51 protein-coding genes (1 of these 51 running past the window's edge) are annotated in these 57,671 nt (G+C 62.2%); 30 read left to right on the top strand and 21 right to left on the bottom strand.

Annotated features, from left to right (window positions below; translation table 11 throughout):
• A protein-coding gene (locus C1X29_RS20255) for a branched-chain amino acid ABC transporter substrate-binding protein (RefSeq protein ID WP_085605380.1) crosses the window boundary here: on the bottom strand, window positions 1-191 show its beginning. The gene continues 937 nt to the left of window position 1, outside the view; only the first 191 of its 1,128 coding nucleotides appear in the window; its start codon is at window positions 189-191; its stop codon lies off the left edge, out of view.
• A gap of 352 nt (window positions 192-543) precedes the next feature.
• Between C1X29_RS20255 and C1X29_RS20245 the strand changes: the two genes are divergently transcribed.
• Entirely contained in the window at window positions 544-849 is a 306-nt protein-coding gene (locus C1X29_RS20245) for a DUF2288 domain-containing protein (RefSeq protein WP_007959169.1), read from the top strand.
• A gap of 250 nt (window positions 850-1,099) precedes the next feature.
• Here C1X29_RS20245 and C1X29_RS20240 read toward each other — a convergent pair whose 3' ends face one another.
• Window positions 1,100-3,301 (bottom strand): hypothetical protein, encoded by a 2,202-nt coding sequence (locus C1X29_RS20240; protein WP_074691419.1) that lies wholly within the window; start codon window positions 3,299-3,301, stop codon window positions 1,100-1,102.
• A gap of 197 nt (window positions 3,302-3,498) precedes the next feature.
• Here C1X29_RS20240 and C1X29_RS20235 point away from each other — a divergent pair, with 197 nt between their 5' ends.
• Window positions 3,499-4,395, top strand: coding sequence for an NAD(P)-dependent oxidoreductase (locus C1X29_RS20235; protein ID WP_173940202.1), 897 nt, complete (start codon window positions 3,499-3,501; stop codon window positions 4,393-4,395).
• On the opposite strand, the gene C1X29_RS20230 is transcribed toward C1X29_RS20235, so the two are convergent.
• Together C1X29_RS20230 and C1X29_RS20225 are read right to left on the bottom strand one after the other, a co-directional pair.
• A complete protein-coding gene (locus tag C1X29_RS20230; protein ID WP_102718211.1) occupies window positions 4,286-6,568 on the bottom strand; it encodes a bifunctional diguanylate cyclase/phosphodiesterase in 2,283 nt (760 codons plus the stop codon). The two genes, C1X29_RS20235 and C1X29_RS20230, sit on opposite strands and share 110 nt — an antisense overlap.
• A 163-nt stretch (window positions 6,569-6,731) precedes the next feature.
• Entirely contained in the window at window positions 6,732-7,085 is a 354-nt protein-coding gene (locus tag C1X29_RS20225) for a YkgJ family cysteine cluster protein (RefSeq protein ID WP_007959180.1), read from the bottom strand.
• Between the two features lie 303 nt (window positions 7,086-7,388).
• Between C1X29_RS20225 and C1X29_RS20220 the strand changes: the two genes are divergently transcribed.
• Window positions 7,389-8,738: an MFS transporter gene (locus tag C1X29_RS20220; RefSeq protein ID WP_102686610.1), complete on the top strand. Its 1,350-nt coding sequence runs from the start codon at window positions 7,389-7,391 to the stop codon at window positions 8,736-8,738.
• Window positions 8,739-8,940: 202 nt separating this feature from the next.
• On the opposite strand, the gene rapA is transcribed toward C1X29_RS20220, so the two are convergent.
• Entirely contained in the window at window positions 8,941-11,787 is a 2,847-nt protein-coding gene (gene rapA, locus C1X29_RS20215; RefSeq protein ID WP_102686611.1) for an RNA polymerase-associated protein RapA, read from the bottom strand.
• 242 nt (window positions 11,788-12,029) lie between these two features.
• On the opposite strand from rapA, the gene C1X29_RS20210 reads away from it, so the two are divergent.
• A complete protein-coding gene (locus C1X29_RS20210) occupies window positions 12,030-12,371 on the top strand; it encodes a hypothetical protein (protein ID WP_007959194.1) in 342 nt (113 codons plus the stop codon).
• On the opposite strand, the gene C1X29_RS20205 is transcribed toward C1X29_RS20210, so the two are convergent.
• From C1X29_RS20205 to C1X29_RS20195, 3 genes are all read right to left on the bottom strand, one after another.
• Window positions 12,341-13,552, bottom strand: coding sequence for an aminotransferase class V-fold PLP-dependent enzyme (locus tag C1X29_RS20205; protein ID WP_102718210.1), 1,212 nt, complete (start codon window positions 13,550-13,552; stop codon window positions 12,341-12,343). The two genes, C1X29_RS20210 and C1X29_RS20205, sit on opposite strands and share 31 nt — an antisense overlap.
• Window positions 13,549-14,019, bottom strand: coding sequence for a RidA family protein (locus C1X29_RS20200; protein ID WP_102718209.1), 471 nt, complete (start codon window positions 14,017-14,019; stop codon window positions 13,549-13,551). The genes C1X29_RS20205 and C1X29_RS20200 overlap by 4 nt, the downstream gene beginning before the upstream one ends.
• An 88-nt stretch (window positions 14,020-14,107) precedes the next feature.
• Window positions 14,108-14,974, bottom strand: a complete 867-nt coding sequence (locus tag C1X29_RS20195; RefSeq protein WP_102718208.1) for a LysR substrate-binding domain-containing protein — start codon at window positions 14,972-14,974, stop codon at window positions 14,108-14,110.
• A 185-nt stretch (window positions 14,975-15,159) separates the two neighbouring features.
• Here C1X29_RS20195 and C1X29_RS29460 point away from each other — a divergent pair, with 185 nt between their 5' ends.
• A complete protein-coding gene (locus tag C1X29_RS29460) occupies window positions 15,160-15,321 on the top strand; it encodes a hypothetical protein (RefSeq protein ID WP_007959203.1) in 162 nt (53 codons plus the stop codon).
• 145 nt (window positions 15,322-15,466) lie between these two features.
• On the top strand, window positions 15,467-15,583 hold the full coding sequence (gene ccoM, locus C1X29_RS29770; protein WP_007959205.1) for a cytochrome c oxidase subunit CcoM: 117 nt from the start codon (window positions 15,467-15,469) through the stop codon (window positions 15,581-15,583).
• A 659-nt stretch (window positions 15,584-16,242) separates the two neighbouring features.
• Here the strand turns inward: ccoM and C1X29_RS20190 are convergent.
• Window positions 16,243-17,718 carry an inorganic phosphate transporter gene (locus C1X29_RS20190; protein WP_102718207.1) on the bottom strand — a complete coding sequence of 492 codons (1,476 nt, stop codon included), beginning with the start codon at window positions 17,716-17,718 and terminating at the stop codon, window positions 16,243-16,245.
• A gap of 375 nt (window positions 17,719-18,093) precedes the next feature.
• Entirely contained in the window at window positions 18,094-18,294 is a 201-nt protein-coding gene (locus C1X29_RS20185) for a hypothetical protein (protein ID WP_007957826.1), read from the bottom strand.
• Window positions 18,295-18,935: 641 nt separating this feature from the next.
• On the opposite strand from C1X29_RS20185, the gene pcaR reads away from it, so the two are divergent.
• The 11 genes from pcaR to pcaC all read left to right on the top strand — a co-directional run bounded on the left by pcaR (window position 18,936) and on the right by pcaC (window position 29,951).
• A complete protein-coding gene (gene pcaR, locus C1X29_RS20180) occupies window positions 18,936-19,778 on the top strand; it encodes a pca regulon transcriptional regulator PcaR (RefSeq protein ID WP_007917109.1) in 843 nt (280 codons plus the stop codon).
• 295 nt (window positions 19,779-20,073) lie between these two features.
• A complete protein-coding gene (locus tag C1X29_RS20175; RefSeq protein ID WP_011332817.1) occupies window positions 20,074-21,420 on the top strand; it encodes an MFS transporter in 1,347 nt (448 codons plus the stop codon).
• 280 nt (window positions 21,421-21,700) lie between these two features.
• A complete protein-coding gene (locus C1X29_RS20170) occupies window positions 21,701-22,558 on the top strand; it encodes a CoA transferase subunit A (protein ID WP_003222404.1) in 858 nt (285 codons plus the stop codon).
• Window positions 22,558-23,337, top strand: coding sequence for a CoA-transferase subunit beta (locus tag C1X29_RS20165; RefSeq protein WP_085612381.1), 780 nt, complete (start codon window positions 22,558-22,560; stop codon window positions 23,335-23,337). The genes C1X29_RS20170 and C1X29_RS20165 overlap by 1 nt, the downstream gene beginning before the upstream one ends.
• Entirely contained in the window at window positions 23,334-24,539 is a 1,206-nt protein-coding gene (gene pcaF / locus C1X29_RS20160) for a 3-oxoadipyl-CoA thiolase (protein WP_173940201.1), read from the top strand. The genes C1X29_RS20165 and pcaF overlap by 4 nt, the downstream gene beginning before the upstream one ends.
• A gap of 35 nt (window positions 24,540-24,574) precedes the next feature.
• On the top strand, window positions 24,575-25,279 hold the full coding sequence (gene pcaH / locus C1X29_RS20155) for a protocatechuate 3,4-dioxygenase subunit beta (protein WP_011332820.1): 705 nt from the start codon (window positions 24,575-24,577) through the stop codon (window positions 25,277-25,279).
• A gap of 1 nt (window position 25,280) precedes the next feature.
• Entirely contained in the window at window positions 25,281-25,847 is a 567-nt protein-coding gene (gene pcaG, locus C1X29_RS20150) for a protocatechuate 3,4-dioxygenase subunit alpha (RefSeq protein WP_102718205.1), read from the top strand.
• 190 nt (window positions 25,848-26,037) lie between these two features.
• On the top strand, window positions 26,038-27,333 hold the full coding sequence (locus C1X29_RS20140; protein ID WP_102718203.1) for an MFS family transporter: 1,296 nt from the start codon (window positions 26,038-26,040) through the stop codon (window positions 27,331-27,333).
• Window positions 27,334-27,379: 46 nt separating this feature from the next.
• Window positions 27,380-28,744 carry a 3-carboxy-cis,cis-muconate cycloisomerase gene (locus tag C1X29_RS20135; protein ID WP_102718202.1) on the top strand — a complete coding sequence of 455 codons (1,365 nt, stop codon included), beginning with the start codon at window positions 27,380-27,382 and terminating at the stop codon, window positions 28,742-28,744.
• Between the two features lie 12 nt (window positions 28,745-28,756).
• Window positions 28,757-29,548 carry a 3-oxoadipate enol-lactonase gene (pcaD, locus tag C1X29_RS20130; RefSeq protein WP_085702658.1) on the top strand — a complete coding sequence of 264 codons (792 nt, stop codon included), beginning with the start codon at window positions 28,757-28,759 and terminating at the stop codon, window positions 29,546-29,548.
• Between the two features lie 10 nt (window positions 29,549-29,558).
• Window positions 29,559-29,951, top strand: a complete 393-nt coding sequence (pcaC, locus tag C1X29_RS20125; protein ID WP_041070503.1) for a 4-carboxymuconolactone decarboxylase — start codon at window positions 29,559-29,561, stop codon at window positions 29,949-29,951.
• A 51-nt stretch (window positions 29,952-30,002) separates the two neighbouring features.
• On the opposite strand, the gene C1X29_RS20120 is transcribed toward pcaC, so the two are convergent.
• The 5 genes from C1X29_RS20120 to emhA form a co-directional block, all read right to left on the bottom strand.
• Entirely contained in the window at window positions 30,003-30,818 is an 816-nt protein-coding gene (locus tag C1X29_RS20120) for a methyltransferase domain-containing protein (protein WP_102718201.1), read from the bottom strand.
• A gap of 167 nt (window positions 30,819-30,985) precedes the next feature.
• Window positions 30,986-32,245, bottom strand: a complete 1,260-nt coding sequence (locus C1X29_RS20115; protein WP_102718200.1) for an OprD family porin — start codon at window positions 32,243-32,245, stop codon at window positions 30,986-30,988.
• Window positions 32,246-32,533: 288 nt separating this feature from the next.
• Window positions 32,534-33,994: an efflux RND transporter outer membrane subunit EmhC gene (gene emhC, locus C1X29_RS20110; RefSeq protein ID WP_102718199.1), complete on the bottom strand. Its 1,461-nt coding sequence runs from the start codon at window positions 33,992-33,994 to the stop codon at window positions 32,534-32,536.
• Window positions 33,991-37,155, bottom strand: coding sequence for an efflux RND transporter permease subunit EmhB (gene emhB / locus C1X29_RS20105; protein WP_085748206.1), 3,165 nt, complete (start codon window positions 37,153-37,155; stop codon window positions 33,991-33,993). The genes emhC and emhB overlap by 4 nt, the downstream gene beginning before the upstream one ends.
• 3 nt (window positions 37,156-37,158) lie before the next feature.
• Window positions 37,159-38,316, bottom strand: a complete 1,158-nt coding sequence (emhA, locus tag C1X29_RS20100; protein WP_085748207.1) for an efflux RND transporter periplasmic adaptor subunit EmhA — start codon at window positions 38,314-38,316, stop codon at window positions 37,159-37,161.
• 266 nt (window positions 38,317-38,582) lie between these two features.
• Between emhA and emhR the strand changes: the two genes are divergently transcribed.
• On the top strand, window positions 38,583-39,215 hold the full coding sequence (gene emhR, locus C1X29_RS20095; RefSeq protein WP_102718198.1) for an efflux system transcriptional repressor EmhR: 633 nt from the start codon (window positions 38,583-38,585) through the stop codon (window positions 39,213-39,215).
• Between the two features lie 249 nt (window positions 39,216-39,464).
• Here the strand turns inward: emhR and C1X29_RS20090 are convergent, their stop codons facing one another.
• From C1X29_RS20090 to C1X29_RS20080, 3 genes are read right to left on the bottom strand one after another with little or no spacing between them, the layout of a single operon-like run.
• A complete protein-coding gene (locus C1X29_RS20090; RefSeq protein ID WP_011332832.1) occupies window positions 39,465-40,514 on the bottom strand; it encodes an alkene reductase in 1,050 nt (349 codons plus the stop codon).
• A gap of 32 nt (window positions 40,515-40,546) precedes the next feature.
• Window positions 40,547-41,710 carry an MFS transporter gene (locus tag C1X29_RS20085; RefSeq protein WP_011332833.1) on the bottom strand — a complete coding sequence of 388 codons (1,164 nt, stop codon included), beginning with the start codon at window positions 41,708-41,710 and terminating at the stop codon, window positions 40,547-40,549.
• A 33-nt stretch (window positions 41,711-41,743) separates the two neighbouring features.
• Window positions 41,744-42,046, bottom strand: a complete 303-nt coding sequence (locus tag C1X29_RS20080; protein ID WP_007957866.1) for a helix-turn-helix transcriptional regulator — start codon at window positions 42,044-42,046, stop codon at window positions 41,744-41,746.
• Between the two features lie 171 nt (window positions 42,047-42,217).
• On the opposite strand from C1X29_RS20080, the gene C1X29_RS20075 reads away from it, so the two are divergent.
• Complete coding sequence (locus tag C1X29_RS20075) at window positions 42,218-42,790, top strand: ACP phosphodiesterase (RefSeq protein ID WP_102718197.1); 573 nt, start codon at window positions 42,218-42,220, stop codon at window positions 42,788-42,790.
• A 14-nt stretch (window positions 42,791-42,804) separates the two neighbouring features.
• Here C1X29_RS20075 and C1X29_RS20070 read toward each other — a convergent pair whose 3' ends face one another.
• Window positions 42,805-43,599, bottom strand: coding sequence for a 1-acyl-sn-glycerol-3-phosphate acyltransferase (locus C1X29_RS20070; RefSeq protein WP_011332835.1), 795 nt, complete (start codon window positions 43,597-43,599; stop codon window positions 42,805-42,807).
• Window positions 43,599-44,354 carry an L-ornithine N(alpha)-acyltransferase gene (olsB, locus tag C1X29_RS20065; RefSeq protein ID WP_007957877.1) on the bottom strand — a complete coding sequence of 252 codons (756 nt, stop codon included), beginning with the start codon at window positions 44,352-44,354 and terminating at the stop codon, window positions 43,599-43,601. Before olsB ends, C1X29_RS20070 begins: the two co-directional genes overlap by 1 nt.
• 153 nt (window positions 44,355-44,507) lie before the next feature.
• Here olsB and C1X29_RS20060 point away from each other — a divergent pair, with 153 nt between their 5' ends.
• The 9 genes from C1X29_RS20060 (at window position 44,508) to C1X29_RS20020 (ending at window position 53,784) form a co-directional block, all read left to right on the top strand.
• A complete protein-coding gene (locus C1X29_RS20060; protein ID WP_102718196.1) occupies window positions 44,508-45,413 on the top strand; it encodes an acyl-CoA dehydrogenase family protein in 906 nt (301 codons plus the stop codon).
• Between the two features lie 31 nt (window positions 45,414-45,444).
• Window positions 45,445-46,524, top strand: coding sequence for a serine hydrolase (locus C1X29_RS20055; protein ID WP_102718195.1), 1,080 nt, complete (start codon window positions 45,445-45,447; stop codon window positions 46,522-46,524).
• Window positions 46,521-46,823, top strand: coding sequence for an amidase (locus C1X29_RS20050; RefSeq protein ID WP_085748211.1), 303 nt, complete (start codon window positions 46,521-46,523; stop codon window positions 46,821-46,823). The genes C1X29_RS20055 and C1X29_RS20050 overlap by 4 nt, the downstream gene beginning before the upstream one ends.
• Before the next feature lie 280 nt (window positions 46,824-47,103).
• On the top strand, window positions 47,104-48,279 hold the full coding sequence (locus tag C1X29_RS20045) for a M20 aminoacylase family protein (protein WP_102718194.1): 1,176 nt from the start codon (window positions 47,104-47,106) through the stop codon (window positions 48,277-48,279).
• Between the two features lie 79 nt (window positions 48,280-48,358).
• On the top strand, window positions 48,359-49,669 hold the full coding sequence (locus C1X29_RS20040; RefSeq protein WP_085748213.1) for a citrate-proton symporter: 1,311 nt from the start codon (window positions 48,359-48,361) through the stop codon (window positions 49,667-49,669).
• Complete coding sequence (locus tag C1X29_RS20035; protein ID WP_102718193.1) at window positions 49,666-51,123, top strand: amidase; 1,458 nt, start codon at window positions 49,666-49,668, stop codon at window positions 51,121-51,123. Before C1X29_RS20040 ends, C1X29_RS20035 begins: the two co-directional genes overlap by 4 nt.
• A 59-nt stretch (window positions 51,124-51,182) precedes the next feature.
• Window positions 51,183-51,953 carry an IclR family transcriptional regulator gene (locus tag C1X29_RS20030; RefSeq protein ID WP_085748215.1) on the top strand — a complete coding sequence of 257 codons (771 nt, stop codon included), beginning with the start codon at window positions 51,183-51,185 and terminating at the stop codon, window positions 51,951-51,953.
• 81 nt (window positions 51,954-52,034) lie between these two features.
• Window positions 52,035-52,625: a YceI family protein gene (locus C1X29_RS20025; protein ID WP_102718192.1), complete on the top strand. Its 591-nt coding sequence runs from the start codon at window positions 52,035-52,037 to the stop codon at window positions 52,623-52,625.
• A 1-nt stretch (window position 52,626) separates the two neighbouring features.
• A complete protein-coding gene (locus C1X29_RS20020; protein WP_102718191.1) occupies window positions 52,627-53,784 on the top strand; it encodes a phosphatidylserine/phosphatidylglycerophosphate/cardiolipin synthase family protein in 1,158 nt (385 codons plus the stop codon).
• Between the two features lie 65 nt (window positions 53,785-53,849).
• Here the strand turns inward: C1X29_RS20020 and bglX are convergent, their stop codons facing one another.
• A complete protein-coding gene (gene bglX / locus C1X29_RS20015) occupies window positions 53,850-56,141 on the bottom strand; it encodes a beta-glucosidase BglX (RefSeq protein ID WP_102718190.1) in 2,292 nt (763 codons plus the stop codon).
• A 259-nt stretch (window positions 56,142-56,400) separates the two neighbouring features.
• Here bglX and C1X29_RS20010 point away from each other — a divergent pair, with 259 nt between their 5' ends.
• Both C1X29_RS20010 and C1X29_RS20005 read left to right on the top strand, forming a co-directional pair.
• The gene (locus C1X29_RS20010; protein ID WP_064383000.1) at window positions 56,401-57,009 is read left to right on the top strand and encodes a LemA family protein; all 609 of its coding nucleotides are present in this window, start codon (window positions 56,401-56,403) and stop codon (window positions 57,007-57,009) included.
• A gap of 13 nt (window positions 57,010-57,022) precedes the next feature.
• Window positions 57,023-57,671 (top strand): YgcG family protein (locus C1X29_RS20005; RefSeq protein ID WP_102718189.1); only part of this gene is annotated, 649 nt, incomplete at its 3' end.

Genomic DNA, 57,671 nt, shown 5'->3' with positions numbered 1-57,671 from the left:
CCTTTGGCGTTGATCTGTTCGATGGCCATTTTCGCGCCACTGAACTGCATGTCGCCGTACTGGGCTACTGGACCGGTTTTAGGGCCGGCGATACCGATCTTGATGGTGTCAGCTGCGAACGAATGGCTGGCAACCCCGGCCAGAACCATAGCGGCAAACAGTTTGGAAATCTGCTTAGTAGCCTTAGTCATAGTGCTCCACTCTTACTGTTGTATTTTTTTAGAGTCCTGACGCCGTAGCAGCAGAACCGGGACAGATATCTAGGCGATACCCTCCGGAAAAGCCCCCGGCAACTGTACCGGTACAGTGTAGAGCGCCGGTTGTTGGCCTGGGAAGCTGGCGCCAGGGGGCAAAACCTGAGGGTGTCGCTTAAATGAAAGAAAAAGACAGAATTGCGGCGGGACGTTCAGAGGGCTTATACCCCAATCATCAGCATTCCTTGGCGTTCCTGCTCTTTTCGTTCGGTACGGCCTTTTGCAACCGGGTTTTTCTGCCGGATCACCGACGTTATCATTCGCGCCGATTTCTTTTCCGGACAGTCCCATGAATCAAGAACCTAGCACCCTCTATGCCAAGCTGCTTGGTGAAACCGCATCTATTACCTGGAAAGAGCTGGAGCGCTTCTACGCCCAAGGTGCCCTATTGTGGGTCGACGCCAGCCTGGATTTGATCGCGGTCGCCGAGGCCGTGGCGTCGGATCAGGGCGAGAAAGTCGCTGCCTGGCTGGCCGAAGACAAGGTCGCCAAGCTGTCTGAAACGCGGGCGCTGGATATTTTCGAACGCGATCCCGAGATGTGGGCGGTGGTGGTCCGGCCGTGGATCCTGGTCCAGGAAAGGGCAGCGGCCTGACGGGTTGCACCTTGTTGGTGCGAGTGCCGGCCGGCAAAAAGTGTGTAGCGGAGTAGCGTGATGGCACGTTGCCGTAGAGAAATGCCACAAGCGTGGGTGGCATAACGGTGACGTAAACGTAACGGGCACAGTTTAGTAAGCAGCCTAACGGCTGCTTAATTGTTTCGGGATGTTGGAAAGACTGAAGTTTTCAGTGAATTTCAGGGCCTCATCGCTGGCTTGCCAGCGATGAGGGCGACCCGGTCCCGGATCAGACCGAATAAGACTTGCCGGTATGGTTATTGAGGGAAATAACCTTGGTCTTGCCGATCCGGTGACGGTAGATCTCGCGCAGGTACTTGATCGACTTTTTCACGCAATCGCGCGACAGGCGAATGTCATTGATCGAGACAAACTTCTCTTTGTCGTTGATCAACTCGCGGTACTTCTTCTCGTACATCGGCTTGATCGCGTACCAGTTGGTATCGAGGATCTTCGCCGGGTTTTCGAATTCGTTGAGCAGGTCGTCGATGCGGTCTTCGTCGAACTCTTCCTGAATGATGAAATCGAGGATCGAGTTGTCCAGGGTCTCGTCGAAACGGTACGGGGTCTTGGCGAAGCAACGCTTGATGAATGCCACGATCAGCGTCAGGAAGTCGTCCGACAGGCACGGGCTCTTGGCGATCAGGGTGGTCAGCGACAGGTTGGCCGAGGCGCCGATCACCAGCGCGTAGCGCTTGAGCGTGGTGTTGGGGAACAGGCTGTTGAGGTGGGTCTTCAACCGGTTCAGGTCCATGTACGACAGCTTGTAGTCTTTTGGCAGCGAAACGATCGAGACCACCGACGAGCAGTTCTTGAAGAAGTGCAGGTCGTGCAGCGCAGCCGCGTCGTAGCCGGAGTTCTTGTATTGCTCCAGCGACGCACGATAACGCTTGGATTCGATCGGCAGCAGGCTGATGCCTTCGATGGCCTGGGTCACCTTGTTGAAGTGCGGCAGGTCGATCGAGCGGAAGAACAGGTCGTCGATGTTCAGGCGCTGCGGCTCTTTGTCGAACACCTTGAACTTGTCGCTGCTCGGCGGCGGGGTTTCCGGCACTACCGATTCTGCATAGGCAATCGCCACCGGGCCGGCCAGACTCATGAACAGGTCGTTGGCGTCCAGGCGAATGGTCTCGCCGATGTCGATGCCGGCGCGACGGAAATAGTTCTGGTCGTAGTCGGTCGTGACTGCCTGGGCCGTCAGAATGTTGAAGATCTGTTGTGAGATGTACTGGTTGGCGTGCTTTTCCATCGCATTGACATCAATGTTCTGGATGTTGCCGTCATCGCTCTCTTCGGCGTAACGCATGATGTCGTTGGAGATCAGCATCATCGCGTTCCATGGGCGGATACGGCCCATGACGCTGGCTTCGCTGCTGTCTTCGTTGGCGAAGTTGTACGAGAAATCCCATTCTTCCGAGAGGTATTTGCACAGCAGCCGGCCGGCGTTGATGTGCAGCGCCTCAGACATTTCGCTGCGGTGGTCGGAAATGTTCGGCAGCACGCAGATGCCGCTGGTGAAGATCGGTTCGAACACGAAGGAATGACCGCTCTTGCCGTCATGCTCGTCCATCGGCTTGGTGTCGAACGTCTTGTTCATGTACGAGTGCTGCTGGGCCAGGCCGAATTCCGAGGCCATGCCCGAACCGGTACCGCCGCCGGCACTGAAGATCGAGAAATACAGGCGCGACTGGTTGGCCTTGATGCCGCAGCTGTCGATCAGGTACGAGTGGATCATTTTCCAGTCAGGGCTGGAGAAGCGCTGGGTGTCCTTGTTCAGGATGATCTTCGCCAGGTACTGGCCGAGGATCGGCGCGTTACCGGCGCCACCGGCGTGGACTTCCGACAAGTCCATGATCTTCATCTTGCTGTAGTCGCGCAGGAAACCGCTTTTTTCGCCCTTGCGCGAGAAACGGATGCGTCCGGCGATGTCCTTGTCGAGGTCGCCGAGCATCACCAGCGGTTCCACCAGGAACACCGGTTTGCTGCCCTTGTTCGGGCCGATCCGCAGGTTGGTCTTGATCCACTGGGCCGGGCTGTAGCCCTTGTCGGCCAGGCGACGATCGCTCGATGGACGATCCTCGTTGTTGAATTCGTTGAGGTAGAACTTGCGCGCGTTGTACACCAGCTCCGCCACGTCGAGGGCGATGTTGGAGCCGCAGCGACCGAGGCCGATCAGGCACACCGACGGGAATTCCTGGTCGTTGTGCTGTTCGTTGTCGCCTTCCAGGTGCGGCGGGCGCGGGAACACCAGGTCACGCAGGCCATCGAGGTTGTCGAGGATGCGGTCGGTATTGGTTTCGGTGAAGTACAGGTATTGCTGGGTGCCCAGCGGGCGCGAGGGTGGCAATGGCTTCATCGGGGCAGGGCTGTTCGCCGCAGGGCTCAGAGTCAGATCGGATACCGCAGTGGCCGGATTGTTTTTAGAAGTCATTGTGCGCCATATACCTGGACTGGTTGGATCAACGACCGCTGTCGTCGAGCCTCACGGAATGGGAATCTCGCGTCTTTTTTCTGCGCGTGTTTTGCCCGTGCGTCAGGGACTTTGCCTGAGTGCCGCGCGGGGGAATCCTTTCCTGATCGATGATGGATCGGCCATTATTCGGCGATCTTTAATCAAAAGGAGGCTAAATGATGTCAACGCGACCTTCGTTGGGGTTTGCCGGAATCGGCCTGATGGGCCTGCCGATGTGCCGCCGCTTGCTGGCCGCCGGTTATCCGCTGACCGTGTGGAACCGCAACCCGGCCAAGTGCGCGCCGCTGGTCGAGGCCGGCGCCCGGCAGGTGGCGACCCCTGCTGAACTCTGTGAACAGGCTGACGTGGTGATGCTGTGCCTGGCGGACACGGCGGTGGTGCGCGAGGTGGTGTTCGGCCCGGCCGGCGTGGCGGAAGGGGCGAAACCCGGTCAGTTGCTGGTGGATTTTTCCAGCCTCGAACCGACGGCGACCCGTGAAATGGCGGCCGAGCTGGCCGACAAGACAGGCATGGCCTGGCTCGACTCGCCCGTCTCTGGCGGTGTTGTCGGGGCCGAAGCCGGAAGTCTGGCGATCATGGTCGGCGGTGATGCAGCGGATCTTGATCGCGTACGCCCGGTGTTGCTCGAACTCGGGCAGCGCGTTACGCACATGGGCGGCGTCGGCGCCGGTCAGGTGACCAAGGCCTGCAATCAGATGATCGTCGCCTGCAACGCCTTGGTAATCGCCGAAGTGGTGGCGCTGGCCGAGCAGGCCGGAGTCGATGCCAGCCTGATCGCCGAGGCGCTGTCCGGAGGTTTTGCCGATTCCAGACCGTTGCAGATCCTCGCTCCGCAAATGGCCGAAAGCTGTTTCGAGCCGGTGAAGTGGCACGTGCGCACGCTGCTCAAGGATCTGGATACCGCGGTGAAGTTTTCCCGGGAAACCGGTTCGGCCACGCCGATCAGCGGATTGGCCGCACAACTGATGCGCCTGCATGGGGCGCAGGGCTTTTTGCAGAAGGATCCAGCGACACTGGTGCAAATGTACCGCGCGCCAAAATCAGCGGATTGACCGTGTGCGCGTGTTTGCGCTGGTTGATTTCCTCCAGCACCGGGCGCAGTTCGGCCAGTGGCACCGGGCGGCTGAGCAGGTAACCCTGAATGAAGTCGCAGCCCGAGCGCTCCAGGAATTCGTATTGCTCCAGGCTTTCGACGCCTTCGGTGACCACCTGCAAGTGCAGGGTATGCGCCATGACGATGATCGCCTGGACGATCTCCATGTCGGCGCTGGCCTTGGGGATGTCGAGGATGAACGAACGGTCGACTTTCAGGGTGTTGAGTGGCAGGCGTTTGAGATAGGCGAGCGACGAATAGCCGGTGCCGAAGTCGTCGATCGACAGTGACACGCCGAGGGCGCGGATCTGCCGCAACAACACCAGCGTGTTGGCGATGTTGCCCATCAAGGCGTTTTCGGTGACTTCCAGTTCCAGCCGTTCCGGGGCGACCCCCGCGCTGCGCAAGGCGTGCTCGATTTCATTGGCCAGTTCCTCCCGGGCCAGATTCAGCGGTGAGCAGTTCCAGGCGATCTTCAAGTCTTCGCAACCATGGCGCGACAGTTCACCGAGGTCTTCACAAGCCTTGCGCAGAACCCAGTTGTCCAGCTCGGCAATCAGCCCGTTGTTTTCGGCGATGGCGATGAATCGATCCGGGGTGAGCAGGCCGTGCACCGGGTGCTGCCAGCGGATCAGCGCTTCGAGCTTGGTGACCTTGCCGGTCTTGAGTTCGAAGATCGGCTGGTAATACAGCAGCAGACCGTTCTCCTGACGCAGGGCATGGCGCAGTTCCTCTTCCAGTTGCAGTTCGAGGCTGGCGCGATTCTTCAGGTTGGAATCGAAGAAGTGTACGCCGTTGCGCCCGGCGCCCTTGGACTGGTACAGCGCCAGATCCGCATGCTTGAGCAGTTCATCGCAGGTGGTGCCGTCCTCTGGGAACAGGCTGATGCCGATGCTGGTGGTCATCACCATGCGTCGTCCGGCGAGCTCAATCGGCTCTTTCATCTTGAGCATGATGCGCTGGGCCAGGTTGCGCGCTTCCTCGCGGTCGCGCAGACCGATGAGGATGCAGAACTCGTCGCCGCCGAACCGCGCGACCACGTCTTCATGGCTGCGCACCGAACCCTTGATGTGCTGGGCGATAACCTTGAGCAGTTCATCGCCGGCGTCATGGCCGAGGCTGTCGTTGATGCGTTTGAAATGGTCGATGTCGAGAAACATCACCGCGAGCATGCCGCCTTCGCTGGATTTCTGGCTGAGTTTTTCAGCGAAGATCTGATTGAAGCCGCGCCGGTTGATCAGATTGGTCAGGGCGTCGTAATTGGCCACGTGTTGCAGCGACATGCGCGCCTGATCGAGCTGGCTGAGCAGGGCGTTGACCCGGCGCAGATCGTGCTCCTTGTTCTGCAGCTTCTTGTCGGCCAATGCGGCGCTGATGGCGCTGCCGAGAATCAGCAATGTGATCAGCGCAACAGTCAGGCCCAGTTGCAGGTGACCGGTTTGCGACGCCAATGTCGGCGATTGCCCCTCGGGCAGCACCAGTTGCAGCGCCGCCATGCCGGTGAAATGCATGCTGAGGATGCCCGCACCGAGAATCAGCGCCGCCACGTACTTGAGCATCTGGATGTGCAGGCCGCTGCCTTCGCGCAAGTAACCGGCCACCCGCAGTGCGGCGAAGCTGGCGCCGATGGCGATCACGATCGATGACACGAACAGGATGGGCTCGTAGTAAGCCGTGGCGGCGGATTCGATGGCGGCCATGCCGACGTAGTGCATGCCGGCGATGCCCAGGCCGATGACGATAGCGGTCTTGAGGTATTGCAGCAGGCTCGGCTGTGGATGGCTGAGGGTGTGCATGGCCAGCCAGGACGCCAGTAACGCGATCACCAGGGAAAACAGGGTCACGGGCAGGTCGTAATGGATGTCGATCGGCGCCTGGAACGCCAGCATGCTGATGAAGTGCATGGCCCAGATGCCGCCGGCCAGGCAGGTTGCGCCGATCCAGCGCCACAGGCGTTGCGAACCGGGCTCTTCAGCGTGGACGACCCGCTCGGCCATGTCTAGGGTGGCGAAACTCGCGGCGCAGGCGACCAGGTAAGCCACCAGCACCAACAGGGGATTGTGAGTGCAATTGAGGATGACCTGCCCGCTCTCCGGCTGCTCGGCAACAAATTGCAAACCAAGCCACTCCATAGCATGCCCCGTCTCTGAGTACGTCCTTACTGCGTCATCAACGCAGGCGAATGTTTGCAGTATAGAGGCGGTTTTTGGCGTGCAAGCGGTAGTGGCACATTGGCGCTAATGATTTTGGCATGAGCGTCATAGCGTTTGGCGCTAAGCGTTGAAACGCCTGAACTCAGGCGACTTCGTTCCAGTGCGGTTGCAGCGGCGGCAGGCCGAAACGGGCGCGCGCCTTGTCGCAGTCGGTGTTCTGTTCGCCGTTTTCCCACGACGCTTCGAACTCGCGGCAGGGGCTGGAACGCTTGTCGTAGATCGTGCAAGCCACCGACTTTCCGACTTCGCCCTCCAACGCAGTGCAGCGCGGCGCCTTGCGGTCGGTGCCGATCATCGCGACACGGCTGGGCGTGATCTGGGTGACCAGTTCATCGGGTACGGTCCCGCCGGAGGATGCGCATTCACCCCAGAAAAAAGAAACACGAAAATGGGAACAGCAGGCACCGCAATTCAGACACGGACTGACTTCGGACATGGGCGGGGGTATCAAAGGGATTGATCGGCAGGATCCGGACGGATCCGGCGGCCATTCTAGGCTTTGCCACGGCGTTGGGAAGGGGGGCGAGAAAGTATTTTTTCATTGCCGGATTTTTCCGCAAAACCCCCGGTTTTAGGGGGATTCGAAGCATTTCAAGGGCTTACGTTTCGTTACACGGCCATGGCCCGTCATCAGGCTGACGAATGATCACAGACAGCCCCGACGAGCGTGACTAGATTGCAGGTTCCGGGCTCGGATGCGTTGGCAGTGAAGCCCTAATAACAATAAAGAGACGGACCCATGCAGAACTCGACCCAAGCGGCGAATGCCTGGCGCATTCTGTTCCTGCTGTTCCTCGCCAACCTGTTCAACTTCTTCGATCGCACCATCCCGGCGATCATCATCGAACCGATCCGCATGGAATGGCACCTCAGCGACTTTCAGCTGGGGATTGTCGGCACTGCGTTCACCATCGTTTATGCCATTGCCGGCCTGCCGCTGGGGCGCATGGCCGACACCGGTTCGCGCAGCAAGCTGATGGGCTGGGGCCTGGCGACCTGGAGCGCGCTGACGGCGGTCAACGGTCTGGTCGGCAGTTTCTGGAGTTTCCTGCTGGTGCGCATGGGCATCGGCATCGGTGAAGCGAGTTACGCACCCGCCGCCAACTCGCTGATCGGCGACCTGTTCCCCGCTCACCGCCGGGCCCGGGCCATGGGCATTTTCATGCTCGGCCTGCCGTTGGGGCTGCTGCTGGCCTTCTTCACCATCGGCTGGATGGTCAAGGCGTTCGACAGCTGGCGCGCGCCGTTCTTCATCGCCGCCGTACCGGGGCTGCTGCTGGCGGTGTTCATGTTCTTCATCAAGGAACCCAAACGTGGCGCGGCGGAAACCGTGCAGGTGTCGCAGGAGAAAGTCGACAAGCCGATCCGCCGGATTCTCGCCGTGCCGACCTTCCTGTGGCTGGTGATGGCAGGGCTGTGCTTCAACTTTGCGACCTACGCCTGCAATTCTTTTCTGGTGCCGATGCTCCAGCGTTATTTCCTGATGCCGTTGCAGGAAGCGGCGGTGGCGACCGGGGTGATCGTCGGGGTAACCGGATTGATCGGCTTAACCCTCGGTGGCTGGATTGCCGACAAGATTCACCAGCGGGTGGCCAACGGCCGACTGCTGTTTGCCGCGTTCAGTCTGGTCATCTCGACCCTGTGCACGGCGTGGGCACTGCATGCCGGGCGCATCGAGATCGGGGTGTTCGTCGCGGTGTTCAGCGTAGGGTGGCTGTTCGCCTACAACTTCTACACCTGCGTGTACACGGCGATTCAGGACGTGGTCGAGCCACGCCTGCGGGCCACGGCGATGGCGCTGTTCTTTGCCGGGTTGTATTTGCTCGGTGGCGGTCTGGGGCCTGTGGTGGTCGGCGGTTTGTCGGATTACTTCGCGAAATCGGCGATGGTCGCGGCAGGCGCCGAGCAGATGACCGAGGCGTTCAAGGCCGTCGGCCTGCATGATGCGATGTACCTGATCCCGGTGGCGTTGTTCCTGACCATGGTGTTCCTGTTCCTCGCCTCACGCTGTTTTGTGCGGGATGCGAAGCGGATGAAGGAGGGGCTGGTGGCGGTGGTTGAGCCGCAGAGTCAGGCCGTTACCGCTTGATGACCTGCATCGCCTGATCGTTCCCACGCTCCGCGTGGGAATGCAGCCCGGGACGCTCTGCGTCGCATTCGAGAGCTGGAACGCGGAGCGTCCCTTGAGGCATTCCCACGCGGAGCGTGGGAACGATCGGCGGGGGGACAGGCAAACAAAAAGGCCCGCATCACTGCGGGCCTTTTCGTTTTTGGCGATGGAGCAGGGCGGTTTAGCCTGCCACCAATACCCGGATCGCTTCCAGTCGCAGTGCTGCCTTGTCGAGCATCGCCAGACCTTGTTCGCGCTGCTTGCGCAGGGCGTCCAGTTCGCTGTCGCGTACAGTCGGGTTGACCGCCTGCAATGCGGTCAGGCGTGCCAGTTCTTCGTCGGTGTCGGCTGCCAGACGGCGGCGGGCCTCGGCCACGCGCTCGGCGTGGCGCGGGGTGACCTTGTCTTCACCGGCGTTGATCCGTGGCGTCAGCTGATCGCGCTGGGCCTGGATGAACTTGTTGGCGCTGGCGCGCGGCACGCTTTCCAGTTGGTCGTTGAGGGTTTCGAACGCCACGCGCGACGACAGGTCGTTGCCGTTGGCATCGAGCAGGCAGCGCAGGGCGGCCGGCGGCAGGTAACGGCCCAGTTGCAGCGAGCGCGGGGCAACCACTTCGCTGACATAGAGCAATTCCAGCAGCACGGTGCCCGGCTTGAGCGCCTTGTTCTTGATCAGCGCGACGGCGGTGTTGCCCATCGAACCGGACAGCACCAGATCCATGCCGCCCTGCACCATCGGGTGTTCCCAGGTGATGAACTGCATGTCCTCGCGTGACAGCGCCTGGTTGCGGTCGTAGGTGATGGTCACGCCTTCGTCGTCGCCCAGCGGGAAGCTGGCGTCGAGCATCTTCTCGCTCGGCTTGAGGATCAGGGCGTTTTCCGAATGGTCTTCGCTGTCGATGCCGAACGCGTCGAACAGGGTTTCCATGTAGATCGGCAGGGCGAACTGATCGTCCTGTTCGAGGATGTCCTCGACCAGCGCTTCACCTTCGCCGGCGCCGCCGGAGTTGAGTTCCAGCAGACGGTCGCGACCGGTGTGCAGCTCGGCTTCCAGACGCTCGCGCTCGGTGCGCGCCTCGTCGATCAGCGCTTGCCACTCGCCGTCGTCGGCTTCTTCGAGCAGCGGCAGCAGGCGCGGACCGAACTGATGTTGCAAGGCGTTGCCGGTCGGGCAGGTGTTGAGGAACGCGTTCAGCGCTTCGTGGTACCACTGGAACAGGCGCTCTTGCGGGCTGGTTTCCAGGTACGGCACGTGCAGTTCGATGATGTGCTTCTGGCCGATCCGGTCGAGACGACCGATCCGCTGCTCCAGCAGATCCGGGTGCGACGGCAGATCGAACAGCACCAGATGGTGGGCGAACTGGAAGTTGCGACCTTCACTGCCGATTTCCGAGCAGATCAGCACCTGCGCGCCGAACTCTTCGTCGGCGAAGTAGGCGGCGGCGCGGTCACGCTCGAGGATGTTCATGCCTTCGTGGAACACCGTGGCCGGGATCCCGGAGCGCACGCGCAGGGCGTCTTCCAGGTCCATCGCGGTTTCGGCGTGGGCGCAGATCACCAGCACTTTGGTGCGCTTGAGCATTTTCAGCTGGTCGATCAGCCACTCGACGCGCGGGTCGAATTTCCACCAGCGTTCTTCTTCGCTGGCGTCCGGCTGGGCCTGGAAGCTGACTTCCGGGTACAGCTCGGCGTGTTCGCCCAGCGGCAGTTCGAGGTATTCGTCCGGGCACGGCAGCGGGTACGGGTGCAGTTTGCGCTCCGGGAAACCCTGCACGGCGGCGCGGGTGTTACGGAACAGCACGCGGCCGGTGCCGTGGCGGTCGAGCAGTTCACGCACGAGGCGGGCGCTGGCTTCGGTGTCGCCATCGTTGACGGCGGTGAGCAGGGCTTCACCTTCGTTGCCGAGGAAACCGTGGATAGTCTTGTGCGCGGCCGGCGACAGGCGACCCTTGTCCAGCAGCTCCTGAACGGCTTCGGCCACCGGGCGATAGTTTTCGCTCTCGGCGCGGAAGGCGGCCAGGTCATGGAAACGGTTCGGGTCGAGCAGGCGCAGACGGGCGAAGTGGCTGTCCTGACCGAGTTGTTCGGGGGTGGCGGTGAGCAGCAGCACGCCGGGAATGACTTCGGCCAGCTGTTCAACCAGCGAGTATTCCGGGCTGACTTTCTCTTCGTGCCACACCAGGTGGTGGGCTTCGTCGACCACCATCAGGTCCCAACCGGCAGCGAACAGCGCGTCTTGCGCCTTTTCGTCGTCGACCAGCCACTCCAGCGCCACCAGGGCCAGCTGGGTGTCTTCGAACGGGTTGGTGGCATCGCTTTCGATGAAGCGTTCTTCGTCGAACAGCGCAACCTGCAGGTTGAAGCGGCGGCGCATTTCCACCAGCCATTGGTGCTGGAGGTTTTCCGGTACGAGGATCAGCACGCGGTTGGCGCGGCCCGACAGCAGCTGGCGATGGATCACCAGGCCGGCTTCGATGGTCTTGCCCAGACCCACTTCGTCCGCCAGCAATACGCGCGGCGCGATACGGTCGGCGACTTCACGGGCAATGTGCAACTGGTGGGCGATCGGTTGTGCACGCACGCCGCCCAGGCCCCACAGCGCGGACTGCAACTGGCGGCTGGTGTGTTCCAGGGTGTGATAGCGCAGGGAGAACCAGGCCAGCGGGTCGATCTGGCCGGCGAACAGACGGTCGCTGGCCAGACGGAACTGAATGAAGTTCGACAGCTGGGTTTCCGGCAGGGTGACCGCTTCGTTCTGCGCGTTGAGGCCGTGATAGACCATCAGGCCGTCGACGTCGTCGACTTGCTGGACAGTCATCTTCCAGCCTTCGAAGTGAGTGATCGAGTCGCCGGGCGAGAACCGCACGCGGGTGAGGGGCGCATTCCGTAGCGCGTACTGGCGAGTCTCGCCAGTGGCCGGGTAAAGCACGGTCAACAAGCGGCCGTCCTGTGCCAGAACGGTGCCTAAACCAAGCTCTGCTTCGCTGTCACTGATCCAGCGTTGCCCCGGTTGATACTGCTGCGCCATGCTGCCTGACTCCCACCTTGAAAAAGCGGGCTATCTTAACGGAATGAGGGCCCGAGGCCAAAGGATAAGGAGCCTCGGCCCGGCTTTTAACCGCAATCGGCCAATTGCAGGGAAGATTAGGTCATGCATCGGTTTTACGGGATGTTGCGGCACCCTTGAGTGCCAAACCGGTCACAAGTTTGCGACCGATGGCTCAAGGCACCCCTGGCGCCGCCGATAACCTGCTGACAGGAGACCCTCATATGCTGCCACCGATGCTCCCCCTGAGCGCCGTGCCGATCACCTCCCAACAGGATCCGATCCGCCAGCGACCGGATATTCCCCCTGTGGTGCCGGTGCAGGAAAGCTCCAACGAAAGCACCATCGACCTGCAAAAACGCGACCCGGAAGAGGACGGCTATCTGCTGCGCGAAGAGCAGCGCCGCCAGCAGGAACGTGATCGCCGGCGCCGTGAAGCCGACGACGACCCCGAAGCGCACCTCGCCGTGCCCGGCACCGAACTGAATGCCGACAACACCGTGCCGGTGGCGCCGTTGATGGAGGATCAGCCGCGTCAGGGGCTTTGGGTCGACATCGAAATCTGAGGCTGGACGGCCAGTTCCGTCAGGTTCTCCAGCAACACGTCGATCTCTTCTTGCGTGTTCAAGTAGCTCACCGCCACCCGCGCAATATTCGTCAGCCCGCGCGCCTGCATGTCCAGCGGCGTGTAGGCCACGCCATTGGCGCCGATGTTGATTCGCCGTTCGGCCAACGTCTGCTTGAGCGCCACGCTGTCCCAGCCTTCAAGCGTGAAGGCGATCAGCCCGGATTGTTGATTCGCCGTTCCGAGATCCCGCAGCGTCAGGCCGGGAATCGCCTTCAGGCGTTGGCGCAATCCGTTGCTCAATTGTTCGATGCGCTGGCGAACGGGAATCGCGCCGAGGCGGTTGTACTCCTCCAGTGCATTGGCCAGCCCGGCCAGCAGCGCCAGTGACACTTCACTGGTTTCAAAGCGGCGCGCGTCGTCGCGCAGGGTAAAGCGCTTGCCGTCCCATGGCGCCGACAACACATCGCGTTGCACGGGGAGCAGCCGTTGCAAAAAATGCGGCCGGATGTACATCAGCGCCGTGCCGCGCGGCCCGCGCAGGAACTTGCGACCCGCACCCTTGAGCACATCGCACTGTAAGGCCTGAACATCGCAGGGCAACTGCCCCAGCGCCTGACCGGCGTCGATGAAATAAGGAATGCCGTGGCGCCGCGCCACGCTGCCGATCTGCGCGGCGGGGTTGATCAGGCCACCGTTGGCCGGCAGCCAGGTCAGGGCGATCAGGCGTACCTGGCCGTCGATCATCTGCGCCAGGGCTTGCGGGTCGACCGCGCCGTGGGCGTCACAAGGAATCACTTCGAGCCGCGCGCCGGCCTTCACCGCTTCGGCCATGCACGCTAGGTTGCCGGCCCATTCATGGCGACCCACCAGAATCCGCTCACCGAGCTGCCACGGCCCCAGCGCGTTGAACGCCTGGCTCCAGGCTGCCGAGCCGCTGCTGGCGAAGGCGATGTCCTCGGGCTGGGCGTTGAGCAGGGCGGCGGCCGCGTTGCGCGCGCGTTCCTGTACCCGGTTGTCTGCCGCTTCCATCGGCCCGCCGAGTGCTTCGTGTTGCAACTGTTCGATCACTGCAACGAGGGTGGCTTGGCTCGGCAACGAGGCGCCGGCGTGGTTGAAGTGGATCACCTGAGCGCAGCCGGGCGTGGCGGCGCGCAGGCGCGAGAGGTCGTCGAGGTTCACGGCTTGAGCTCGAAGATCGCGTCGATTTCCACCGCGACGCCGGCCGGCAGACTCGACACGCCGACTGCGGTGCGCACGTGTCGGCCCTTGTCGCCGAGGGCGTTGACCAGCAGGTTCGACGCGCCGTTGGCGACAAAGCCCTGAGCTTTGAATTCCGGTGTGGCGGCCACGAAAACTCCGAGGCGCAGGATGCGCACCAGTTTCGACAGGTCATCGCCCAGTGCATGGCTCAACAGGGCGAGCAGGCCCAGGGCAGCCAGTTCAGCGGCGTTGGCCCCTTCTTCGTCGGAGATCGCTTCGCCCAGTCGCCCGATGAACGCAGGTTTGCCGTCGAGCAATGGAATCTGCCCGGAGATGAACAACTGATTCTGGCTGACCACATGGTTGACGTAATTGGCGATCGGCTGGCTCGGTTCGGGCAGGCGCAGGCCGAGTTGTTGAACGCGTTGGCTGAGGGAATCGGTCATGGGAAGTCCTCCTGAGTGAGGGCTTCAGCATGTTGGTCAGAGCGAAGGGCGACAAACGGATAGATTTAATCCGACGCATCCAAAAAACTCATGCGTTCGCGGTTTCCTCCAGCCACTGGCAGAAACTTTGCGCCGCCGATGTGGGCGGGCGTTGCGGGGTGACCAGCCAATAACCGATCTCGCCGAGCATCGGCGGCGTGTCGAAGGCCGGCACCAGCGCGCCTTCCTTGATCCGCCGTTCGATCATTCGCTGGCGACCCATGGCAATGCCCTGACCGGCGACGGCCGCTTCGACGACGATGTTGTAGTCGTGCAGCATGACGCCGGGCACATGAGCCAGATCGATGCCGCTGTGTTGCTGCCAGTCGATCCATTCGAACGGCTGGTGCGACTTGGCCATCAGCAAGGGCCCGTTGTTCACGCCTTTGGCCTTGAAGGCCGGGCTGCAGACTGGCGTCAGGGTTTCAGCCATGAACCGGCGGGCCTGGACTTTCGGCCAACCGCCCTTGCCGTAGCGGATCGCCAGATCCACCTCGCCCGCGTCGACATCGGCCAGTTGCACGGCGGGCAGCAGCTCGACATGGATGTTCGGGTATTTCGCGTTGAAGTCCGCCAGACGCGGTGCCAGCCACAGGGTTGCGAAAGAGGCGAGCAGACCGATGCGCAGGGTAGTGGGGCGTTCGCCGCGCAGGTCGTGGGTGGCGGCGGCAATCGCGGTGAGGGCCGGTTGGATTTGCAGGTAATACTGTTCGCCGGCGGGTGTCAGATCGATCGCCCGGGTGCGGCGCACGAACAGTCGCTGATCGAGGAATTCTTCGAGTTTGTGCACCTGATGGCTGATCGCGCTTTGGGTCACCGACAGCTCATCGGCAGCCTTGATGAAACTCAAATGGCGGGCCACGGCCTCAAAGGCGCGCAAGGCCATCAGCGGTGGCAGATCCTGATGCAGGGGCACGGCGCAGATCCTTCGGGTTCAGGGCGAGGCGCCGATTGTGCGGGCAAATCCGGTGGGCGGTACATGAATTGTTGTAGAGCGTTTAGGTCAGTGGCTGGTCAGCGCCTGCGTCAGGCCGCATTATTGGCGCAGTCCTGTCGGTGATCCGGCAGTTGTGATTCAGTCCAAGCGATGCACCGAACGCCATGAGCCAAGACGACAAGCTGATTGACCTCAACACCGAACGCGCCAAGCGGGTTCATGACCTCAACGAGAAGCGCCTGAATGAAGTTCGCCAGGCTTTCGAGCAGGCCATGCCTTTGGGTAAGCCGAAGAAAAAGCCGAAAAACAAACCGAAAAAGCGTTGATCTCCCCTGCATCCGTTGATGCAGGTCAGTTATTTCCCTTCCTTTCCTCCCCATGGTGACCGGCATTGATCCCGGTCAATTCCTGCGCCTGCCTGATTGGTTAACTTAGTTCCATCGCAGCAGAGCAGGGGCCAGGAGGCCAGTCATGTTTTTCGATAACGTGGTGTTTGCCGGGGTCCTGACTGTGGGGCTGATGGTTCTGTTTTTTGCAGGGTTTGGATTTTTTATCTGGAAGGATGCGAACAAGCGCAAGAAGCCTTGATTCTTCCGGGTTTGATGAGCACGCAAGGCATTTTGGGCAACTTCGGTTGCCCTTTTTTTTTGTGTCTTGGCGGCCTTTGGGCCGACCAAGTTGTGGTTCGTTTTGGGTGAATATCCGTTTTTTTGGTAACGGCTTCCTATGGTTCCGCCCTTACGGCGGCTCACTTTTTCAAACGCCAAAAAGTAAGCAAAAGGCTGGGCCCCTGCGTTCGGCGCCTCGCTGTGGCTCGGCGTTCCTTCGTTCCGGGATTCATCCGGGGGCATCGCCTACGGTTTGCTTCGCTGCACCTCCTCTCGATGCATGCGGCTGCGCCGCACGGTCGCTGCGCTCCCACCCCCGGATAAATCCCTCCACTCAGCCTTCCGATGGGGCTGGCACGTCAAAAGCTGTACTCGAGCTAACGCTCATCGTGTTGAGTGGTGGGAAGCCAAGGCAAAGGCAGGCTTTAGATGTTTGCTTTTTAAGACCTGAGTACACCTCGGTATCTCACGTCGGCGTACCTCTCCCAAACAACTCGGTCAGTCCCCTCTCCCTACGGGCGGTCCGACGTTTCGGGAGGGTTAGGGTGAGGGCGCTCTTGATCTTCAGCCCCTCTTTACCGCGCCCAACAAAAAAGGCGTGTTCCTTTCGAATCACGCCTTCTTCACTGCAGCGATCTATCAGCTACCCAGCGCCTTCGACGCCAGCCAGAACAGGCCGGCCGACAGGGCCACGGTGGCTGGCAGGGTCAGGACCCAGGCCAGCAGGATGGTTTTCACTGTGCCGCCTTGCAGGCCGCTTTTGTTGGCGACCATGGTGCCGGCCACGCCCGAGGAGAGGACGTGGGTGGTGGACACCGGCAGGCTGAAGATGTTGGCCAGGCCGATCAGGCTGGCGGTGGTGATCTGGGCCGACATGCCTTGCGAGTAGGTCATGCCTTGTTTGCCGATCTTCTCGCCGATGGTCAGTACCACGCGTTTCCAGCCGACCATGGTGCCCAGGCCCAAGGCCAGGGCGACCGCCAGAATCACCCAGAACGGGGCGTATTCGGTGGTGGTGGTCAGGTCTTTGCGCAGTTTGTCCAGGTCGGCTTTTTCACGCGGTGCGAGGCCTGGCAGTTTGCTGACTTTCTTCGCGGTGTCGTCCAGGCAGAGCAGGTAGCGACGCACTTCGATGCGGCTTTCAGCGGACAGCGAGTGGTAGTCCGCCACACCTTTTAGGGTGTCGAGCAGGGCGGCGATGGTCGGTTCGGTCTGTTGCGGGTTGCAACGGAATTTTTCCGGCAGGTCGCCTTCCACGCTTTTACCCAGGGCCAGGAATTCGCCCAGGGTGTCGGCGTTGCGCTTGTAGAACTGGCTCAGGTGCAGGGTCGCATCGCGAGTACGTTCGATCTGGTAAGTGGTGCTGTTCAGGTCGAGTACGAACTGCGCAGGCACGATACCGATCAGTACCAGCATGATCAGGCCGATACCTTTCTGGCCGTCGTTCGAGCCGTGGACGAAGCTCACGGCCATGGCCGAGATCACCAGGACCAGGCGGTTCCAGAACGGTGGGTGCTTCTTGTCGTCGATCTTGCGGCGCTGTTCCGGCGTCTTGTGCATCTTCGACAGCGGTCGCCACCATTTCAGGCCGATCAGCACCAGCGCGGCGATCAGGAAGCCGGCCATCGGCGAGAACACCAGCGAGGCGCCGATATCGATCGCTTTCTGCCAGTTGACGCCGTCAGCCAGTGGAATTTCGTTGATCAGGGCGTTGGCCAGGCCGACACCGAGGATCGAACCGATCAGCGTGTGCGAACTGGAGGCCGGGATACCGAAGTACCAGGTGCCCAGGTTCCAGGCGATCGCGGCGGCGAGCAGCGAGAACACCATTGCCAGACCATGGCCGGTGTTCACGTTGATCAACAGTTCTACCGGCAGCAGGTGCACGATGGCATACGCCACGCCAACGCCGCCCAGCAGTACGCCGAGGAAGTTGAACACGCCCGAGAAGAACACCGCCAGGTGAGGCGGCATCGCTTTGGTGTAGATAACAGTGGCTACCGCGTTAGCGGTGTCATGAAATCCATTGATGAACTCGAAGGCGAGGACAAATGTCAGGGCGAGCAGGAGGCTCACAAGCACCCAGGCATCCAGTCCGCTGAATAAATCGATCATGAAGGTTTTCTGACCCGGTCATAAGGGGGCGCGATTATGCCAGAAAAGACTGGAAATCGATCCCCTACCTGCTCATCGGTAAGCGTCTTCGCCAAATTAATTTGTATCAAGGTGCATTACCCAAGCTTTTTGAAGGGTTTTGCAAGGTGTTGATTCCATTGATAAAAATGCGAGACGCCGGCGGATTGGCCGGTTGTCGGGAGGGGGGTGAAACTTGTATGAAATATCTGAGAAACGCGTCTGACATGCTCCAGACCTGTGCAATACAGGGGAGTTGGCCGCTGCCCGCGGGTAGCGGGCGCGCAAGGCATCGTCAGTCCACCGTGCTTGTAACCCGGTGAGTACGCTTACCCTCGAAAGTCTCAAAGGAAGGCATCACGGCTCTTCGGCTTTGAGTTCCTCTTCCATTTTTTTCAGTTCTTGCTGGAAGACCTGATCCTGAACGGTAGGGCGTTTTCGCCAGGCTTTGCGTTCTGGTTCGGGCTGGGCGGCGTAGGTGGTGACTTCCCCGCCGTAAACTTCCTTGTAACGTTGTTCCTGGCGCTCAAGTTCCGCGCGCAGTTCGTCTTTCGTCACAGTGCTACCTGTATGAGTTGAGATAAATGTCTGGTGAAACGCACTGCAACGAATCATTTAACCGGTTCATCAACAAGCGCTTGCCCGGACAGGCAGCGTTGTTGTCGGGAAGACGGTCAGGACTTCCATGTTGCAGGCGGCTACGGCACCAGATTAAAACTGACGCAGCATCAGTTTCCTGTTTCAGCGAGCGCGCTGGCGGTGCATGAGTAATGAGCATCAGGCGCTGGCCGGGGCCGGCAGCGATGGACATCGCGCCAGCGGGTGGCACCGTCGGCAAATAAAAGCGCGGTGTCACTAAGGTGCATTATAGCGGCCGAATCGGGATTGCCTATCTTTGCCAAGTTAAAAACGGTTCTGAATGTGTGATTGTTTTGTGACGTGCAACTTTCATCAATAGTTGCATCGTCGTTGCGCAGTGTTTGATTTCTGGCGCCATTTAGTCGGACAACTAAGGCGCTTAAACCGCACCGGCGTTCCAAGTTCAAATCCGTTCCGCACCGCCTTAACGAGGAGACGAGGGCGATTGCGATTATCGGTCGACGGTTCGATAATCGCCCGGTGTTGGCGGTCTGTCGCTTGTGTATCCGCCAGCGAGCCGCTTGTATAGCCGTTGATCCGAACAAGAACAAGGACCCGACATGAACGATCAAATGCGCAATTCCTTCACCTCGGTAGCGCCGCCGATCGTCGCTTCGCCGGCCAAGCGTATCCAGGCCCTGACCGGCGATCCGGATTTCATGACCTCCCTGGCCCGTGGCCTCGCGGTGGTGCAGGCGTTTCAGGAGCGCAAGCGCCACCTGACCATCGCCCAGATCAGCCATCGCACGGAAATTCCCCGCGCCGCCGTGCGCCGTTGCCTGCACACGCTGATCAAGCTCGGCTACGCCACCACCGACGGGCGCACTTATTCGCTTCTGCCGAAAGTGCTGACGCTCGGTCACGCCTATCTGTCTTCGACGCCGCTGGCGGTCTCGGCCCAGCCGTACCTCGACCGCATGAGCGAGCAACTGCACGAGGCCTGCAACATGGCCACGCTGGAAGGCGACGACATTCTCTACATCGCCCGTTCGGCCACCACTCAGCGTCTGATTTCGGTGGACCTCTCGGTGGGCGGGCGTTTGCCGGCGTACTGCACGTCCATGGGGCGGATTCTGCTGGCGGCGCTGGACGACACCTCGCTGCGCGAATACCTCGACCACGCCGAACTGGTGGCCAAGACCAGCCGCACGATTCACACCCCTGACGCCTTGCTCGAATGCCTGCAGGAAGTGCGGCAGCAGGGCTGGTGCATCGTCGATCAGGAACTGGAGCAGGGCCTGCGTTCGATTGCCGTGCCGGTCTACGACGCTTCCGGCCAGGTAGTGGCCGCGCTCAACGTCAGCACCCACGCCGGTCGCGTCAGCCGCACCGAGCTGGAGCAGCGCTTTCTGCCGGGTCTGTTGAGCGCCAGCCGCGACCTCAGTGCGCAATTGTTTGCCTGATGAAGCTGTTCGATAAACGCACAGAGTTGCGTTTATCGAATTGACGCTAAAACCCCCGGATCATTAATGTCGCGGCAGCGTCATCCGGCGCGAATGTGAATGAGCCCGCCGGATTGTCGACTCTCATAATAATGACAAGAGGCAACTTCCCATGCGCACGTTCCCCGACTGTCGCCGCTCCCGTTCCTGTTGCCAGTATTAGCGCAACGCCTGATTTCTTCCTTATATAGTTGTGACCGTGCCGCTCTCTGGCCGGCCGCCGTTCGACTGCGTTTTCTTGCGTGGAATAAAAATAATGAACCAGCCTCAGTCCGCTGTAGGTCACTGCCTCGATGTGCAGTCCTTCATCAATGCCCAACCGATCTCGCGCTATCAATGGCGAGTGGTGATTCTGTGTTTCCTGATTGTGTTCCTCGATGGCCTCGACACCGCGGCCATGGGTTTTATTGCGCCGGCCCTGTCCCAGGACTGGGGCATCGACCGCGCCAGCCTCGGCCCGGTGATGAGCGCCGCGCTCATCGGTATGGTCTTCGGCGCGTTGGGCTCCGGGCCGTTGGCTGACCGCTTCGGGCGAAAAGTCGTACTGGTCGGCGCGGTGTTTCTGTTCGGTGCTTTCAGTCTGGCGTCGGCCTACGCCACCAATGTTGATCAACTGCTGGTGCTGCGTTTCCTGACCGGTCTGGGGCTGGGCGCCGGCATGCCGAACGCCACCACGCTGCTGTCGGAATACACCCCCGAGCGTAAAAAGTCGCTGCTGGTGACCAGCATGTTCTGCGGCTTCAACCTCGGCATGGCCGGAGGCGGATTCATCTCGGCCAAGTTGATCCCGGCATTCGGCTGGCACAGCCTGTTGCTGATCGGCGGGATCCTGCCGCTGATCCTCACCGTGGTGCTGCTGCTCTGGCTGCCGGAGTCGGCGCGTTATCTGGTGGTGCGCAATCGCGGCACCGACAAGGTGCGCAAGACCCTCGCACCCATTGATCCTGCCATCGTCGCGCAGGCCGCGAGTTTCAGCGTGCCGGAACAGAAAACCGTCAAAGCGCGCAACGTGTTTGCGGTGATTTTCTCGGGCACCTACAGCGTCGGCACGTTGCTGCTGTGGCTGACCTACTTCATGGGCCTGGTCATCGTGTACCTGCTGACCAGTTGGCTGCCGACCCTGATGCGCGACAGTGGCGCGAGCATGGAGCAGGCAGCGTTTATCGGCGCATTGTTCCAGTTCGGCGGGGTGTTGAGCGCGGTCGGCGTAGGCTGGGCGATGGACCGGTTCAATCCGCACAAGGTCATCGGCATTTTCTACCTGCTGGCCGGGGTGTTTGCCTACGCCGTGGGGCAGAGCCTGGGCAACATCACGCTGCTGGCGACGCTGGTGCTGGTGGCGGGCATGTGCGTCAACGGTGCGCAATCGGCGATGCCGTCGCTGGCGGCGCGGTTTTATCCGACGCAGGGCCGGGCGACCGGTGTGTCGTGGATGCTCGGGATCGGCCGGTTTGGCGCGATTCTCGGGGCGTGGATGGGCGCGACCCTGCTGGGGTTGGGCTGGAATTTTGAGCAGGTGCTGACGGCGCTGGTGATTCCGGCCGGGCTGGCCACGGCAGCGGTGGTGATCAAGGGCCTGGTCAGTCACGCGGACGCGACCTGAGTTTCATTGCAGGATCGTTCCCTCGTCGAACTGGCTTCAGAGGTTGCTTCGCGCTCGGCTCCGGAAGGACGCGGAGCGTCCCGGGCTGCATTCCCACGCAGAGCGTGGGAACGATCAGTGACGGAACGATAGGTTGATAACAATCTGTTCGATAAACGAACACTCAGTCGATTATCGGATTGTTTGGCGAAAATCAGCGGCTTAATCTTCAGTGACTCCGGCGCAGAACCTCGCGCCTTTTTATCACTGGCGATTCATTACAAAAACGGGAGCCCGCTCCATGGCTGAGATCCTTTCGCTGCACGACGCGGTGAAGCAATTCGTCAACGACGGCGACACCGTCGCGCTCGAAGGTTTCACTCACCTGATCCCTACGGCGGCGGGTCATGAAATCATTCGTCAGGGCAAGAAAGATCTGACCCTGGTGCGGATGACGCCTGACCTGATCTACGACCAACTGATCGGCGCCGGCTGTGCACGCAAGCTGATCTTCTCCTGGGGCGGCAACCCTGGCGTGGGTTCGCTGCACCGTCTGCGCGACGCGGTCGAGAAGCAATGGCCGCATGCGCTGGAAATCGAAGAACACAGCCACGCCGACCTGGCCAATGCCTACGTCGCCGGCGCCTCCGGCCTACCGTTCGCGGTACTGCGGGCCTACGCCGGTTCCGACCTGCCGAAGGTCAACCCGCTGATCAAATCCGTAACGTGCCCGTTCACCGGTGAAGTGCTGGCGGCGGTGCCGTCGGTGCGTCCGGACGTGACCGTGATCCACGCCCAGAAGGCCGACCGTCAGGGCAACGTGCTGCTGTGGGGCATCCTCGGCGTGCAGAAAGAAGCCGCACTGGCCGCCAAGCGTTGCATCGTCACCGTCGAAGAAATCGTCGACAACCTCAACGCGCCGATGAACGCCTGCGTGCTACCGACCTGGGCCTTGAGCGCGGTCTGCCATGTACCCGGTGGCGCGCATCCGTCCTACGCCCACGGTTACACCGAACGTGACAACCGTTTCTATCAGGCGTGGGATCCGATCGCCCGCGACCGTGAGACGTTTACCGCGTGGATCAACGAATACATCCATGGCTGCGCTGACTTCAGCGAGTTCCAGGCCAAGTTGGCCGCTGCTTCGGAGGCCAAGTAATGACTTACACCACCAATGAAATGATGACTGTCGCCGCAGCCCGTCGCCTGAAGAACGGCTCGGTGTGCTTCGTCGGCATCGGCCTGCCGTCGAAAGCCGCCAACCTGGCGCGCCTGACCTCGTCGCCGGACGTGGTGCTGATCTACGAATCCGGTCCGATTGGCGCCAAACCCAGCGTATTGCCACTGTCCATCGGTGACGGCGAACTGGCAGAAACCGCAGACACGGTCGTGCCGACCGGTGAGATTTTTCGCTACTGGCTGCAGGGCGGGCGCATCGACGTCGGTTTCCTCGGCGCAGCGCAAGTCGACCGTTTCGGCAACATCAACACCACCGTGGTCGGCGATTATCACCAGCCGAAAGTGCGTCTGCCGGGTGCCGGTGGCGCGCCGGAGATCGCCGGTTCCGCCAAAAGCGTGCTGATCATCCTTAAACAGTCGGCGCGTTCGTTTGTCGACAAGCTCGATTTCATCACCTCGGTCGGCCATGGCGAGGGCGGCGATTCGCGCAAACGTCTGGGCCTGCCGGGCGCCGGCCCGGTCGGGATCATCACCGACCTGTGCATCATGGAGCCGGAAGAGGGCACCCATGAATTCGTGGTCACCGCACTGCACCCGGGCGTGACCCGCGAGCAAGTGGTCGCCGCTACCGGTTGGGCCATCCGTTTTGCCGACAACGTTGACACCACCGCCGAACCGACCGAAGTCGAACTGACCGCCCTGCGCGATCTCGAAGCCCGCACCGCAGCGGCCCACGGCCAGGCACCGGGAGAAGCATGATGCGCGACGTTTATATCTGCGATGCGATTCGTACCCCCATCGGCCGTTTCGGTGGCGGTCTGGCGGCTGTTCGCGCCGACGACCTGGCCGCCGTGCCGATCAAGGCCCTGATGGAGCGCAACCCGTCGGTGGACTGGAGCGCCATCGACGAAGTATTCCTCGGCTGCGCCAACCAGGCCGGCGAAGACAACCGCAACGTGGCACGCATGGCGCTGTTGCTGGCCGGTCTGCCGGACAGTGTTCCGGGCGTCACCCTCAATCGCCTTTGCGCGTCGGGCATGGACGCGATCGGCACGGCGTTCCGCGCCATCGCTAGCGGCGAAATGGAGCTGGCGATTGCCGGCGGTGTCGAGTCGATGTCCCGTGCACCGTTCGTCATGGGCAAGGCTGATGCGGCGTTCTCGCGCAACATGAAGCTGGAAGACACCACCATCGGCTGGCGTTTCATCAACCCGCTGATGAAGGCCCAGTACGGCGTCGACGCGATGCCGCAGACCGCCGACAACGTCGCCGACGACTACGAAATTTCCCGCGAGGATCAGGACGCTTTCGCCCTGCGCAGTCAGCAACGTACGGCCGCTGCCCAGGCTGCCGGCTACTTCGCCGAGGAAATCGTCGAAGTGCGGATCGCCCACAAAAAGGGCGAAACCGTGGTCAGCCAGGACGAGCACCCCCGCGCCGATACCACGATTGAAGCGCTGAGCAAACTGAAACCGGTCAACGGCCCGGACAAGACCGTCACCGCCGGCAATGCTTCGGGCGTCAACGACGGTGCTGCCGCGCTGATTCTGGCCTCGGCCGAAGCAGTGAAAAAACACGGTCTGACCGCCCGCGCCAAAGTGCTCGGGATGGCCAGCGCCGGGGTCGCGCCACGGGTGATGGGCATCGGCCCGGTGCCAGCGGTGCGCAAACTCACCGAACGCCTCGGCGTGGCGGTCAGCGATTTCGATGTGATCGAGCTCAACGAAGCGTTTGCCAGCCAGGGTCTGGCGGTGCTGCGCGAACTGGGGCTGGCGGACGATGCGGCCCAGGTCAACCCGAACGGCGGCGCGATTGCCCTCGGTCACCCGTTGGGCATGAGCGGCGCGCGTCTGGTGCTGACCGCGCTGCATCAGCTGGAAAAGACCGGTGGCAAGAAAGGTCTGGCGACCATGTGCGTCGGTGTCGGCCAGGGTCTGGCCCTGGCCATCGAACGCGTCTGACGCAAGCCGTGATGAAAAGAACAGAGGAAAGCGAAATGACTGACAAGCCTGGTTACCGCCGCCCGCAGGAAGGCACCCAGCCGCCGTACCTGCACCCGACCTATCAATCCACCAATCTGCGCTCGCCGTCCAAGCCGTTGGTGTTTCTGCCGCATTCGCTGTCGGAAATCACCGGCCCGACCATCGGCGCCGAGCGAGTGGCCGACACCGACAACGATCTGACCGCCCAGCATCAGGGTGAACCGCTCGGCGAGCGGATCATCATTCACGGGCGTGTGCTCGACGAAGACGGCCTGCCGGTGCCGGGGATTCTGGTGGAGATCTGGCAGGCCAACGCCGCCGGTCGCTACAACCATGCCCGTGACCTGCACGACGCACCGCTGGACCCGAACTTCACCGGCACCGGCCGCACTGTGACCGACGCCGACGGCTGGTATCAGTTCCAGACCATCAAGCCCGGCGCCTATCCGTGGGGCAACCACCACAACGCCTGGCGCCCGGCGCACGTGCATTTCTCGTTGTTCGGACCGAGCATCCTGACGCGCCTGGTCACGCAAATGTATTTCCCGGGCGACCCGCTGCTGGCCTACGACCCGATCTATAACTGCGTGCCGGACACCTCGGCCAAGGAACGCCTGATCGCCGCTTTCGATCTGGAAAAAACCATTCCGTCCTACGCCCTCGCTTATCGCTGGGACATCGTGCTGCGCGGCCGCGAAGCCACGCCGATGGAGAAATGAGATGACCCTGACTGCGACCACGTCCCACACCGTCGGGCCGTATTACCACATCGGCCTGACCTGGCTGAACCGTGAAAACCTCGCCAACGAACTGACCCTCGGCCAGCGCGTGGCGATCAGCGGGCAAGTGGTGGACGGCAACGGCGATGTCGTCAACGACGCCATGCTCGAAGTCTGGCAGGCAAACGCCGCCGGCAAATACGATCACCCGGAAGACGAGCAGGCCAAGCCGCTCGATCCGAATTTCGAAGGTTTCGGCCGGGTGCCGGTGGACGCCGAAGGGCGCTTCCGTTTCACCACCATCAAGCCGGGCACGGTCGAAGGCCTGAAGGGCTCGACCCAGGCGCCGCATCTGGTGGTGCTGGTGTTTGCGCGCGGGCTGGTGAAGCACTTGCTGACGCGGATCTACTTCGAAGGCGATCCGGCGAACGTCAATGATCCGCTGCTCGAATGCGTACCGGCCGAGCGCCGCGATACGTTGCTGGCGAAGCCGGATGCGGCGGGGGTTTATCAGTGGAATGTGATTCTACAGGGCACTGATGCGGAAACCGTATTCTTCGATTACTGAGAATGATCGTTCCCACGCTCCGCGTCACAGTGGACGCGGAGCGTCCATGGCGGCATTCCCACGCAGAGCGTGGGAACGATCAACGTCGAGGCGCCGAATGCGTTTGCGTGGGAACGGTCAGTACAGGATGTGGAACGGGACTGTTGCAAAGTGTGTCTAGACTCTCACTGTCCCTATCGAGTGAAAAACAATGACAACCCTCACCTCCCATTACACCGGTGAAGAGCGCAGCAAGCGCATCTTTGCCATTGTCGGCGCGTCGTCCGGCAACCTCGTCGAATGGTTCGACTTCTACGTCTACGCCTTCTGCGCGATCTATTTCGCCCCGGCGTTCTTCCCCTCCGACAATCCCACGGTGCAGCTGGTCAACACGGCAGGCGTATTCGCCGCCGGGTTCCTGATGCGACCGATCGGCGGCTGGATTTTCGGCCGGGTCGCGGACAAGCACGGGCGCAAGAACTCGATGCTGATCTCGATCCTGATGATGTGCTTCGGCTCGTTGCTGATCGCCTGTCTGCCGACCTACAAGGACATCGGCGTCTGGGCGCCGCTGCTGCTGTTGTTCGCGCGCTTGCTGCAAGGCCTGTCGGTGGGCGGTGAGTACGGCACCACCGCGACCTATATGAGCGAAGTCGCGCTCAAGGGCCAGCGCGGGTTCTTCGCCTCGTTCCAGTACGTGACCCTGATCGGCGGGCAACTGCTGGCGGTGCTGCTGGTGGTGATCCTGCAACAGTTTCTGTCCGAAGAAGAGTTGCGTGCCTACGGCTGGCGGATTCCATTTGTGGTCGGCGCGGCCGCTGCGCTGATTTCGCTGTTCCTGCGCCGCTCGCTGAAAGAAACCACCAGCAAGGAAATGCGCGAGAACAAGGACGCCGGCAGCATCCGCGCCCTGTTCCGCGACCACAAGGCCGCGTTCATTACCGTGCTCGGCTACACCGCCGGCGGCTCGCTGATTTTCTACACCTTCACCACGTACATGCAGAAGTACCTGGTGAACACCGCCGGCATGCACGCCAAGACCGCCAGCTACATCATGACCGGCGCTCTGTTCCTGTACATGTGCATGCAGCCGCTGTTCGGCATGCTCGCCGACAAGATCGGCCGGCGTAACTCGATGCTCTGGTTCGGCGGCCTCGGTACGCTGTTCACAGTGCCGATCCTGCTCAGCCTGAAAAGTGTCGGCAGCCCGCTCCTGGCCTTTGTGCTGATCACCGTGGCGCTGGCGATCGTCAGTTTCTACACCTCGATCAGCGGTCTGGTGAAAGCCGAGATGTTCCCGCCGGAAGTCCGCGCCCTCGGCGTTGGTCTGGCGTATGCGGTGGCCAACGCGATCTTCGGTGGTTCGGCAGAATACGTCGCCCTGAGCCTCAAGGCCGGCGGGATGGAAAACGCGTTCTACTGGTATGTCACGATCATGATGGCCGTGGCGTTCCTGTTCAGCCTGCGCCTGCCCAAAGAAGCGAAGTATTTGCACCACGACCTTTAAACCGATGTGCGCGGGCCACACCGGCCCGCGCCGGCAAGGACTGTTTATGACTCAGCGACCGGGCAATCAATTGTTCGATGCCTACTTTACTGCCCGCGATATGCGCGACGTTTTCTGCGATCAGGGCCGGGTGCAGGCGATGCTCGACTTCGAAGCGGCGCTGGCCCGGGCCGAAGCGCGGGTCGGGTTGATTCCGGCGGGTGCTGTCGCGTCGATTGAAAATGCCTGCCGCGCCGGGCTGTTTGATTTCGCGGCATTGGGCGAGGCGATTGCCACGGCCGGCAATTCGGCGATTCCGCTGGTCAAGGCGTTGGGCAAACAGATTGCCGCGACCAATGCCGAAGCCGAGCGCTATGTACATCTGGGCGCCACCAGCCAGGACGTGATGGATTCCGGGCTGGTGCTGCAAGTACGTCAGGCGCTGGCGTTGATTGAAGAGGAGCTGGCGCAACTCGCCGACTCCCTCGCCATTCAGGCGCAGCGCCACGCCGCGACGCCGCTGGCCGGACGTACCTGGCTGCAACATGCGACGCCGGTGACGCTCGGCATGAAGATCGCCGGTTGGCTCGGTGCGATCACGCGCAGCCGTCAGCGTCTGCGCGAGCTCAAACCGCGACTGCTGGTGCTGCAATTCGGCGGCGCGTCCGGCACCCTCGCGGCGCTCGGCGAACAGGCGTTGCCGATTGCCCGGGCGCTGGCCGAAGAACTGCACCTGACCCTGCCGGAACAACCCTGGCACACCCAGCGCGATCGCATCGTCGAGTTCGGCGCGGTGCTCGGTCTGATCGCCGGCAGCCTCGGCAAGTTCGGCCGCGACATCAGCCTGTTGATGCAGACCGAAGCGGCGGAAGTGTTCGAGCCGTCGGCGCCGGGCAAGGGCGGTTCTTCGACCATGCCGCACAAGCGCAATCCGGTGGGCGCGGCGGTGCTGATCGGCGCCGCCACCCGCGTGCCGGGGCTGGTGTCGACACTGTTCAGCGCCATGCCCCAGGAACACGAACGCAGTCTCGGTTTGTGGCATGCCGAATGGGAAACCCTGCCGGAGATCTGCTGCCTGGTGTCGGGCGCGCTGCAACAGGCGCGCCTGCTGGCCGACGGTTTGGAAGTCGATGCCGCACGCATGGCTCGCAACCTGGAACTGACTCAAGGTCTGGTGCTGGCCGAAGCGGTAAGCATCGTGCTCGCGCAACGGGTCGGCCGCGACACCGCGCATCATCTGCTCGAACAATGCTGCAAACGAGCGGTGGCCGAACAGCGTCACCTGCGAGCGGTCCTCGGTGACGAGCCGCAGGTGACCGCCGAACTGAGCGCAACCGAACTGGATCATCTGCTCGATCCCGCCCATTACCTCGGACAGGCGCAGGTCTGGGTCGAGCGTGCGGTGGCCGAACACAACGCATTGTCTGACTGAAAGGAGAGGGCTGTGGCTTTCGTTCAACTCGCCGATGGCGAACTGCATTACACATTGGAAGGCCCGGTCGATGCGCCGGTGCTGGTGCTGTCGAACTCGCTGGGCACCGACCTGCACATGTGGGACGTGCAGATGCCGGCCTTCACCGAACACTTTCGGGTGCTGCGTTTTGATACGCGCGGGCACGGCCAGTCGCTGGTAACACCGGGCCCTTACAGCATTGAGCAACTGGGCCGAGACGTGCTGGCGCTGCTGGATGCGCTGCACATCGAACGCGCGCATTTTTGCGGTCTGTCGATGGGCGGCCTGATCGGCCAGTGGCTGGGGATCAATGCCGGCCAACGTCTGAACAAACTGATCGTTTGCAACACCGCGGCAAAAATCGGCGATCCGTCGGTGTGGAATCCGCGCATCGAAACCGTGCTGCGCGACGGCCCGGCGGCGATGGTTGCGTTGCGTGATGCATCGATTGCCCGCTGGTTTACCCCGGACTTTTCCGCCGCCAACCCGGCAGCCGCCAAGCAGATCACCGACATGCTGGCCGCGACCAATCCTGAAGGTTACGCCGCCAACTGCGCAGCGGTACGCGATGCGGATTTCCGCGAGCAGTTGGCGTCGATCACGGCGCCGCTGCTGGTGATCGCCGGTACCGAAGATGCGGTGACGCCACCGTCCGGCGGGCACTTCATTCAGGAGCATGTGCGCGGCGCCGAGTACGCCGAGTTTTATGCGGCGCACCTTTCCAACGTTCAGGCCGGCGACGCATTCAGCGACCGCGTGCTGACCTTTTTGCTGGCCGATTGAGGGGATTTCCGTGGACGAGAAACAACGTTATGACGACGGCATGCAAGTGCGCCGCGCGGTGCTCGGCGACGCTCACGTCGATCGCAGCCTGACCACGCTGACCGAGTTCAACTCGGAGTTCCAGGAGATGATCACCCGTCACGCCTGGGGCGACATCTGGACCCGGCCGGGCCTGCCACGCCACACCCGCAGCCTGATCACCATCGCCATGCTGATCGGCATGAACCGCGAAGGTGAACTGAAGTTGCACCTTCGCGCAGCGGCGAACAATGGCGTGAGCCGAGGCGAGATCAAGGAAGTGATCATGCAGAGTGCGATCTACTGCGGGATTCCGGCGGCGAATGCGACCTTTCATCTGGCCGAGTCGGTGTGGGATGAGCTGGGTATCGAATCCCGCGAGTGATCGTTGAACTCAAGGGATCGCAGTCTTCAACTGGCTGCGATCCTTTGAAAATCACACCTTGGCAACAATGAAAATCCGCTTGAACGCAAACAACGTATGGCCATTTTCCTCCTGCGGATAATGCGCATGCACCCGCCTCAGGTAGTGATAGATGAAGCGCGCCTGTTCCTCTGACGTCAGTCCCTGCATCACCGGCCGCAGCGCCGAGACCTTTACCCAGTCATAAATCGGTGAGCTTCCGCGCACGACCTGCAACTGCTCGGTTTCCCAGATATCCAGCGACTGGGTCCGCGAAGCCAGCAGCCGGTAGTAATCCTCCAGCGACAACAACGTCCGCGCGGCCATGCGCTGGCGCAATTGCGCAGTGCCGATGGGGCGGCCGCAGGGGCCGGCATCTTTGAGGGTGTCGAGCATCAGCTGATACCACAGCGCATCACGCCAGTCCGGCATGTGCGCGGCGAGGCACCCGCCGGGGTTGAGGTGGCGAAGCAGTCCCGGCAACAGCGTTCGATGGTCATCGATGAAATGCAGCACGGCCGCGGCGAACAACAGGTCGGCCGGCTTGCGGGGTTTCCAGTGTTGCAGCTCGGCGTGTTGCCAGCGCGCCTTGATCGGCAGGCAACGGGCGACCTCAAGCATGTCTTTCGAACTGTCGATGCCTTTGATATCTGCCTGCGGCCAGCGATCGGCCAGAACCTTGGTGGCAATCCCGGTGCCGCAACCGAGGTCATAAATGCGCTGAGGATTGTGCAGGTCGACACGGCCGAGCAATTCATCGACCGGTTGTTGCCTGAGACGGGAAAACTGCTGGTACGCCCGGGCGTCCCAGTCTTTGTCGACGGGAGCCGGTTTGAGTCGGGTGATCATGAGGTCGTCCTCCGGTGATCAGCAGGGTCTTCCGATGACAACCTGGCCAAGTCTTGGGGACCGACATCAACAGATAACGGAAGCGAAGAGGGTGGAGCACCTGAGTCCTTCAGGTTTTTCCACTTTAAATGATGGCTGGCGTAACGCCAGCCATTCGGACAGGCGGCTTAGAGCAAACTGATCGGATAGCTGACGATCAGGCGGTTCTCGTCGAACTCGTTGTTGCTGAAGTCGCGGCGCATGGTCGAGTTGCGCCATCTGACGTTCAGGTTCTTCAGCGCACCGCTCTGCACGGTGTAGCCCAGTTCCGATTCGCGGCCCCATTCCTTGCCGTCGGTGATGGTGCCTGTGTGCACGTTTTCGCCACTGATGTAACGGTTCATCAGGGTCAGGCCGGGGATGCCCAGGGCAACGAAGTTGTAGTCGTGGCGGACCTGCCAGGAGCGTTCCTGCGCGTTGTCGTAGCTGGCGTTGTAGCTGTCGTTGGCCAAGGTGCCGCCGCTGGTGCCGTTGACGCGCATCCAGGCGCTGTCGCCGGTGAGTTTCTGCAGGCCGACGTAGAAGGTGTGGCCACCGTATTTTGCCGAGAACAGGCCTGACCAGGTCTTGTTGTCGAGTTCGCCGGCGCGGGCGCTGCCGTCATCCTTGCCATAGAAGAAGCCGAGGTTGGCGCCGAGGGTCCAGTCGCCGATTGGCTGGCTGTGGATCAGGTTGACGTATTGCTGGCTGTAGATGTCCTTGAGCTCGGCGTTCCACAGACCGATCTGGGTACGCTTGTCGTTGAATACGTATTCGCCGCCCTGGAAGTTGAAGCGGTCGGAGGTGAAGGCGGCTTTGCCGGTCATCGACATGTCGCTCATGCTGCTGTCGTCGCGCGGGCTGTTGGCGCGGAACTGGCCGCCGTAAAGGGTCAGGCCATCGACTTCCTTCGAGGTGATCTGGCCGCCGCGAAAGGTCTGCGGCAGCGAGCGGCCGTCGTCCGAACGCAGGATCGGCAGCACCGGCATCCATTCGCCGACCTTCACTTCGGTTTGCGACAGCTTCGCCTTGAACGCGACGTCGGTGCGGCCGAAGTTGTCCGCCGGGCGACCGTCATGATCCAGTGGCAGCAGTTGCGTGCCGCCGGTGCCTTTGCCGCCATCGAGCTTCACCGAGTACAACCCCAGCACATCCAGGCCGAACCCGACGGTGCCTTGGGTGAAACCGGACTTGGCGTCGAGGATGAAGTTCTGCGTCCACTCTTCAGCCTTGCCCTGAGCCTTGGTCGGGTTGGTGAAGTTGCGGTTGATGTAGAAGTTGCGCAGGTTCAGGTTGACCTTGGCCCCTTCGATGAAACCGGCTTCTTCAGCCGCAGCGGGCAGCGCGATGCCGGCCAGGGCGAGGGCGATCAGGCCGGGAAGTGCGTAGGGCGCAGGGGAGGTTGTCATGGGCTCGGGTCTCTCTTGTTTTTTTGGGGCGAACGGGGGCGCTGCGGCCGTTTCTGAGGCGCAGGAATTCAATGGAATCAGGGGGCGAGCGGCGGCGGTCAGCCGGATGGAGCAGGGCGCGGGAGCATGGTGTCGAACCTGTTGTTATTGGTTTTGTGGCTCGAATGGTGCGGGGCGCGAGCGAGGCGATTCAATCGGCGAAAGTGGAATTCGGGCGATTATCGAACGCTAGATTGGCAGGCAACAAAAAGCCCGCCAATCGGCGGGCTTTTTGTGTTCACCGGATGATCAGAACAGCTTCATCTTCGGCGCTTCTTCTTTAAGCGGCTCGTTCTGCGCGGTCTGCGCATTCCAGCCACCGCCCAGGGCCTTGTACAGATTGACCGCACTGGTCAGTTGCGCGAGGCGGTCGGTGATCAGCGATTGTTGCGCGCTGAACAGCTGACGCTGGGCATCGAGGAAGGTCAGGTTGCTGTCGACGCCGATGCGATAGCGACGCTCGGCCAGGCGGTAGTAATCCTGGTTGGCGGCGACGAAATCACGCTGGGCCTGCAATTGCTCGGTGTAGGTCTGGCGCGCTGCCAGGCCGTCGGCGACTTCCTGGAAGGCCGTTTGAATGGACTTCTCGTAGTTCGCCACGCCAATGTCCTTCTGGATCTTGGCGTAGTCGAGGCTGGCGCGCAGGCTGCCGGCGTTGAAGATCGGCAGGTTGATCTGCGGCTGGAACAGCCACGTGCCCGAACCGCCCTTGAACAGGCCGGACAGGTCCGGGCTCAGGCTGCCCGCGTTGGCGGTCAGGCTGATGCTCGGGAAGAACGCTGCACGGGCCGCGCCGATGTTGGCGTTGGCCGCCTTCAGGTTGTACTCGGCCTGAAGGATGTCCGGACGACGTTGCAGCAGATCCGACGGCAGGCCGGCCGGCACGTCGGCCAGCAGGTCATCCGACAGCGGTTTGGCCGCTTGCAGGTTGGCCGGTACGCCGGTGCCGAGCAGCAGGGTCAGGCTGTTTTCGTCCTGGGCGACCTGGCGGGTGTAACGCGCCAGTTGTGCCCGGGCGTTCTCAACCGAAGTACGCGACTGCGCCAGGTCCAGCGCCGAAGCCACACCGACTTCGTTGCTGCGGCTGGTCAGCTTGTAGCTTTCCTCGAAGGCACCGAGGGTGTCCTGAGTCAGCTTCAGCAGTTCCTTGTCGGCCTGCCAGGTCAGGTAGGCGTTGGCCACGCTGGCCACCAGGCTGATCTGGGTGCTGCGGCGCGCTTCTTCGGTGGCGAAGTATTGCTGCAGCGCTTGTTCGCTCAGGCTGCGAACCCGACCGAACAGGTCGAGTTCGTAGGCGCTGATGCCGACGGTGGCGGAGTAGGAGCTGGTGATGCTCGACTCACCGGTCTGCGACGCACGGGCCGGAACCCGCTGACGGCTGCCGCTGGCATTGGCCGACACGGCCGGGAACAGGTCGGCGCGCTGGATGCGGTATTGAGCCGCATAGGCGTCGATGTTCAGCGCCGCGACACGCAGGTCGCGGTTGTTTTCCAGGGCGACCTGGATCAGCTGTTGCAGGGCCGGGTCATGGAAAAACTGCTTCCAGCCCTGCTCGGCAGCGGCCTGCGCCGGCGCCTGGGCCGGCGAGTACGCCGGGCCCTGCGGGAATTGCGCGGCCACCGGTGCTTCCGGCTGCTGATAATCCGGTATCAGCGAGCAACCGCTCAGCACGAAGGCGGCGACTGCGATGGAGAGTAGCGACTTGCTCATTGGCCAGCCTCTTTAGGAGTTTCTATGGCGTCATCCTTGCCGGCGTTTTTGCGCTGACCCATGGACGACACAGTGACGAAGAACAGTGGAACCCAGAAAATCGCCAGGATCGTTGCGGTGAGCATACCGCCAATCACGCCGGTACCGATCGCGTGTTGACTGCCCGAGCCTGCGCCGGTGGAGATAGCCAACGGTACAACACCGAGGACGAAGGCCAGCGACGTCATGATGATCGGTCGCAGACGCATGCGGCAGGCTTCGATGGCCGCATCGCGCAGACTGCGTCCCTGCTCGTGCAATTCCTTGGCGAACTCGACGATCAGAATGGCGTTTTTAGCCGCCAGACCAATGGTCGTCAACAGACCCACCTGGAAGTACACGTCGTTCGACAGACCGCGCAGGCTGGTGGCCATCAGCGCACCGATGATCCCCAGCGGTACCACGAGCATGACCGCGATCGGAATCGACCAGCTTTCATACAGCGCCGCCAGACACAGGAACACCATCAGCAGGGACAGGGCGTACAGCGCCGGAGCCTGCGAGCCGGACAGGCGTTCTTCGTACGACAGACCGGTCCACGAGATACCCACGCCGGCCGGCAGTTTCTTGGCAATCGCCTCGACTTCGGCCATCGCTTCACCGGTGGAGTAACCCGGCGCCGGGGCACCGAGGATCTCGACCGCTTCAACGCCGTTGTAACGCGCCAGCTTCGGCGAACCGTAGATCCACTCGCCCTTGGCGAACGCGGAGAACGGAACCATGGTGCCGGAGGCGTTGCGCACGTACCACTTCTTCAGATCTTCCGGGCTCATGCGCGAGTCTGGCCGGCCCTGCACGTACACCTTCTTCACCCGACCACGGTCGATGAAGTCGTTGACGTAGCTACTGCCCAATGCAATCGACAGGGTGTTGTTGATGTCGGAGATCGTAATGCCCAGGGCACTGGCCTTCTCGTCGTCGATTTCCAGCTGGAATTGCGGCTCGTCGTTCAGACCGTTCGGACGGACCTGGGTGAGCACCTTGCTCTGCGCGGCCATGCCGAGGAACTGGTTGCGTGCAGCCATCAACTTCTCGTGACCGATACCGGCGCGGTCCTGCAGGAACACGTCGAAACCGGTGGCGTTACCCAGCTCCAGTACTGCTGGCGGGGCGAAGGCGAACACCATCGCATCGCGGAAGCTGAAGAAGTGCTGCTGGGCGCGGGCGGCGAGTTTGAACACGCTGTTGTCGGCGTTACGTTCGTCCCACGGCTTGAGCATGATGAACGCCATACCCGAGCTCTGGCCACGGCCGGCGAAGTTGAAGCCGGTCACGGTGAACACCGAGGCTACCGCGTCGCCTTCACCGCCATCCTTGGTCGGACGCAGCAGGAATTCACGCATTTCATCCACCACCACCTGAGTGCGCTGGGCACTGGAACCGGCTGGCGTCTGCACCTGGGCGAACAGAACGCCCTGGTCTTCTTCCGGCAGGAAAGCGGTCGGAATGCGGGTGAACAGCCAGATCATGCCGACCACGATCAGCAGGTACGCCAGCAGATACGGTGCCTTGCGCGACAGCATGTTGCCGACACCGCGCTCGTAGCTGTTGACGCCACGGTCGAAGTTGCGGTTGAACCAGCCGAAGAAACCCTTTTTCGGCGTGCCGTGCTCACCGTGCGGAATCGCCTTGAGCATGGTGGCGCACAGCGCCGGGGTGAAGATCAGCGCGACCAGTACCGACAACGCCATGGCCGACACGATGGTGATCGAGAACTGCTTGTAGATCACACCGGTGGAGCCGCTGAAGAACGCCATCGGCAGCAATACCGCCGACAGTACCAGGGCGATACCGACCAGGGCGCCCTGGATCTGGCCCATGGATTTCTTGGTCGCTTCCTTCGGTGACAAGCCTTCTTCGCTCATCACCCGTTCGACGTTTTCCACCACGACGATGGCGTCGTCCACCAGCAAGCCGATGGCCAATACCATACCGAACATGGTCAGGGTGTTGATGCTGAAACCGGCCGCCGCGAGGATGCCGAACGTACCGAGCAATACCACCGGCACGGTCATCGTGGTGATAACCGTGGCGCGGAAGTTCTGCAGGAACAGGAACATCACCAGGAACACCAGCGCAATCGCTTCGACCAGGGTGTGAACCACGCCTTTGATCGACTCGGTCACCACCGGGGTGGTGTCGTACGGGAACACCACTTCCATGCCTTGCGGGAAGAACGGCTTGAGGTCGTCAATCGTCTTGCGCAGTGCTTTTGCAGTGTCGAGGGCGTTGGCGCCGTTGGCCAGTTTCACCGCCAGACCGGAAGCCGGGCTGCCGTTGAACTGGGCGCTGATCGCATAGTTCTCGCCACCCAGGCCGACGTCGGCGACGTCTTTCAAGCGAACCTGCGAGCCGTCCTTGTTGACCTTGAGCAGAATCTCTTTGAACTGCTCGGCGGTCTGCAGACGGGTCTTGCCGATGATCGTGGCGTTCAGTTGCTGGCCCTGCACGGCAGGCAAGCCGCCGAGCTGACCGGACGACACCTGGACGTTCTGCGCCGCAATCGCGGTTTTCACGTCGACCGGGGTCAGGTTGAAGTTGTTCAACTTGGCCGGGTCGAGCCAGATGCGCATCGCGTACTGGGCACCGAAGACCTGGAAGTCACCGACACCGGCGGTCCGCGAGATCGGGTCCTGCATGTTCGACACGATGTAGTTGGACAGGTCGTCCTTGGTCATGCTGCCGTCACGCGACACCACGCCGATCACCAGCAGGAAGTTCTTCACTGCCTTGGTCACGCGGATACCCTGTTGCTGCACTTCCTGCGGCAGCAGCGGGGTGGCCAGGTTCAGCTTGTTCTGGACCTGGACCTGCGCGGTGTCGGAGTTGGTGCCCTGCTCGAAGGTCGCGGTGATGGTCATGCTGCCGTCGGAGTTACTTTCCGAGGACACATAACGCAGGTTGTCGATACCGTTGAGTTGCTGCTCGATCACTTGGACCACGGTGTCCTGAACCGTCTGTGCCGAAGCACCCGGGTAGGTCACGGAGATCGCAATGGCCGGTGGCGCAATGCTCGGGTACTGGTTGATCGGCAGTTTCAGGATCGAAAGTGCCCCGACCAGCATGATCACCAGGGCAATTACCCAGGCGAAAATCGGACGGTCGATGAAAAATTTTGACATGGATTACTCCCCTTTGCCGCCGGCGGCTTTGTCAGCTGCCTGTGCGGGGGCCGGGTTCTTGTTGCCGACATTGGTCGCTTCGGTCGGTTTGACCTCAACACCCGGTTTGACGAATTGCAGCCCTTCGGTGATCAGGCGATCGCCGGCCTTCAGGCCGTCTTCGATCAGCCACTGGCTGCCGACAGTGCGGCTGGCCTTGAGCTGGCGCAGTTCGACTTTGTTGTCCGGGCCGACGACCAGCGCGGTCGGGGTGCCTTTGAGGTCGCGGGTCACGCCTTGCTGCGGTGCGAGGATCGCGGCGCTGTTCACACCGGCCTGCAACTGCGCGTGGACGAACATGCCCGGCAGCAGGGTGTGATCCGGGTTCGGGAACACAGCGCGCAGGGTCACGGAACCGGTGGTCTGATCGACCGACACTTCGGAGAATTCCAGCTTACCGTCGAGCTTGTACTGGCTGCCGTCTTCGAGGGTCAGCTTGACCGCAGCGGCGTTGTCGCCAGCCTTTTGCAGGCGGCCACTTTCCAGTTCGCGGCGCAGTTCCAGCAATTCGACCGAGGACTGGGTGACGTCGACGTAGATCGGGTCCAGTTGCTGGATCACGGCCATCGCGTCGGTCTGGCCGCTGCTGACCAGCGCGCCTTCGGTCACCGAAGAGCGGCCGATACGACCGGAGATCGGTGCGTAGACCTTGGTGTAGCGCACGTTGATCTGTGCGGTCTGCAACGACGCTTCCGATTGCAGGCGGTTGGCCACGGCGGTGTCGTATTCCTGACGGCTGACGGCCTGCTCGTCGACCAGTTGCTTGTAGCGGTCGGAGATCGACTTGGTCGAACGCAGGTTGGCTTCGGCGCTTTTCAGGGTCGCTTCATAGACCGACGGATCGATCTGATACAGCTGCTGGCCGGCTTTGACATCGCCGCCTTCCTTGAACAGACGCTTGAGAATGATGCCGTTGACCTGCGGACGAACTTCGGCGATGCGGAACGCACTGGTGCGGCCCGGCAGTTCGGAAGTCAGGGTAAAGGCTTGTGGTTGCAGGGTGACGACGCCGACCTGAGGAGGTGGTGCGGCGGGAGCCGCCTCTTCCTTTTTACATCCGCTGAGCAGCGATGCCAGGGCGACGGCAGTGACCAGAGCGGTAACAGCTGGCTTGAATTGCATGAAGATCCTCGGGTCAGGCGCGCGAAAAGCGCACAAGAAGTGTGGAAGGGTAAAAAAAGGTTACCGGGTGGATAAGTAGCTTGCTAAGGAATATACTTACGTTCATGGTTGTTTGTAAACACCTTGGCGTCGTATCCACCCTGTTACAAAAGTCGTCGCAAGGTCTGAAATTGTAGGCCGGGGAGCCGATCCGCGAGAGATCAACCCTTTTTTATTCAGCGGATATCCAGCCATCCCTGAAACATCCTGTTTGAGGTTTTACTGCCATGGTTCGTCGTACCAAAGAGGAAGCTCAGGAAACGCGCAGCCAGATTCTCGAAGCGGCCGAGAAGGCCTTCTATGAGCGGGGCGTGGCCCGCACGACCCTGTCGGACATCGCCACCCTGGCCGGGGTGACGCGCGGTGCCATCTACTGGCACTTCAGCAACAAGGCCGATTTGCTGCAAGCCATGCTCGATACCCTGCATGAGCCGCTGGACGAACTGGCCAAGGCCAGCGAAAGCGAGGACGAACCCGATCCGCTGGGCTGCATGCGCCAATTGCTGATTCATTTGTTTCATCAAGTTGCGCTGGATCCTAAGACCCGGCGTATCAACGAAATTCTGTTTCATAAGTGCGAGTTCACCGATGAAATGTGCGATCTGCGCCAACAGCGCCGGACCGCCAGCCTCGATTGCAATGTGCGGATCGCGCTGACATTGAGTAATGCGGTCAATCGTGGGCAGTTGCCGGCAGACCTCGACACTGCCCGGGCAGCCATCAGCATTCACGCCTATATTGATGGCCTCCTTTATGGATGGCTATTGGCGCCAGACAGCTTTGAACTGTACGCCGAGGCCGAGCGCTGGGTCGATACCGGGCTGGACATGCTGCGCCTGAGCCCCAGCCTGCGCAAATGAAACAAAATTCGTTATTGGATCAGTTTGTGTCAATGACAGAGGAGGGTGAAGATCCCTGTTCACTCGCCCCGCTGCAACGGGATGCTTTTATATACCTCTGCGGCACGGGTTGATATGTAGCGAGCTACGTATTTTGTAGGGATTTTGTGTCGAGCCTGTGAACGAATGTGAGCGGCTCGCCCACCCGGCGACCAATAGAAAGCCCCCGACTCTCGCGAGTCGGGGGCTATTGTGTTTCTGCGGGGTGGCTTACAGCGTCGGGTAGTCGAGGTAGCCGACCGCGCCTTTGCCGTAGAAGGTTTCCGGGTGCGGTTCGTTCAGCGGCGCATCGGCCTTCAAACGAGCCGGCAGGTCCGGGTTGGCAATGAACGGGATGCCGAATGCCACGGCGTCAGCCTTGCCCTCGGCCAGCCACGCGTTGGCGCTGTCCTTGGTGAAGCGTTCGTTGGCGATGTACGCGCCGCCGAAGGCTTCTTTCAGTTGTGGGCCGAGGCTGTCGGCACCTTCTTTCTCGCGGGAGCAGATGAAGGCGATGCCACGCTTGCCCAGCTCGCGGGCCACGTAGGTGAAGGTTTCGGCCAGGTTGTCGTCGCCCATGTCATGGGAGTCGGCGCGTGGTGCCAGGTGTACGCCGACACGGCCGGCGCCCCAGACTTCGATCGCGGCGTCGGTCACTTCCAGCAGCAGGCGGGCGCGGTTTTCCAGGGAGCCGCCGTAGTTGTCGGTGCGCTGGTTGGTGCTGCTTTGCAGGAACTGGTCGAGCAGGTAGCCGTTGGCGCCGTGGATTTCCACGCCGTCGAAACCGGCTGCCTTGGCGTTCTCTGCACCGACGCGGTAAGCGTCGACGATGTCGGCGATTTCAGCGGTTTCCAGTGCGCGCGGGGTTGGATAGTCGGCCAGCGGGCGAACCAGGCTGACATGGCCTTTTGGCTGGATGGCGCTCGGTGCAACCGGCGTTTCGCCGTTCAGGTACGACGGGTGGGAGATCCGGCCGACGTGCCACAGTTGCAGGACGATCTTGCCGCCGGCGGCGTGAACGGCTTTGGTCACGTTGGTCCAGCCGCGCACCTGATCGTTGGACCAGATGCCCGGGGTGTCCGGGTAGCCGACGCCCATCGGGGTCACCGAGGTGGCTTCGCTGAGGATCAGGCCGGCCGAGGCGCGTTGTACGTAGTACTCGGCCATCAGCGCGTTCGGTACGCGGCCTTCGTCGGCGCGGCAGCGGGTCAGCGGCGCCATGATGATGCGGTTGGACAGCTCAAGGTCGCCCAGTTTGATCGGATCGAAAATTGTTGCCATGAGATACAACCCTCGTGAGGTAAGTGAGTGAATCAGTTAGCGGTGGCCAGCTCGGGATTGCCGTTCTGGCGGAATGTGATCAGGGTTACCAGCAGTGCCAGGACCGCGAGTGCTGCGGCAGCAAGAGGCACGCTGGTCAGGCCGTAGCCGTGGGCGATGACGCTGCCGCCGACCCAGGCGCCGAGGGCGTTGCCGACGTTGAAGGCGCCGATGTTCAGGGTCGACACCAGGTTCGGTGCGGCCTGGCCGTAGGTCACGACGTTCACTTGCAGGGCCGGCACGGCGGCGAAACACGCGGTGGCCCAGAGGAACAGGGTGATTTCGGTCGGGATCAGCGCGATGCTGGTCCAGGTCAGTACGGTAGAGGTCACGGCCATCGCGATGAATACGCCGATCAGCGTCGCGGCCAGGCCCTTGTCGGCCAGTTTGCCGCCGATGATGTTGCCGACGGTCAGGCCCAGGCCGATGAGCATCAGAGTCCAGGTCACGCCACGGGGCGAGACACCGGTGACATCACCCAACAGCGGAGCGACGTAAGTGAACAGGGTGAACACCGAGGCGGCGAACAGCGCGGTCATGCTCAGCGACAGCCAGATACCGGCGCCTTTGAGCGCGGCCAGTTCGGCGCGCATGTCGAGTTTTTCTTCGTCACGCTTGGCCGGCAGGAAGCGGATCAGGCCGATCAGCGCGATCACACCGATCACGGTCACTGCCCAGAAGGTCGAGCGCCAGCCGGCTTCCTGACCGAGCGCAGTGCCCAGCGGTACGCCCAGCACGTTGGCCAGGGTCAGGCCGGTGAACATCAGGGCCACGGCCGAGGCGCGTTTGTTCGGCGCCACCAGGTTAGCCGCGACCACCGAACCGATGCCGAAGAACGCACCGTGGCAGAGGGCTGTAACGACACGGGCGAACATCAGCACGTTGTAATCAGTGGCGATGGCGCAGAGCAGGTTGCCGATAATGAAGATGCCCATCAGCGTAACCAGTGCAGCCTTGCGCGGCAGTTTTGCAGTGGCCATTGCCATGAACGGTGCACCAATCGCCACGCCCAGGGCGTAGCCGGTCACCAGCCAGCCGGCGCCGGGGATCGACACACCGAGGTCGGCCGCCACATTGGGCAGCAGGCCCATGATGACGAACTCGGTGGTGCCGATGGCGAAGGCGCTCAAGGCGAGTATGAGTAGCGAGAGGGGCATCGTTTGATCCTTTTGGCTGGCTGACGTTAAGGGTCAGAGCTCTTTGCTGAGGGTGCTGAGGAACGCCTGGATCACGTCCTCGTTGCGTTTGAAAAAGTGCCACTGGCCGGCTTTCTGGCTGCTGATCAGCCCGGCCCGTTGCAGGGTGGCCAGGTGGGCGGAAACGGTCGATTGCGACAGGCCGCAGCGTTGATCGATCTGCCCGGCGCAGATGCCGTACTCGTGGTTGTGGATCTGTTCCGGAAACTGGGCTTTCGGGTCTTTCAGCCAGTTGAGGATGTCTCGCCGTACTGGGTGTGCCAGGGCTTTTATTATTTCGTCGAGGTCAATGTTCATGGCTGGGTGCTCGTGATGTGTGTAGCGCTATATCGCGATGAGGCGAACTTTATATCGGTACTTCGCGATACACCAATATGAATTTGATCTGACGACCGCATAAATCGGTATATCGGGTTATAACGATATGTGAGGTGTAAACAACCGCGGGCGCGGTGCTAAGCTGCGCCCGTGAACTATCTCGCACATTTACACCTCGGTGGCCAGCGCCCCGGTCAACTGCTCGGCAGTCTGTATGGCGATTTCGTCAAAGGGCGGCTGCAAGGGCAGTTCGACCCGGAGATCGAGGCGGCGATTGCCCTGCATCGTCAGATCGACGTGTTCACTGATCGCCATCCATTGGTGGACGCGTCACTGGCGCGGTTTTCCACGACCCGTCGCCGTTACGCGGGCATCGTCCTCGACGTGTTTTTCGATCATTGCCTGGCCCGCGACTGGACGCAGTACGCCGACCGGCCGCTCGGTCAATTCACCACCGACGTCTACCGCGTGCTGTCCAGCGAGCGGCAATTGCCCGAGCGCCTGGCGAGGATCGCCCCGCACATGGTGGCCAATGACTGGTTGGGCTCGTATCAGGAGTTCGAAGTGCTGGAGCAGGTGTTGCGCGGCATCTCCCGACGCCTGACCCGGCCGGAAGAACTGGCGGGGGCGATGGATGAATTGCGGCGGTTGTATGAACCGTTGAGCGAAGACTTCCGCTTGTTCTACCCACAGCTGCAGGACTTTGCCGGCCGGCAGCTGTAGGCAGAAGTCGCCGATCAGGCCGCGATCAGATCGCGGGCATGTTGTGCTTCGACCGGTTTGAGCACATCGCCGAACAAGGCTTTCTGCACCGCCTGTTGTGCCTCGAATGCCAGTGCCGCGCGTTCCCGGCCCTGGCAGGCAATCGGCTTGAGCAGATGGATTTCGACATCGCCGCAGTCATTGCTGAACAGACGCATCAGGTGCGACAGCAGATCATCGTCACCAATGAACGGCGCCAGCGAATCGATCTTGCCCTCGCGCAGATAACGGATCGCCACCGGTTGCAGCTTCACCTCGGAATCGATTGCCGCCGACAGCAGGCGACCGTGAAAGGTACGCAGCGAACGGCCGTCCGTCGTGGTGCCTTCCGGGAACATCAGCAGCGGATGATCGGTTTGCAGGTGACGGGTCATCTGCTTGCGGATCAACTGGCTGTCGCCCGAACCGCGACGGATGAACAGGCTGCCGGCCTTCGCCGCCAGCCAACCGGCCACCGGCCAGGTGCGCACTTCGGCCTTGGACAGAAACGACAGCGGCGTGAGCATGCCGAGCAGCGGAATGTCGGTCCACGACACATGGTTGCTGACCCACAGCATCGGCTGTTTCGGCAGCTCACCATGCACGGTCACGCGAAAGGGCAGGGCATTGCTCAGACGCGCCATGAAAAACCGCGACCAGCGCTGCCGACGCTCCATCGAATGGGCCAGGCCCAAACGCTCGAACACCCCGAAGACACTGGCCATGCTCAGACCCAGCGTCACCACCAGCAGCACTCGCGCGATCCGCGCGTACACCCGCAGCCGGCTCATTACACAGCCGCCTTGAAGTGCTTGGCGTAGCGCGGGCAGAGTTCGTCGCGCTTGAGCAGGATGAACACGTCGGCGACCTGGAAATCTTCGTCCCAGCACGGCTCGCCGCAGATCTTCGCGCCCAGGCGCATGTAGGCCTTGAGCAGCGGCGGCATTTCGGCGATCACGTTCGAAGGAATGTCGAGGCTCGGCAGCGGATTCTTCGGCTCGGCGCGCAGGTGTTCGGTGCACAGATAGCGTTCGCGCAGGCGCTGCATGATCGCGTGGGCCTGCACGCCGCCGTCCTGCATCGGGATGCTCGCGCAACCCATCAGATAGCTGTAGCCCCCCTGATTCAGCACTTCGGCCAGTTCGCCCCAAAGCACGGCGATGGTGCCGCCGTTGCGGTAGGCCGGGTCGACGCAGGTGCGACCGATTTCCAGGATCGGACCTTGCAGGCCGGCGAGGCCGTGCAGGCTGAATTCTTCTTCGCTGTAGAACTTGCCCAGGCTGCTGGCGGCGGTGTGATCGAGCAAACGGGTGGTCGCCACCAGGCGGCCGGTGTTCAGGTCACGCACGCCGATGTGGCTGCAGTGAACATCATAGTCATCCATGTCCAGACCCAGCTCCGCGCCGTTCAGCTTGGCGTTGAACTCGCCGCTGAACACGTTGAAGCGCAAGGCCTGGGCTTGCTGCAGGGCCTCGGCGCCGATCAGGCGTTCGGCTTGCAGGCGGCGTTCATTGCCGGTGTCGCTGATGCGGGCGATCTGAGTCATGTGAATCTCCGTACGGGCCTTGAACCCGTCATGGGTTGCAGCCGATCGACTTTCTTTATGCAGCCGTGTTGTGCAAAGTCAGGCTATGTAGCCCCGGTGTCATCGCCATGAATGTTTGGTGATGCTTATATGACAGCCCACGAGGAGCCTCTGATGACCTGGTCGACCCTGCTTGAATGCCGCGAACGCCTGCCCGCCGTTGCCGATCTGGCGGAGGGCTTCGCCACGTTGCTGCATCAACTGGGCAGCGTCACGCCGTTCGAACTGGCGGTGGCGGGAGGGCGGCGGATGGCGACGCCGGGGCTGGCGTTTCTGGTGGGCTATCAGGCGGCGCTGCGCATGCTCTGGCCGAGCGCGCCGCCGAGCCTCGGTGCGATGTGCGCGACCGAGCAGCGCAGCCTGCGCCCGGCGGACATGCAGACCCGGCTCACGGATCTGCGCCTCACCGGGCAAAAGGATTTCGTCACCGCCGGCGATGCGGCGGACTGGCTGCTGATCGCCGCGCGCAGTGAGCAACCCGGCGAATCACCGCGCCTGAGTCTGGCGGTGGTGTACCCCGGCGAGCCCGGCGTGCGGGTGGAAAAGCTCCCGGCGCTGCCGTTGATGCCGGACATCAGCCATGGCCGGTTGCATCTCGACGATGCGTTGTGTGAGTTGCTCGCCGGGGATGGTTGGGATGCCTACGTCAAACCGTTCCGCACCCTTGAAGACGTTTACGTGTTGAGTGCAATGACCGCGTGGTTGTACGGCGTCGGTCAGGACAGCGGCTGGCCGCAGCCGCTGCAATTGCGTTTGCTGGCGCTGTTGGCCGGATGTTCGGAAGCCAGTCGCCAGCCGCCGAACAATCCGGCGGGGCATTTGTTGCTCGGCGGTTTGTTTGCGCAATTCGACGGGCTCAAACCTGAAGTCGATCAGGCACTGCGTGACGGCAATCCCGAGTGGGCGACGATGTGGCAGCGCGATCAATCGGTCATGCAATTGGCGGCTGGCGCGCGGGCCAAACGACTGGCCAAGGCGTTGGCGGCTAACCAAAACACTTCTGTCATGAACCCCGGCTAGTCTTGTCAGGTTCATCTCCAGAGCCCTCACCATGTTCAAAGGCCTGTCCCTGTTTCTGCTGCTGATCAGCTTCACGGTTCAGGCCGAACAATGGCCGGGCGAGCAGTGGCCGACCGGCCCGAAACTCACCAGCCCGGCCGTCGATGCATTGGAGGCCTACGCCTTCCCGACCCGCGATGACAGCACCCGAAAAGGCATCCGCACCGACGCCTTGCTGGTGATCCGTGACGGCCAGCTCATCTACGAACGCTACGCCGCCGCGACCACCGCCGACACCCCGCACCTGACCTGGTCGATCAGCAAAAGCCTGATGGCCACGGTGCTCGGCGTGGCGTACGGCGAAGGCCTGTTCAAGCTCGATGACCCGGCCGCGAAGTATTATCCGGCGCTGGAAAAACACCCGGCCATTACCCTCAAGGATCTGCTGCACTGGGCCTCGGGCATCGACTGGCAGGAAGACTACGAATACGCCCCGCTGAAATCCTCGGTGGTGGCGATGCTCTACACCCGTGGCCACCGCGACATGGCCGCCTTCACCGCCGATCACGACAGCTACGCGCCAGCGGGGCAGGCTTTCCGCTATTCCAGCGGCGACAGCAATCTGTTGGCGGCGGCGCTGAAAACCATCGTCGGTCCGCAGCGTTATCCCGACTATCCGTGGACAGCGCTTTTCGATCCTTTGGGCATCCGCCATGCCACATGGGAAACCGACGCGACGGGCACCTTCGTCGCCTCTTCATACGCCTATATGACGGCCCGGGATCTGGCGCGAATCGGCCTGCTGATGGAACGGGACGGACGCTGGAACGACCGGCAGTTGTTGCCCAAGGATTGGGTCGCCTTCAACCGCCAACCCTTCGCCGGCTACAAGGCCCATCAGGACGAAGCCGTACCCGGCGGCCAGTGGTGGCTCAATCGCCCGGCAGACGGCGCCGCCTCGCCATGGTCCGACGCACCACCCGACACCTTCGTCGCCCTCGGCCACTGGGGTCAGGCGTTGTACGTGATCCCGAGTGAGAAACTGGTGATCGTGCGCTACGCCAATGACCGCGATGGCAGCTATCGCCACAACGAATTGCTCAAGCGTGTGCTCGGGGCGGTGCGGCCATGAAACTGTTCAGACGCATCCTGCTGGTGCTGTTGGTCCTGCTGCTGGGTTGGGGCTGGCACGAGCGCGAAAACCTGTGGGCCTTCCCGGACATCATCAGCGCCTACACCGCCAAGGAATATTGTTCGTGCCGTTACGTCATGAACAACGACGCCGAATATTGCCGGGGCTACGTGAAGCAGTGGCTGCCCAGCGAACTGACCGATGACCGCACGCAAAAACTAGTCACCGCCAGCGGCCTGGGACGCAGCAACAGCGCCCAATGGCAGGGCGAACGCCAGGGCTGTCGCCTCAATCCATGATTCAGACCCGATTGGCAAACCACTGAAAAACTCTGTGGGAGCGGGCTTGCCCGCGATTGCGGTGTGTCAGGCGCCGAAAATGTCACTTGTGCCGGCGCTATCGCTGGCAAGCCAGCTCCCACAGGATGGGTAAAGCTTGCGGTTCCACCCTGTGGAACCACATTCGATTGTCCTCTCGCGTGTCTCGCGGTTATCTGGCGGTGAGCACGACCTGCCGTTCACGTGTCGTGAAACAACACCGAACAAAAAGACCGGGAACACCCGCGCGAGGAGAACCGTCATGCCCCGACATCAGCACATTCTGGCCTGGCTCAACGACGTGGCCAGCGACCTGCACGCCACCCGCCAGGACATTCACGCCCACCCTGAACTCGGTTTCGAAGAAAGCCGCACCTCGGCGCTGGTCGCCCGGTCGCTCGAAGAGTGGGGCTATGAGGTCCACACCGGCGTCGGCAAGACTGGCGTGGTCGGCGTGCTGCGCAACGGCAGCAGCACACGCAAACTCGGGCTGCGGGCCGACATGGATGCGTTGCCGATCATCGAGAACACTGGCGTCGCCTACAGCAGCCGCCATCAAGGCTGCATGCACGCCTGCGGACATGACGGGCACACCGCGATGCTGCTCGGCGCGGCGCGTTATCTGGCCGCGACCCGTCAGTTCGACGGCACCCTGACGCTGATTTTCCAGCCCGCCGAAGAGGGCCAGGGCGGCGCCGAGGCGATGCTTGCCGATGGCCTGCTCGAGCGTTTTCCGTGCGATGCACTGTTCGGCATGCACAACATGCCGGGCCTGCCGGCGGGGCATCTGGGCTTTCGCGAAGGGCCGATGATGGCTTCGCAGGATCTGCTCACGGTGACGATTGAAGGCGTCGGCGGCCACGGCTCGATGCCGCATCTGGCGGTGGATCCGTTGGTCGCTGCGGCCAGTGTGGTGATGGCTTTGCAAACCGTGGTCGCGCGCAACATCGACGCGCAGCAGGCAGCGGTGGTGACGGTCGGCGCATTGCTGGCCGGCGAAGCGGCGAACGTGATTCCGCAACAGGCGATCCTGCGCCTGAGCCTGCGTGCGCTGAATGCCGAGGTTCGCGAACAGACCCTGAACCGCGTGCGCTCGATCATCGAAGCCCAGGCCGAAAGCTTCGGCTGTACCTCGACCATCGAACATCGCCCGGCCTACCCGGTGCTGGTCAACCACGCCGCCGAAAACGAGTTCGCCCGTCAGGTCGGCGTCGAACTGGTCGGCGCCGACGCCGTCGATGGCAACACACCCAAACTGATGGGCAGCGAGGACTTCGCCTGGATGCTCCAGCGCTGCCCCGGCGCGTACCTGTTCATCGGCAACGGCGTGGCGCGGCCGATGGTGCATAACCCGGCCTACGATTTTAACGATGACATTCTGCTGACCGGCGCGGCGTATTGGGGCGCGCTCACCGAGAGCTGGCTCAAGCCGGCCTGATTTCTTCACTTTTTGCTGCCGCTGGAACGCAGGTGCGCACGTGCCTGCGTGGTCAACCCACAGCTTCTGGAGAATCCCCATGCAGCCTTCAAACTCTGGCGTTTCGCGCACCCGGCAAGTGGTCGCCGCCGTCATCGGCAACGCCCTGGAATGGTACGACTTCATCGTTTACGGCTTTCTGGCGAGCATCATCGCCCGCCAGTTTTTCCCGTCCGACGACGACTACGCTTCGCTGCTGATGGCGCTGGCAACTTTCGGCGTCGGCTTTTTCATGCGCCCGGTGGGCGGCATCCTGCTCGGCATTTATTCCGACCGCAAAGGTCGCAAGGCGGCGATGCAGATGATCATCCGCCTGATGACCGTGTCCATCGCCCTGATCGCGTTCGCGCCGAACCACGCCGCCATCGGCATGGGCGCGCCGTTGCTGATCGTGGTGGCGCGGATGCTTCAGGGTTTTGCCACGGGCGGTGAATACGCCAGCGCCACGGCGTTTCTGGTGGAGAGCGCGCCGGCCCATCGCAAGGGCCTGTACGGTTCCTGGCAACTGGTCGGGCAATGCCTGGCGGTGTTCAGCGGCGCGGCGATGGTGGCGCTGGTCACGCACCTGTTTTCCCCCGAGGCGCTGGACAGTTGGGGCTGGCGGATTCCGTTCGTGCTCGGCCTGTTGATCGGCCCGGTGGGCCTGTGGATTCGCAAGCACATGGAAGAGCCGGAAGAGTTTCTCGAAGCGCGCAAGAAAGCCAAAGGCGCCGCTCCGGGCCTGTGGCAGGTGCTGCGCGAACATCGCCGCAGCCTGTTGGTGTCGATGGGCCTGGCATGCGGGGCGACGGTGTCGTTCTACGTGGTGCTGGTGAACATGCCGACCTTCGCCCACAAAAATCTCGGTCTGCCGCTGGATCAGGTGTTGCTGGTGCAGATGCTTGCGGTGGGGTTGATGACCGTGGTGATTCCGTTCTCCGGCGCCCTGTCGGATCGCCTCGGTCGGCGGCCGGTGCTGATGGCCTTCACCCTGGCGTTTTTCGTCATGGTCTATCCGCTTTACGTGTGGGTTGCGGCGGCGCCTTCGATCGAGCGTTTGCTGGTGATGCAACTGCTGCTGTGCACGGCGATTGGCGGATTCTTCGGCCCGGCCCCGACCGCATTGGCTGAGCAGTTCCCGATTGAAGTGCGCTCCACCGGCGTGTCCGTGGCCTACAACGTGGCGGTGATGGTGTTCGGTGGTTTCGCGCCGCTGATCGTCACCTGGCTGAGTAAAGTTCTGAACACCCCGGTGGCGCCGTCGTTCTATGTCTTGTTCGCTTGCCTGCTGACCCTGCTCGGTACTTACTGTTTGCAGGAGGCACCACGCGCAAAGAAATCCGTTGCGCTCAACCTGGGAGTGAAACCGTGAGTCCGTTAGCCATTGATCCGATTGTCGCCCTCGACGCCGATGCGCTGTCCCGGGCGATCCATGCCCGCAAGGTGTCGTGCCGCGAGGTGATGCAGGCCTACCTGACGCACATCGACCGCTTCAATCCGATGGTCAACGCGCTGGTGTCGATGCGCCCGCAGGACGTGCTGCTGAGCGAGGCCGATGAGTGTGACCGGCAACTGGATCGCGGCGAGTCCCGGGGCTGGATGCACGGCATGCCCCAGGCCATCAAAGACCTGGCGGCCACCGCCGGATTGCGCACGACCCTCGGCTCGCCGCTGTTCGCCGAGCAAGTGCCGCAGCACGACGCGATCAGCGTGGCGCGGGTTCGCGACTGCGGCGCGATCATCATCGGTAAGAGCAACGTCCCGGAATTCGGCCTCGGTTCGCAGACCTACAACAGCGTGTTCGGCACCACCACCAACGCCTACGATCCGGGCCTGATCGCCGGCGGCAGCAGCGGCGGGGCGGCCGTGGCGCTGGCCCTGCGTCTGCTGCCGGTGGCGGACGGCAGCGACATGATGGGCTCGCTGCGCAATCCGGCGGCGTTCAACAACGTGTTCGGCTTCCGCCCGTCCCAGGGCCGCGTGCCCCATGGGCCGATGCCGGAAGTGTTCGTCCAGCAACTGGCCACCGAAGGGCCGATGGGGCGCACGGTCACCGACGTCGCGCGGTTGCTCTCGACCCAGGCCGGCTACGATCCGCGTGTGCCGCTGTCGCTGGCTGATGAACCACGGGATTTCGGACTGGATCTGCAACAGGACTGCAGCGGTCTGCGCCTCGGCTGGCTCGGCGATTACAACGGCTATCTGCCGATGGACGACGGCGTGTTGAGCCTGTGTGAATCGGCGCTGGTGGATTTCAGTGCGCTGGGCTGTCAGGTCGAGGCCTGCCAGCCGGACTTTTCCATGGAGCGCCTGTGGCAGACCTGGCTCACGCACCGGCATTTTCTGGTGCAGGGCAGCCTCGGCGCGGCCTATGCCGACCCGCAAAAACGGGCGCTGCTCAAACCCGAAGCGCAATGGGAAATCGAGGGCGGTCTGCGTCTGACCGCTGTCGAGGTCTATCAGGCGTCGGTGGCACGCAGCGAGTGGTATCGCGCGTTGAGCGAGTTGTTCGAGCGTTACGATTTCCTGCTGTTGCCCACCGCCCAAGTGTTCCCTTTTGATGCACAGCAAGCGTGGCCGCGAGTCGTCGGCGGGCAAACCATGGACACCTATCACCGCTGGATGGAGGTGGTGATCGGCCCGACTCTGGCGGGGTTGCCGAGCATCAGCGTGCCGGTGGGTTTCAACCCGGCAGGGCTGCCGATGGGCCTGCAAATCATCGGCCCGGCCCAGGCGGATCGGGCGGTGCTACAACTGGCCTACGCCCATGAACAGCTGACCCGCTGGGTCGAACGGCGACCGCCGGCATGCCTGCAATCGGCCTGAGCGGCCCGCATCTTGCTGCACGAAGTGATCTTTCATCCGTATCCATGGAGGTCGAACACATGGGCAGCAAGGCAGACACCGGCAGCGTGCGCTCGGTCGAACGGGCGCTGGCCATCGTCGAGTTGCTCGGCGAGCATCAGGCGCTGGGGCTGGAGGAATTGCACTACCTGACGACTCTGCCCAAGGCCACGGTGTCGCGGATGCTCGCGACCTTGCAGGAGCAGGGCTGGATCTATCGCGGCCTCAGCGACCGTCGCTACCGGTTGTGCGCCAAACGGCTGTTCGGTGATCGTCAGCAACGTTTCAAGCGCCACCTGGTGGAAAGCGCCGCGCCGATGCTGCTGGAACTCAGCGAACGCACCGGGCTGGTGGCGGATCTGTCGTGCTTCGACGGCGAGCGGGTCGAAGTCATGGAAAGCGCGATCCCGCAAGTGCTGCGCAAACGCTATCCGAACAACTGTCAGATCGTCGGCCATCACGCCAGCCTGTTTCATTCGGCGATGGGCCGCGCGTGCCTTGGCGAACTCGACAGCCAGGACGTTAAGCGTCTGGCCGAACGCGAACAACTGGCGGATGACGGTGTGTTGCAGGCCACCGAACAAGCCTTGCATCAGGGCTTCGGCCAGCGCACCGAAGGCTATTGGGAATACCCGGTGCGCCTGCCGTTCCTGATTCGTGCGGTGGCGTTGCCGATCCGTGCCCAAGGGCGGCTGGTCGGCAGCATGGCGCTGCACTGGCCGATGGATCAGGCGCCGGTGGAGCGGGTGCTGAGCCTGCACCTCAACAGCCTCGCGTCGACCATCGGCGAGGTGCAGCAGGCATTGGCCTGAGTGTTTGCAGAGACTGACAGTTTGCAATAACGCCACGGCCAGTTAAGGTTCGTGCAGGTTTATCGGCCCCACGAGTCTTCAATGTTCAACCGTTCTCTGTGCAACACCTTCGCCGGCCTGCTGCTGGGCGCCGCTGCGCTGCCGGCCCAGGCCAACTGGTATCTGGACGGCGAGTCGTCGCGGCTGTCGTTCGTCAGCACGAAAAACGCCAACGTGTCCGAAGTGCAGCGCTTTCTGGTGCTGCACGGCAAAGTCGATCCCGATGGTCGCGCCGTGGTCGAAGTCGAACTGGATTCGATCAACAGCGGCATCCCGCTGCGCGACGAGCGCATGCGCAAGGAGTTGTTCCAGATCGAGCAATTCCCCGAAGCGACCATCACTACGCAAATCGACCTGCGCCCGATCAACGATCTGGCCCCCGGCGCGCAGCTTGAATTGCGCCTGCCGCTGACCGTCAACCTGCACGGCAAACAGCACGAATACCCCGCCGAACTGCTCGCCACGCGTCTCGATGACCGACGCTTTCAAGTGGTGACGCTGGAGCCGCTGGTGATCAGCGCCGAGGATTTCGATCTGCTGCCGGGCCTGGAAAGCCTGCGCAACATGGCCGGCCTGTCGGCCATCAGTCTGTCGGTGCCGGTGGGTGCGGTGCTGATCTTCACGGCGCGCTGACATGCGCGGCGCGGTGTTTCCGTGGCGTGATGGCAACCGCTTCGAGCTGTTGATCGACGGCCCGCAATTCTTCCCGCGCATGCTCGACGAGATTGCCCGCGCCCGCGAGCAGATCGAACTGGAGCTGTATCTGGTGGAGGCCGGTGCCTGTGCCGAAACCATCGTGCAGGCGTTGGTACTGGCGGCGGAGCGGGGCGTGCGGGTGCGCTGCCTGTTCGACGATTACGGCAGCCTCGCGTTCACCCTCACGTTGCGCCGGCGGCTGACCGGGGCCGGGGTCGAGCTGCGTTTTTACAACCGGCTGAACTGGCGGCGCTGGGTCGGCAATTTCTATCGCGATCATCGCAAGCTGTTGCTGGTCGACCAGCGTCTGGCGGTGGTCGGCGGCACCGGGGTCACCGATGAATTCTGGACGCCGGGCCACGACACCAGCGAATGGCACGAGGTCATGGTGGAAATCACCGGCCCGCTGGTGCTCGACTGGCAGTTGCTGTTCGACCGCCAATGGATCGCCAACCGCCATCGCCGGGCCTGGCGGCCCAACGCGCATTTCGGCCTGCCACGACTGCCGCGCGTGCCGGACACGGGCGAGGGCATGGGCCGCGTGGCCTACGCCGACGCCCGCCAGCATCGCGACATTCTGCAATCGTTGTTCCGTGCACTGAACAGCGGCCAGCAGCGGATCTGGCTGGCGACGCCGTATTTCCTGCCGACCTGGAAAATCCGCCGCTCCCTGCGCAAGGCCGCTGCCCGTGGCCTCGACGTGCGCCTGCTGCTGACCGGGCCGCGCACCGATCATCCGTCGGTGCGCTACGCGGGGCATCGCTACTACCCGCGCCTGCTCAAGGCCGGGGTGAAAATCTACGAATACCAGCCGTGTTTCCTGCACCTGAAAATGGTGCTGGTGGACGATTGGGTCAGCATCGGCTCATGCAATTTCGATCACTGGAATCTGCGCTTCAACCTTGAGGCGAATCTGGAAGCGCTGGACACGTCATTGACGGCAGCGGTGGCGGCGAGTTTCGAGAAGGACTTCGGCCTGAGTCAGCAGGTGAGTCTGGAGGAATGGCGGAAACGGCCACTGTGGCGGCGGGTGAAGCAGCGGATCTGGGGCTGGGTGGATCGGGTGGTGGTCAACTTGCTCGACAGACGCGGCTAAGCGCAATTGATCGTTCCCACGCAGAGCGTGGGAACGATCAGATCCGAACGATCAGGGCGCCGGGTTTACAGCAGTTCAAAGCTCTGCTGCGTCACGTCCTGGGAATCCAGGCCGATCTGCACGTTGAACTTGCCAGGCTCGGCCGCGTACTTGAGCTGGGCGTTGTAGAACTTCAGGTCATCTTCGGTGATGGTGAAGTGCACGACCTTCTGCTCGCCGGCCTTGAGCATGATTTTCTGGAAGTTCTTCAGCTCCTTGACCGGACGGATCATCGATCCGGTGACGTCCTGAATGTACAGCTGCACCACGGTTTCGCCGTCGCGCTTGCCGGTGTTCTTGACCATGACGCTGGCGTCGAGCTTGCCGGTGGCGTTCAGGGTGGTCGAGGACAGCGCCATGTCGCTCAGACTGAAGTCGGTGTAGCTCAGGCCGTAACCGAACGGGAACAGGGGACCTGTGGTGTCATCGAAATACTGCGAGGTGTAGTTGCCCGGTTTGCCCGGCGTGAACGGCCGGCCAATGCTCAGGTGGTTGTAGTAGGTCGGGATCTGGCCCACGGAGCGCGGGAAGGTCACCGGCAGTTTGCCCGACGGGTTGTAGTCGCCGAACAGCACGTCGGCGATGGCGTTGCCGCCCTCGGTGCCGCTGAACCAGGTTTCCAGAATCGCGTCAGCCTGTTCTTTCTCTTCGAGGATCGTCAGCGGACGGCCGTTCATCAGCACCAGCACCAACGGCTTGCCGGTGGCTTTCAGGGCACGGATCAGTTCGCGCTGGTTTTCCGGGATGTTCAGGTCGGTGCGGCTCGACGATTCGTGGGACATGCCACGGGATTCACCCACGGCTGCAACCACAATGTCGGCGTCCTTGGCGGCTTTCACCGCTTCGTCGATCAGCACGTTGGCCGGACGCGGGTCATCGACCACTTCCGGGGCGTCGAAGTTGAGGAAGTTCAGGTAATCGAGGACTTTCTTGTCGCTGGTGATGTTGGCGCCACGGGCGTAGATCAGGTTCGCCTTGTCGCCGATCACATTGCTCATGCCGTCGAACAGGGTCACCGATTGCGCCGGACGACCGGCGGCAGCCCAACTGCCCATCATGTCGATCGGGGCCTTGGCCAGCGGGCCGACCAGCGCGACTTTCGCGGTTTTCTTCAGCGGCAGGGTTTCGTTCTGATTCTTCAGCAGTACCAGGCTGCGACGCGCCACTTCACGGGCGTCGGCGCGGTGCAGACGGCTGTCGGCGTAGGTGTCGGCCGGATCGTCTTCAGCCTTGCCGATGCGCAGGTACGGGTCCTTGAACAGGCCCATGTCGTACTTGGCAGCGAGCACTTCACGCACCGCGTTGTCGATGTCCTTCTGTTCGATCTCGCCGGACTTGAGCAGCCCCGGCAGCTCTTTGCCGTAAAGGGTGTCGTTCATGCTCATGTCGATGCCGGCCTTGATCGCCAGCTTCGCCGCTTCACGACCGTCGCGGGCCACGCCGTGCTTGATCAGTTCGAAGATCGCGCCGTGGTCGCTGACTGCCAGGCCTTTGAAGCCCCAGTCCTTGCGCAGCAGGTCGTTCATCAGCCAGGTATTGGCGGTGGCCGGGATGCCGTTGACCGAGTTCAACGCCACCATCACGCCGCCGGCGCCGGCATCGATCGCGGCGCGGTACGGTGGAAGGTAGTCCTGATACATCTTCACCGGGCTCATGTCGACGGTGTTGTAGTCGCGACCGCCTTCGACCGCGCCGTACAGGGCGAAGTGCTTGACGCTGGCCATGATGCTGTCGGCCGCGCTCGGCGTGTCGCCCTGATAGGCCTTGACCATGACTTTGGCGATGCGCGAGGTCAGGTAGGTGTCTTCACCGAAACCTTCGGAGCTGCGACCCCAGCGCGGGTCGCGGGAGATATCGACCATCGGCGCGAAGGTGATGTCGAGGCTGTCGGCGGCGGCTTCTTTGGCTGCTACGCGCCCGGACTGGCCGATGGCGTCCATGTCCCAGCTCGATGCCAGGGCCAGCGGAATCGGGAATATCGTACGGTGACCGTGGATCACGTCGTACGCGAAAAACATCGGAATCTTCAGGCGGCTGCGCATGGCAGCGTCCTGCATCGGGCGGTTTTCCGGGCGGGTGATCGAGTTGAAGGTGCCGCCGATGTTGCCGGCGGCAATCTCTTTGCGGATCAGCTCGCGGGGCATTTCCGGGCCGATGCTGATCAGGCGCAACTGGCCGATCTTCTCGTCGAGGGTCATTTGCTTCATCAGGTTACTGATGAACGCGTCCTTGTTTTCCAGGGGTACCGGGGTCGTGGCGGCCAGTACTTGATGACTGGCCAGGCTGACGAACAGGCCCAGCAAACACAGCTTCTTCATGAATAGTTTTCTCAAGGGCGCAAACGGCGTTACAACGCCGGCCAGCCAAAATTTAGGGAGCGACTATTGTTGTTCGGGTGTTGACGCAAAAAACGACGCCGAATAAACGCTGCCGGATCGAGCAGCGTGATCGCGCAGGGCCTCTTTTTAGCCCATCGGCCCGCCGCAATCCAGTGGCGCGGGCGATTATGCCCCAAGAGCCGACCGAGAAGGTTTCGCGCTCGAATTTTCATGAAATGTGCAAGGGAGCACCCGTCCGATGAATGTCAGTCCTGTCTACCGCTCGCGTTTGCAGGTCGCCACCTTGCTGGTGCTGGCCACGTTGTTGACCGCTTGCGGCATCAACAACATCCCGACCCTCGACGAACAGGCCAAGGCTGCCTGGGGCCAGGTGCAGAACCAGTACCAGCGCCGCGCCGACCTGATCCCCAATCTGGTAGAAACCGTGAAGGGCTATGCCAAACACGAGGAAGCAACCCTGACTGCGGTGATCGAGGCCCGGGCCAAGGCGACGTCAATCCAGGTCGATGCCAGCACCCTCGACAACCCGGAAAAACTCAAGCAGTTCCAGCAGGCCCAGGATCAACTGACCGGCGCCTTGAGCCGCTTGATGGTGGTGTCCGAACGTTATCCGGACCTGAAGGCCAACCAGAACTTCCTCGCCCTGCAATCGCAGCTTGAGGGCACGGAAAACCGCATCGCCGTGGCCCGCCGGGATTTCATTCTGGCGGTGCAGAAATACAACACCGAGATCCGCACCTTTCCCGGTCGTCTGTGGCACAGCGTGATGTACAGCGACCTGCCGATCCGCGAAACCTTCGAAGCCACCAGCCCCGGCGCGGACAAGGCCCCGGAAGTGAAGTTCTGACGCGGTGATGCCCATGCGTGTGTTGAAGATGGGCCTGGTGCTGATGCTGTGGCTGTTCGCCGTCAGCGCCGAGGCCGAGTTGACCTTTCCGGCGCTGACCGGGCGGGTGGTGGACGACGCGCAGATGATCGAGCCGTCGGTGCGCGCACAACTGAGCCAGCAGTTGCAGGCCCACGAACAGGCAACCGGTGAGCAGTTGGTGGTCGTGACGTTGCCGAACCTGCAAGGCGCCACCATCGAGGACTACGGCGTCGAACTCGGTCGGCACTGGGGCATCGGCCAGAAGGACAAGAACAACGGCGCCTTGTTGATCGTCGCCCGGGACGAGCGCAAATTGCGCATCGAAGTCGGCTACGGGCTGGAGGATCGCCTGACCGATGCCCAGAGTTCGGTGATCATTCATCAGGTGATCACACCGTCGTTCAAGGCCGGCAACTTCAGCAAGGGCATCAGCGACGGCGTGGCGGCGATGCTGGTGGTGCTGGGCGGCAATCCGCTGGACGAGCCGTCCACGGTGTATGAATCGGCCGGCGATCCTGCGGACGACTTCGTCTCGCGGCATCCGGCGTTGTTCGTATTTCTGGTGATGTTGTTCATCGTGACTGTTTTTGTCTGCCAGATGCTCGGTATCCTTCCCGCCGGCCGGGGCGGCTCCGGAGGAG

It is taken from the genome of Pseudomonas sp. GW456-12-10-14-LB2 (assembly GCF_002884345.1).
Lineage (GTDB): Bacteria > Pseudomonadota > Gammaproteobacteria > Pseudomonadales > Pseudomonadaceae > Aquipseudomonas > Aquipseudomonas paraglycinae.
Note: the sequence above shows the minus strand (reverse complement) of the source record. Positions and strands in the feature narration are given on the sequence as shown.

Coding starts and splice junctions, on each gene's coding strand:
- C1X29_RS20245 (WP_007959169.1), top strand. CDS start 544: ATGAATCAAGAACCTAGCACCCTCTATGCCAAGCTGCTTGGTGAAACC.
- C1X29_RS20240 (WP_074691419.1), bottom strand. CDS start 3,301: ATGACTTCTAAAAACAATCCGGCCACTGCGGTATCCGATCTGACTCTG.
- C1X29_RS20235 (WP_173940202.1), top strand. CDS start 3,499: ATGATGTCAACGCGACCTTCGTTGGGGTTTGCCGGAATCGGCCTGATG.
- C1X29_RS20230 (WP_102718211.1), bottom strand. CDS start 6,568: ATGGAGTGGCTTGGTTTGCAATTTGTTGCCGAGCAGCCGGAGAGCGGG.
- C1X29_RS20225 (WP_007959180.1), bottom strand. CDS start 7,085: ATGTCCGAAGTCAGTCCGTGTCTGAATTGCGGTGCCTGCTGTTCCCAT.
- C1X29_RS20220 (WP_102686610.1), top strand. CDS start 7,389: ATGCAGAACTCGACCCAAGCGGCGAATGCCTGGCGCATTCTGTTCCTG.
- rapA (WP_102686611.1), bottom strand. CDS start 11,787: ATGGCGCAGCAGTATCAACCGGGGCAACGCTGGATCAGTGACAGCGAA.
- C1X29_RS20210 (WP_007959194.1), top strand. CDS start 12,030: ATGCTGCCACCGATGCTCCCCCTGAGCGCCGTGCCGATCACCTCCCAA.
- C1X29_RS20200 (WP_102718209.1), bottom strand. CDS start 14,019: ATGACCGATTCCCTCAGCCAACGCGTTCAACAACTCGGCCTGCGCCTG.
- C1X29_RS29460 (WP_007959203.1), top strand. CDS start 15,160: ATGAGCCAAGACGACAAGCTGATTGACCTCAACACCGAACGCGCCAAG.
- ccoM (WP_007959205.1), top strand. CDS start 15,467: ATGTTTTTCGATAACGTGGTGTTTGCCGGGGTCCTGACTGTGGGGCTG.
- C1X29_RS20190 (WP_102718207.1), bottom strand. CDS start 17,718: ATGATCGATTTATTCAGCGGACTGGATGCCTGGGTGCTTGTGAGCCTC.
- pcaR (WP_007917109.1), top strand. CDS start 18,936: ATGAACGATCAAATGCGCAATTCCTTCACCTCGGTAGCGCCGCCGATC.
- C1X29_RS20175 (WP_011332817.1), top strand. CDS start 20,074: ATGAACCAGCCTCAGTCCGCTGTAGGTCACTGCCTCGATGTGCAGTCC.
- C1X29_RS20170 (WP_003222404.1), top strand. CDS start 21,701: ATGGCTGAGATCCTTTCGCTGCACGACGCGGTGAAGCAATTCGTCAAC.
- C1X29_RS20165 (WP_085612381.1), top strand. CDS start 22,558: ATGACTTACACCACCAATGAAATGATGACTGTCGCCGCAGCCCGTCGC.
- pcaF (WP_173940201.1), top strand. CDS start 23,334: ATGATGCGCGACGTTTATATCTGCGATGCGATTCGTACCCCCATCGGC.
- pcaH (WP_011332820.1), top strand. CDS start 24,575: ATGACTGACAAGCCTGGTTACCGCCGCCCGCAGGAAGGCACCCAGCCG.
- pcaG (WP_102718205.1), top strand. CDS start 25,281: ATGACCCTGACTGCGACCACGTCCCACACCGTCGGGCCGTATTACCAC.
- C1X29_RS20140 (WP_102718203.1), top strand. CDS start 26,038: ATGACAACCCTCACCTCCCATTACACCGGTGAAGAGCGCAGCAAGCGC.
- C1X29_RS20135 (WP_102718202.1), top strand. CDS start 27,380: ATGACTCAGCGACCGGGCAATCAATTGTTCGATGCCTACTTTACTGCC.
- C1X29_RS20120 (WP_102718201.1), bottom strand. CDS start 30,818: ATGATCACCCGACTCAAACCGGCTCCCGTCGACAAAGACTGGGACGCC.
- C1X29_RS20115 (WP_102718200.1), bottom strand. CDS start 32,245: ATGACAACCTCCCCTGCGCCCTACGCACTTCCCGGCCTGATCGCCCTC.
- emhC (WP_102718199.1), bottom strand. CDS start 33,994: ATGAGCAAGTCGCTACTCTCCATCGCAGTCGCCGCCTTCGTGCTGAGC.
- emhB (WP_085748206.1), bottom strand. CDS start 37,155: ATGTCAAAATTTTTCATCGACCGTCCGATTTTCGCCTGGGTAATTGCC.
- emhA (WP_085748207.1), bottom strand. CDS start 38,316: ATGCAATTCAAGCCAGCTGTTACCGCTCTGGTCACTGCCGTCGCCCTG.
- emhR (WP_102718198.1), top strand. CDS start 38,583: ATGGTTCGTCGTACCAAAGAGGAAGCTCAGGAAACGCGCAGCCAGATT.
- C1X29_RS20090 (WP_011332832.1), bottom strand. CDS start 40,514: ATGGCAACAATTTTCGATCCGATCAAACTGGGCGACCTTGAGCTGTCC.
- C1X29_RS20085 (WP_011332833.1), bottom strand. CDS start 41,710: ATGCCCCTCTCGCTACTCATACTCGCCTTGAGCGCCTTCGCCATCGGC.
- C1X29_RS20080 (WP_007957866.1), bottom strand. CDS start 42,046: ATGAACATTGACCTCGACGAAATAATAAAAGCCCTGGCACACCCAGTA.
- C1X29_RS20070 (WP_011332835.1), bottom strand. CDS start 43,599: ATGAGCCGGCTGCGGGTGTACGCGCGGATCGCGCGAGTGCTGCTGGTG.
- olsB (WP_007957877.1), bottom strand. CDS start 44,354: ATGACTCAGATCGCCCGCATCAGCGACACCGGCAATGAACGCCGCCTG.
- C1X29_RS20060 (WP_102718196.1), top strand. CDS start 44,508: ATGACCTGGTCGACCCTGCTTGAATGCCGCGAACGCCTGCCCGCCGTT.
- C1X29_RS20055 (WP_102718195.1), top strand. CDS start 45,445: ATGTTCAAAGGCCTGTCCCTGTTTCTGCTGCTGATCAGCTTCACGGTT.
- C1X29_RS20050 (WP_085748211.1), top strand. CDS start 46,521: ATGAAACTGTTCAGACGCATCCTGCTGGTGCTGTTGGTCCTGCTGCTG.
- C1X29_RS20045 (WP_102718194.1), top strand. CDS start 47,104: ATGCCCCGACATCAGCACATTCTGGCCTGGCTCAACGACGTGGCCAGC.
- C1X29_RS20040 (WP_085748213.1), top strand. CDS start 48,359: ATGCAGCCTTCAAACTCTGGCGTTTCGCGCACCCGGCAAGTGGTCGCC.
- C1X29_RS20030 (WP_085748215.1), top strand. CDS start 51,183: ATGGGCAGCAAGGCAGACACCGGCAGCGTGCGCTCGGTCGAACGGGCG.
- C1X29_RS20025 (WP_102718192.1), top strand. CDS start 52,035: ATGTTCAACCGTTCTCTGTGCAACACCTTCGCCGGCCTGCTGCTGGGC.
- C1X29_RS20020 (WP_102718191.1), top strand. CDS start 52,627: ATGCGCGGCGCGGTGTTTCCGTGGCGTGATGGCAACCGCTTCGAGCTG.
- bglX (WP_102718190.1), bottom strand. CDS start 56,141: ATGAAGAAGCTGTGTTTGCTGGGCCTGTTCGTCAGCCTGGCCAGTCAT.
- C1X29_RS20010 (WP_064383000.1), top strand. CDS start 56,401: ATGAATGTCAGTCCTGTCTACCGCTCGCGTTTGCAGGTCGCCACCTTG.